We start from the raw sequence: 57,239 nt of genomic DNA, 5'->3' as shown, positions 1-57,239 counted from the left end.
GGCTCGCGTGATCCCCGGCGGCGGATAGACGATCAGCGGCACCGGACGGTCCGCGTCAAGCCGGAGCCGCTCCGCGCCGATCCACACCAGCTTGTCGTGCCAGACCAGTTCGCCCCGGGGGTCCTCGGCTCGCCGCTTCGCCAGCACCAGGTCCAGCTTCCCGGCCGCCAGTTGCTCGTGCAGCGTCCCGGACAGCTCCACGGTCAGCTCCAGGTCGACCTCGGGGTGCTCGTAGCGGAAGCCCTCCAGGATCTCCGGCAGCCGGGTGAGGACGAAGTCCTCGGACGCGCCGAAGCGCAGCCGGCCGCGCAGCCGGGTGCCGGTGAAGAACGCCGACGCCTGCTCCTGCACCTCCAGGATCCGGCGCGCGAAACCGAGCATCGCCTCGCCGTCCTCGGTCAGCTCCACGGAGTGGGTGTCCCGGGTGAACAGCTGCCGTCCCGTCGCGTCCTCCAGCCGCCGCACATGCTGGCTCACCGTCGACTGGCGCAGCCCGAGCCGCCGCGCGGCCTGCGTGAAACTCAGCGTCTGGGACACCGCGAGGAAAGTCCGCAGGTGAGAGAGGTCGTACATGGCATACACGGTATCCGGTCATCGCGAAACGTGATGACAGTCAGAGCGGTATGACGGATTCCCGATCAAGAGGCGGAAGAGGACGATGGGGAGGGCACCGGTCCGCGCCGGACGGGCGGACGTACAGCGAGACAGTGGAGCACAGTGAAACGCCTGCGATGGCCCAGTCGGATGCCGATCGACCCCTACATCCTGCTGCTCCTCGGGACAGTCGGCGTCGCCGCACTCCTCCCCGCCCGAGGCACCGGAGCGGATGTCGCCTCGGGAGCCTCCACGGCCGCCATCGCGTTCCTGTTCTTCCTCTACGGTGCCCGCCTCTCGACCCGCGAGGCACTCGACGGCCTCAAGCACTGGCGACTGCACACCACTGTCCTGGCCTGCACCTTCGTCGTCTTCCCGCTGCTCGGCCTGGCCGCCCGCGGACTCGTCCCGGTGCTGCTGACCCACCCCCTCTACCAAGGGCTGCTCTTCCTCACCCTCGTCCCCTCGACCGTGCAGTCCTCGATCGCGTTCACCTCGATCGCGCGCGGCAACGTGCCCGCCGCGATCTGCGCCGGCTCCTTCTCCTCCCTCGCCGGCATCGTCATCACCCCGCTGCTGGCCGCCGCCCTGCTCGGTGGCAACGCGGGCGGCTTCTCCGCCGACTCCGTCGTCAAGATCGTGCTGCAACTCCTCGTGCCGTTCCTCGCCGGGCAGTTGCTGCGCCAATGGGTCGGCGGCTTCATCACCCGGCACAAGAAGGTCCTCGGCTACGTCGACCGCGCCTCGATCCTCCTCGTCGTCTACACCGCGTTCAGCGAGGGCATGGTCCAGGGCATCTGGCACCAGGTCAGCGCGCTGCGCCTGGCCGGACTGCTCGCCGTCGAAGCCGTCATCCTCGCCGTCATGCTCACCCTGACCTGGTACGGCGGCAAGGCGCTGCGCTTCGACCGGGAGGACCGGATCGCCATCCAGTTCGCCGGGTCGAAGAAGTCCCTCGCCTCCGGACTGCCCATGGCCAGCGTCCTGTTCGGCGCCCACGCCTCCCTCGCCGTACTGCCGCTGATGCTGTTCCACCAGATGCAGCTGATGGTGTGCGCGGTCATCGCCAAGCGTCGCGCCCGCGACCCGCAGCCCGAGGTCACCGGGACGGCGGCCCCAACCGCAGGGTCACGAACCGCGGTCGGTACAGCGACACGTTCCGGCTGAGGTTCCAGGCCGCCGAAGTGGCCGTCGCGTCCAGCCAGTTGACGTCGTAGCTGAGCACGATCCGCCCGTCTCCGCCGAGCGCCGGATGCACCTGCGGGTTGTACGCGGCGACCTGCCCGGCCGGCAGCGGCGGACTGAACCCCGGGGCCGGCCCGTGCCACGGCCCGACGGGCGAACAGGCCCAGTACGAGGTCACGGTGGTCAACCCCCGGCTGCCCGCCGCCATCGTGAACAGGACGTACGTCCCCCCGTCCCGCACCACCGAGAACGCGCTCCCCACACCGGTGTGTTGACCGTCCCCGAGCACCGCCCGCGGCCCGGCCCGCCCCGTCCACGCCGAACCGTCCCAGTACTCCCAGGCCCCCGGCTCCCCGAGCCGCCCCTCCGGCACCCGCGCCACATACGCGGAGGACGTCGGCCGCGCCGCCGCCTGCCCGTCGTTCCCGCCGAAGACATACGTCCACCCGCCCACCGCGACCAGCGTCGTCCCGAACTGCACACGCTGCGAAGGGTCTTGGACCAACCGCTGGTCGAAGACCGTCACGATCGACTCCACCCGCAGATCCGGCAGCGACAGCGTCGCCACCTCCGTCGCGGTCGGCATCCCGTAGATCCACGGATACGCGCCCGCCGTCCGCGTCCACAGCAGTACCCGTACGACGGACTCGGCCGAACCGGGGGAGCGGGGCTCGACACGGGCCGCGACCGGCCAACGCCATTCGTTCGGGGCCGGATCGGGGAACAGCGGTGCGGGGAGGGTGAGTTGGGGGTGTCCGTCGCGCATCACCACCGCCGAGTTGCGCACCAGCGGCGCGGTGGTGTCCCGCCAGACGTAGGACTCGCCGACCGGGTTGGGCGGGCCGTGCACCTGGCCGAGGTAGGTGTCGGAGAACAGCCACAGCACCCGTCCGTCCGGCAGCCGCACCGAGTGGGTGCCGTCGCCGCCGGTCCAGTCGTCGGTACGGGTCGTGTCGTCGCCGTACGCGGCAAAGGAGTCGGTGAGTTTCGTGTCGGCCGACCAGGAGCGCACCGTACGGGCCGGGCACGCGCCGCCGCCCTCCCGGTCGTGGTCCTTCGGGAGGGCGGTGAGCAGCACGGCCGCGAGAGCCAGGGTCAGCAGCAGGCCGACCCCGGCTCCCGTCCGCTGTCGTGCTCGTCGGTCCTCGGGCACGCCCGGGACGTTAGTGGCTGCCGCTCACCCGGTCCATGGGCAGCCACAGCACGGTCCCGGCGGTGGGCGGATCCTGTGCGGCCAGTTCGTCGTCCGTCAACAGCCGGTCCCAGACGTGGACTTCGTCGAGGGACCCGGTGAAGTACTGCAGGCTGTCCACGCGTTGGCCGAGGTGCACGCCGAACGGCGAGTTGCGGCTCACGGACCCCACGACGTCCGCCGTGCTCACCGTCGTTCCGTCCACGGAGAGCGTCAACTGCCAACCGCCGCGCCGCACCACGGCGTGATGCCACTGCCCGTCGTTGTAGGCGCCTGCGGTGACCACGGAGGTGGTGTGGACGGCCGTCGCACCGTCCCGGGTGGTGATCAGCGCCCGCACGTGGTTGCCGGCGGGCTCACCGCGCAGCCACACCTGCGGCTGACTTGTACCGACCCCGCCCATCCACAGGAACGGCTGATCGCCGGTCGTCGCGGTGTAGCGGAACCAGAGGGAGGCCGTGAAGTCCTTTGTCCCCAGGGGCAGTCGGTCGCTGTAGGGCAGTCGTACGGCGTCGTCGACACCGTCGAAGGACAGCGCACCGCCCGACACCCCGTCCGTCTCCTGGGCGCCGCCGAGCACGGCCGCGCGCTGGGCGTGCGGGGCGAGGTCGGCGGTCGTCGGGTCCGGGCCCCGACGCGGTTGCAGCCAGGCCTCGTTGAAGCGGGCGAAACGGATCTCGTCGGTCGCCGACACCGCGCCGCCCTCGTAGAGCAGGCCCACCGTGTCCCCGCTGATCCGCGCCATGTCGGAGTAGCCGGACCAGTCCTTCGTCACCACCGTGCCGCGGTCCACGCTGTCCCAGGTGCGCCCGCCGTCGTAGGAGGAGCGGATCATCATCGTCCGGCGGCGGTCGGGGTCCGCGTCGCAGGACAGCAGGATGCGGGAGCCGAGGCCGAGGGTGGCGCACTGGACCTGCGGGGCGTACAGGTCGGGCAGGTCGCGGAAGGGCGCGGTGAAGCTGTCGCCGCCGTCGCGGCTGACCGCCTGGGTGCGGTGGCCGAGGTCGGTGCCGTCCTGCTCCCGGCCGCTCACCAGGATGGAGCCGTCAGTGCGCTCGGTCATCGTCACCTCGGACGGTTTCTGCCGCCAGGTCCCGTCGGCCGCGATCGGGTACGAGTCGGTGGCGCCGATCTTCCAGTGGTCGCCGCCGTCGTCGCTCACGATCAGGGCCGCGTTGTTCGCGGTGACCCGACTCCCGTCCCAGGTCTCGGTGTTGACGCCGAACACGAGCCGGCCCCTGTGCTTGCCGCGGGTGAGCTGGATGCCGTGCACGGGACCGGTGGCGTACCAGGAGTTCCAGTTCGGGGGCAGGATCTCGTCGCTCAGGTCACGCGGCTGCGACCAGCTGAGACCGTCGTCGTCGCTGTACTGCAGATGCGGGGTGCGGTCGCAGGGGACCGAGCAACTGGCGCTGTCCGTACGGCCGGTGTTGTACGTCTCGGCGAGCAGGATCCGGCCCGTCCCGCGGTCCACGACGGGTGCCGGGTTGCCGTGCGTGTCGCCGCCGCCGTGGTTGACGACCTGCAGCGGGCTCCAGGTGGCGCCGTCGTCGGTGGAGCGTTTGACGACGATGTCGATGTCGGTGGCGTCACCGCAGTTGAGGATCCGGCCCTCGGCGAACGCGAGCAGCGTCCCGTCGTTCGTCCTGACGACGGCCGGGATCCGGAAGCAGGCGTAGCCCGGGTCCTGGGACGCCTTGAAGAGGACCTGTTGCGTGAACTCCGGTGCGGGGCCGGTGGTTTGGACGGCGGCGTGGGCCGGGCTCGGGAGCACGAGCAGCGCGGCCAGGGTGAGTGCGGCGGTGAGGGTGGATCTCAGACGTGCGCGAAGACTTGACGGCATGGTGGTGCGACCTGCCCTTCATTCGTCTTGACATCCGGACATCCCACGTCCAACGGGCGCGTCACAGACGTTAGTTGGGGCATCCGGAGCCTCACAAGAAGCGTGCAGCGGTCGGTGTCACGGAAGTTGACGGGACGACAGGGGTGGGCCGGTGCCTCAGGGGCGCAGCACGACCTTGCCCAGGTTGCCCCGCGACTCGATCACCTCGTGTGCCTTCGCCGCCTCCGCCAGCCCGAACTCCCCGTGCACGAACGGCTTCAGGGCACCCTCGGCGAACAGCCGCCACAGCTCCCGCCGCCACCGCTCGTACAACTCCGGCCTCCCGCGCGCGATCCGCGCCATCTGGAACCCGATCACGGACTTCGCGCCCACGAGAAGGTCGTACGCCTGGATCGTCCCGCCGCCCGAGCTGTACGCCACGAGCCGCCCGCCGGGGACGAGCGCCGCCACCGCCGGGGTGAGCAACTCGCCGCCCACCGCGTCGAGTACGTAGTCGACGGGCTCGACCGGGCCCAACGCGTCGTAGCCGATCACCTCGTCGGCACCCAGGGCGCGCACGAAGTCGCCCTTCGCCGGATCGGAGACCGCGCCCACCACTCGCCCCGCCCCCCGCGCCTTCGCCAACTGCACGGCGAGATGGCCGACTCCGCTCGCCGCGGCCGTGATCAGCGCGGCCTCGCCCGGCTCGGGGCGGGCCGCGTCCAGTGCGCCCAGGGCCACCAGCCCGCTGCGGACGAGCGCGACCGCGTCGACGGCGGAGGCGGTGTCGGGCACCCGGGAGGCCATCGCCTCGCGCAGGACGGCGAAGTCGGCGTAACCGTGCCCGAAGCACAGCCCCGTCACCCGCTCGCCCACCCGGAATCCGGTCACCTCCTGTCCTACGGCGACCACCTCGCCCGCGATCTCACCGCCGAGCGGGATCGGCTCGACGGCCTCGGTGACCTTGCGGACGACGGGCAGGGTGACCCCGATCGCCTCGGTGCGGACGAGGAGTTCACCGGGCCCGGGGTCGGGTACGGGGGCCTCCTCCAGGAACAGCGGGCCGCCGGTGGTCTCGTACCGGACGCGTCGCATCGCACCTCCAGGAATCGTTGGGAGGTCCAATGGTATTCACGGTTTCATTGGGAAGTCCAACGAATTCTGGGTAGGCTGCGCACATGGCCGAAGCACCCCTCCCCGCGATCCGCTCCCTCCCCAGCTGGCTCCTCGGCCGAGCCGCCGCCCGCGGCCGGGCCCTCGTCGCCGACGCCCTGGCCGCCGAAGGCCTGAAGATGTGGCACCACGTGGTCCTCTCCGCCGTCCGCGACCTCGCCCCCGTCGCCCAGGCCGACCTCGGCCGCGGTGTCGGGCTCGACCCCAAGGACCTCGTCGGCGTCCTCAACGACCTCCAGTCCGCACACCTGGTCGTCCGCGAGCCCGACCCCAAGGACCGCCGCAAGAACGCGGTGTCGCTCACGGCGGAGGGCGCGCGCCTGTTGAAGCGGTGCGAGAAGGCGGCCCGTGAGGCCAACGACCGGCTCCTCGCACCCCTGACGGCGGCCGAACGCGACCGGTTCATGGACCTGTTGATCCGGATCTCCGGTACGGACGGCTGACGGGAGCTAACGTTCCGTCATGACCCCACCGCAGACTCCCGAACCCCGGCTCGCCCTCGACCCCGCGCGCACCGCCCTGGTCCTCGTCGACCTGATGGACCGCATCGTCGCGCTGCCGCTCGAACCGTACAAGGGCACCGAAGTCCTCTCCGTGGCCGGGGAGTTGGCCGCCGCCTTCCGCTCCGCCGGAGCGCTCGTCGTACTGATCCGGGTCGAACGCCCCGGCATCACCGAACAGCCCTCCGGCAGCGGACTCGCCGCCGGACTGGCCGAGGAGGGCGACCTGGAGATCGTGAAACGGACGATCGGCGGCTTCCAGGGCACGGGACTTGACCAGCGGTTGCGTGAACGGGGCGTCGACACCCTGGTGTTCGGCGGGATCGCCACCAACCTCGGCGTCGAGTCCACCGCCCGCGCCGCCGGTGACCTCGGGTATCAGCTCGTCTTCGTCGAGGACGCCATGAGCGCGCTCACCGACGCCGAACACCAGGCGTCGGTCAGACTCGACTTCCCACGGCTGGGGTCGGTCGTGACGGCGGCGGAGGTGGGGTTCACGCCGGGAGGCTGACACGCCCTGAGCGCAAGGCGGCCGACGAGAGGCTGACACGCCCTGGACTCAAGGCAGTTGAGAAGTGGGGCCCGGCCGTCAGACGAGGAGGGTGCCGCCGTCCACGACCACCGTCGAACCGGTGCTGTAGCCACCGCGCATCAGATACAGATACGCCTCGGCGACATCGGCCGGCTCACCGATCCGGCCGACCGGGAGCGACCCGGCGACGGACGCGAACAGTCCGTCCCGGTCGTCGTCGGGCAACTCCCGCCACAACTCCGTGCGGACGAGACCGGGCGCGACCACGTTGACCCGCAGCGGCGCCAACTCCAGGGCCAGCGCCCGGGTCAGCGACTCCATCGCCCCGCACAGCGCGGCGGCGACGGACGTACCGGGCAGCGGCCTGCGCCCGGCGGTCCCCGTGGTCAGCACCACCGAACCGCCCTCCCGGATCGACCCGGCACCGTACTTCACCGCCGTGTACGCACCCCACAACCGGGTGTCCAGGAACGCCCGGGACCGCCCGAGGTCGGACTCCGCCACGCTCTCCATCAGCAGCGCCTCACCCGCCGTGTACACCAGGTGGTCGTAGCCGCCGAGCCCGGCGAAGAAGTCCCTTACGGCGCTCTCGTCGCTCGCGTCGAGCACCCGGCCCTCCGCGTCCTCGGGGAGCCGCTTCAGCGCCGCGTCCACGCTCTCCTGCCGACGCGAGGCGACCACCACCCGGGCGCCCTCCCGCCCGGCCGCCTCCGCGACCGCGAGCCCGATGCCCGCCGTACCGCCGATGACGACGATCCGCTGTCCTCGCACTCCCATGACCTGCCCCTTTCGTGTTGCTGTGACGTCGTCCAGCCTGCGGTGGCGGCCGCCTCGCCGTCCAAGACCTCTTTCGGCGTCGGCGATACCCTGAAGGCATCGCCGACGGCGACAGCACCGGCAACAGCACTGGCAACGGGAACGGCAGGGAGGCGGTGGCACCCATGGATCTCGACCTGCGGAAGGTCCGCTACTTCGTGGCGGTGGCCGAACTGCTCCACTTCGGGCGCGCGGCCGAACAACTTCACATCGCGCAGCCGGTGTTGAGCCGTCAGATCCGGGCCCTGGAAAAGGACCTGGACGCCACTCTCTTCGAACGTGACAGCCACGGCGTGACCTTGACGGCGGCGGGACGCCAACTCCTCGACGACGGACGGACGTTGCTCGCCTCCGCGAACGCCGCTCGCCGCCGGGTGCAGCGCGCCGCTCACGGGCCGCACCGCCTCGTCGTCGGCTTCCGTGCCGGTGTCGTGATCACCCCTACGCTGCGCGCCTTCGGCGCCGCCCGTCCCGAGGCCGAGGTCAAGGCCCGGCGGGTCGAATGGGACGACCAGGAACAGCTGATCCTCGACGGCACCGTCGACCTCGCCTACCTGCGCCGCCCCATCCGCGAACAGGGCCTCACCCTGCTCCCGCTGTTCACCGAGACCCGGGTGGCGATGCTCCCCGCCGACCACCGGCTCGCCGGCAAACCGGACCTCGTCCTGGCCGACCTCGACGGCGAGACCTGGCTGCGCTACCTCAACCCGAACCCCGACCCCGACGACGTACCGATCCGCAGCATCGAGGAGAAGTTCGAGAACGTCGCCTCCGGAGCGGGCATCACCCTCGTCCCGGTCTCCGTCGCCGAGCAGTACTCCCGCCCCGACATCACCTACGTCCCCGTCACCGACGCCGAACCCGACGAGGTGATCCTCGCCTGGGAGACGGCCCGCCGCTCACCCCTCGTCACGGCGTTCGTACGGGCCGCCCAGGGATTGGAAGGGCAGGGATCGGAGGGGCCGGGCGCGGAAGGGCTGGACTGAGGCGGGGCCCCTGCGGCGCAGGGGGCGCTCCCCGCCGGCCGGGGCCCCGCCGCCGTGCCGCGGGACGAGGGCGTCAGCCCTGGGTGGCCGCGGCCGTCAGGGCGATACGGTCCTCGCCCGCGTACACGTTCATGTTGCTGCCCCGCAGGAAGCCCACCAGTGTCAGACCCGTCTCCGCCGCCAGGTCCACGGCCAGCGACGAGGGCGCCGACACCGCCGCCAGCACCGGGATCCCGGCCATCACGGCCTTCTGCGCCAGCTCGAAGGAGGCCCGGCCGGAGACGAGCAGGATCACCCGGGACAGCGGCAGGTCGCCGTTCTGCAGGGCACGGCCGACCAGCTTGTCGACCGCGTTGTGCCGGCCCACGTCCTCCCGTACGTCCAGCAGCTCGCCCTCCTCGCTGAACAGGGCCGCCGCGTGCAGACCCCCGGTCCGGTCGAAGACCCGCTGGGCCGCGCGCAGCCGGTCGGGGAGGCTCGCGAGCAGCGCGGGCTCGACACGGACCGGGGGAGTGTCGGCGATCGGCCAGCGGGTCGTCGTACGGACCGCGTCCAGGCTCGCCTTGCCGCACAGACCGCACGACGACGTCGTATACACGTTCCGCTCCAGCGTGATGTCCGGAATCACCACGTCCGGGGCGGTGCGTACATCGACGACGTTGTACGTGTTCGTGCCGTCGACCGTCGCCCCCGCGCAGTAGACGATGTTCCGCAGATCGTATGCAGTCGCCAGTACACCTTCGCTGACCAGGAACCCGGCCGCGAGCGCGAAGTCGTCGCCCGGCGTCCGCATGGTGATCGCGAGGGGTTTGCCGTTGAGCCTGATCTCCAGGGGCTCCTCGGCGACGAGCGTGTCCGGACGGCTGGAGACCGCGCCGTCGCGGATCCGGATCACCTTGCGTCGTTCCGTGACTCGTCCCATGTCCTGATCAGCCCCGGTTCTGTACGTGTCTGTACGTGCTGGTGGCCGAAACGGCCCTTGCCGCGAAAGTCGCCGCAGGCCACCCGGTTGTCGTGCGGCGAGGTGACCCTCACGCTCTCATTGTCCTGCACGTGCGGAGTGGGCTCGCGGCCCACCCGCGTCTCCTCGTATGCCACCTCTCACGCGGCGCTCCTCAGCGCGAGCAGGTCCGAGATGGCGTGCACGGTGCGCAGGGTGGGCACCTCCACGCCGGTGATCTCCGCCAACTCGACGACGGCCGCTAGCAGTACGTCGAGTTCGAGCGGCTTGCCGCGCTCCAGGTCCTGGAGCGTCGAGGTGCGGTGGTCACCGACGCGTTCCGCGCCCGCGAGCCGCCGCTCGATGGAGACACCGACCTCGCAGCCCAGGGCCTCGGCGACCGAGAGCGTCTCGGTCATCATGATCTCGATGACCCTGCGGGTGCCGCCGTGCAGACACATCTGCCGCATGGTGGCGCGGGCCAGCGCGCTGATCGGGTTGAAGGAGATGTTGCCGAGCAGCTTGAGCCAGATGTCGTTGCGCAGGTCCGGCTCGACCGGGCACTTCAACCCGCCGGCCCGCATGGCCTCGCTCAGCGCGAGACAGCGCACCGAGACGCTCCGGTCGGGCTCCCCGATCGAGAACCGGGTGCCTTCGAGATGGCGCACAACTCCCGGGCCCGCGAGCTCCGTTGCCGCGTAGACGACACAGCCGACGGCCCGCTTCGGCGCGAGCACCGCACTGACCGCGCCGTCCGGGTCCACACTCTCGATGCGCTGCCCGTCGTAGGGGCCGCCGTGCGCGTGGAAGTACCACCAGGGGATGCCGTTCTGGGCCGCCACCACCGCCGTGGTGTCGTGCAACAGCGGCTCGATCAGCGGCCCGCACGCCGCGTACGAGTTGGCCTTCAGACCGAGCAGGACGAAGTCGACCGGGCCGATCTCCGCCGGGTCGTCGGTGGCATGGACGCGGGCGGTGAAGTCGCCGCGCGGGCTGAGGACTTGGACGCCGTGCTGCCTCATGGCCGCGAGATGCGGTCCACGGGCGACGAGATGCACATCGGCGCCCGCACGGTGGAGCGCGGCGCCGACATAGGCGCCGATCGCACCGGCGCCGAGGACTGCGACTTTCACTGGGACTCTCCGTTCGGTCGAGGGAGTACCGCGGAGGTGACTGCCGTAGCTGCTGCGGCTGTCGTCCGGCCAGTGCGGACGGTAGCCGAACAGTGTCGACGAAATATTGTCTACAGTATGGAGTCGAGGGTCGGCAAGGGTTCGGACAGCGACCGTCGCGTCAACGACCGTTCCGGCGGCGACCGTTCGGCGCACTCTGCATACCGTTCATCGCATACGGTCGACGCGCCGCCTTCTCAACTCCCTTGCCACTCCCTACCGTCCGGGATCATGAGTCCCCCAGTAGCACCCCCGGCGTGGAGCCGCTGGCTGGTTCCCCCCGCCGCCCTCTCGGTGCACCTCTCCATCGGCCAGGCCTACGCCTGGAGTGTCTTCAAGCCGCCGCTCGAATCCTCACTGAACCTCAGCGGCACGCAGAGCGCGCTGCCCTTCCAGCTCGCGATCGTCATGCTCGGCCTGTCGGCCGCGTTCGGCGGCACCCTCGTCGAACGCAACGGCCCGCGCTGGGCGATGACCGTCGCCCTGATCTGCTTCTCCTCCGGCTTTCTGATCTCCGCACTGGGCGCGGAGACGAAGCAGTTCTGGCTGATCGTCCTCGGCTACGGCTTCGTCGGCGGCATCGGCCTCGGCATCGGCTACATCTCACCGGTCTCGACCCTGATCAAGTGGTTCCCGGACCGGCCCGGCATGGCCACCGGCATTGCCATCATGGGCTTCGGCGGCGGTGCGCTCATCGCCTCCCCCTGGTCGGCCCAGATGCTGAAGTCGTTCGGCTCCGACAACACCGGCATCGCGCAGACGTTCCTCGTACTCGGTCTTTCGTATGCGGTCTTCATGACACTCGGCGTGCTGCTCGTACGGGTGCCGCGCACCGAGAACTCCCAGGACCCGGCGAACTCGTCCGGCGCTCCCGCCCTCACCGGCGTCCAGGTCTCGGCCAACAGCGCCGTGCGCACCCCGCAGTTCTGGTGCCTGTGGGTCGTCCTGTGCATGAACGTGACCGCGGGCATCGGCATCCTGGAGAAGGCCGCCCCGATGATCACGGACTTCTTCGCGGACACCTCCACACCGGTCTCGGTGTCGGCCGCCGCCGGCTTCGTCGCACTGCTCTCCGCCGCCAACATGGCGGGCCGCATCGGCTGGTCCTCGACCTCCGACCTGATCGGCCGCAAGAACATCTACCGCGTCTACCTGGGCGTCGGCGCGGTCATGTACGCGCTCATCGCATTGTTCGGCGACTCCTCGAAGCCGCTGTTCATCCTGTGCGCGCTGGTCATCCTCTCCTTCTACGGCGGCGGCTTCGCGACCGTACCCGCGTACCTGAAGGACCTCTTCGGGACCTATCAGGTCGGCGCGATCCACGGCCGGCTCCTCACTGCCTGGTCCCTGGCCGGTGTCCTCGGACCGCTGATCGTGAACTGGATCGCCGACCACCAGAAGGACGCCGGCAAACACGGCGCCTCCCTCTACGACACCTCCTTCCTGATCATGATCGGACTCCTCGTCATCGGCTTCGTCGCCAACGAACTCGTCCGGCCCGTCAACGCCCGCCACCACATCCCCGCCCAGAGGGAGGCCGTCGATGTCGAACGACACCAGTCAGAGTCCGCCTGACCGGCGACCGCTGATCGCCTTCGCCTGGCTCTGGGTCGGCGCACCCCTCGTCTACGGCCTCTACGAACTGATCCTCAAGGCGAAGCAGCTGTTCACCGGCTGAATGTTCGGCGCATACCGTCAACCGCAGGACGGCTGACGGAAGCCGACAACCCGGACGGCAGTTTCCTGTGGCATCACCTGCCGTCGTACCCGCGAGTCACTGGCAAGACTGGTGGATCCCGCTACCCAAGGCAACGAGGGGAACCACCCATGAACGGCACGCGGATCGCCTCCGTCGGCCACTACCAGCCCGCCAAGGTACTCACCAACAAGGACCTGGCGGGCATGGTCGACACCAGTGACGAGTGGATCACTTCCCGGGTGGGCATCCGGACCCGTCACATCGCCGGACCCGACGAACCCGTCGACGAGCTGGCCGCGCACGCCGCCGCCAAGGCGCTGGCCGCGGCCGGCCTGACGCCCGGGGATATCGACCTGGTCCTCGTCGCCACCTCCACGGCCATCGACCGCTCCCCGAACATGGCCGCCCGCGTCGCCGCCCGCCTCGGCATCCCCTCACCGGCCGCGATGGACGTCAACGTCGTGTGCGCCGGCTTCACCCACGCCCTCGCCACCGCCGACCACGCCGTCCGCGCGGGAGCGGCCGTACGGGCCCTGGTCATCGGCGCCGACAAGATGTCCGAGGTCACCGACTGGAGCGACCGTACGACCTGTGTCCTCGTCGGCGACGGAGCGGGCGCCGCCGTCGTGGAGGCCGCCGACGAGCCCGGCATCGGACCGGTCCTGTGGGGATCCGTCCCCGAGATGGGCCACGCGGTACGGATCGAGGGCACGCCCCCGCGGTTCGCGCAGGAGGGCCAGAGCGTCTACCGCTGGGCCACCACCCAACTCCCGCCCATCGCCCGCAAGGCCTGCGAGAAGGCCGGCCTGACCCCCGCCGACCTCGCCGGTGTCGTCCTCCACCAGGCGAACCTGCGCATCATCGAGCCCCTCGCCGAGAAGATCGGCGCCGTCAACGCGGTCGTCGCCCGCGATGTCATCCAATCGGGCAACACCTCCGCCGCGAGCATCCCCCTCGCGTTCTCGAAGCTCGTCGAACAGGGCGCCGTCCGCACCGGTGATCCGGTCCTGCTGTTCGGCTTCGGCGGGAATCTGTCGTACGCCGGTCAGGTCGTACGGTGCCCGTGACCTGGGCACACGCTCAGGTGTGACCTTGGATGTGACGAGGTCGACTCCCGCACCCTCTGGCTACTGTGCGCCGTAGACTGTAGACGATAGACAATCGATACTTGGTCGTACGGCCGCGTACAGGCACTGTCTGCTGGCTACTGTCTGCAAAATGCCGATGTTGCTCAGGAGGGGGACCGCGATGTTGTCGCAAGGACTGCCGCAGGGGGCGGTGCCCAAGCTCGAACGCCCGGGCCCGCTGCGCGACCGTGTCTACGAGGCGCTGCTCGAACTCATCACCACGCGCGCCCTGCGGCCCGGCCAGCACCTCGTCGAGAGCGAACTCGCCGGGCACCTCGGAGTGTCCCGGCAACCCGTGCGGGAGGCGCTGCAGCGGCTCAACACCGAGGGCTGGGTCGATCTGCGGCCCGCGCAGGGTGCGTTCGTGCACGAGCCGACGGAGGAGGAGGCCGACCAACTCCTCACCGTACGCACCCTGTTGGAGGCCGAGGCCGCCCGGCTCGCCGCCGCCAACGCGGGCAAGGCGGGCATCGCCGTCCTGGAAGAGCTGTGCGCGGAGGGCGAGCGCGCCGTCGACGCCGACGAGGTGGACGCCGCCGTCGCCATGAACGCCCGCTTCCACACGAAGATCATGGAACTGGCCGGCAACGCCGTCCTCGCCGAACTCGCCGCGCAGGTCGACCGCCGCGTCCGCTGGTACTACACGCCGGTGGCACGGCAGCGCGGCCTGACGTCCTGGATCGAGCACCGTCACCTGATCGACGCGATCGCGGCCCGCGACGAGCTGCGCGCCAGCCTGCTGATGCGGGAACACACCGAGCACACCCGGCGGTCGTACCACGAGCGGGAGAAGTCCTGAGCGGACGCGAGACAGCTGGCGCACCAGCGGGTTCGAGCCGTCGGTATTGCTGCCAACACGCCCATCAGGGCGGTGAGTTCTGCGACAGCGAACAGCCGCACGGCGAGAGCAGCGCCATTACCGGTCGTCCGGTGTCGTGTCCACCCGGAACGCTGTGATCAGATTTCCGACGGTCCTCTTCACGCCTGCGCAGAGACAGACGATGTCTCGCGGCATCGCGAGGAGGGGCATTAGCCGGAGCCGATCTTCGGCCGGAAGTCACGCGGCCCCCGGGAGCGCGGTGCTGACCTGTCCGATGGCCTGGACCGACAGCGCGGTGAGCGGCACGGTGAGTTCGGCGATGGTGCAGTGGCTGACGAAGGCGAGGCGTGCCGACTCCGCGGCCGGGCTCTTCTTCAGGCGCGGTGCTCATACAGGGAGCGTAGTTGGGCTGCTTGTCTGAACTGCCTTGTAGTCAGGGTGCGTTCGGCTGGCTACTCTCTGAGCTCTGCCAGCGAGTTCAGGGAAAGGTGCCAAGCGGTTCGTCATCGTCCGGTGCTGACTCCAGGGGGCTGATCTTGTCCGAGATGATCTTCAGGTTCGAGGGAGACGACGCGGAGGACTGCGCGAGAAGCCTGGAGGAGTGGCTGACCGAGGCAGGAGATCTGACCCGGGCATCCGTAACCCTGGGGGCGCCGACGCTACCGGACGGGCGCATGGGTAACGTCCCGGACGCGGTACATGTGCTCGCGCTGTCGGCGCCGCTGATCAATGCTGTCATCACCAGACTCGGCGGCTGGCTGCAGGACAGAAGCAGACTGCGAGCAGTCACGGTGAACGTCACGTGCGGTGACGGTTGCAGCTACACGGCCACGGCGCCGACACCGGCGCATGTCCCTTCGATCGTGGCCCAACTTCAAAGGGCCTGCGTGACGTGAGAGGAACATGATGACCGTGCCTTGGCCCACGCGGCTTATCGACAGCGAGCGTTCCTGGGCGGTGCTGATGGGTACGTCTCAGCATGCGCCGGGCAGTGGTCTGCACCGGATTCCGCAGGCTGATGCCTGTGTCGATGATCTAGCCACGGCTCTGACCGGTTCCCAAGGGCTCTTTGAGAAGGAGCGCGTCCTCAAGGTCATCGATCCGAGCAGCACGGAGGAGGTCCTCACGACGTTGGACCGGATCGCCGGTGGGACACCTGATGTGGTGCTCTTCTACTACGTCGGCCACGGCATGGCACCTGCCGGTGACGACAGCGGACGCAGGGAGCTGTTCCTGGCCCTCACCGGTTCCGTCGACAAGGGAACCGAAGCTCTCCGTACCGGCTTGCAGGTCAGCTCCGTCCTCAGTCGACTGCGCTACCTCCGCGCCAAACAGACCTTTGTCGTACTCGACTGCTGCTTCGCCGGCCGAGTCCTCGACAACCCCGGTGCCGGCGATATGCATCTGCTCTGTGCCACGGACCGGGTCGCCTCAGCGCTCTACGAAATGACGGAACGGCACACCGGATTCACGGGAAGTCTGCTGCGGCTGTTCGAGAGGGGGATCCCGGACGGGCCCGAGTACCTGGACCTGAATACGGTCTTCCACCATCTCTCGGTGGTGCTGCCCACCACACTCAGCGCGGTATCCCAGGAGCCGAACGGACGGCTACCGCGCCCGCGTCAACGCACCCTCGACCACCACGGCCGCCTCGCCCTCGTCCGTAACCCGGCCTACGGCACCGCAAACACCCCCGAAGGCCTCGCCGCCCGCACGGAATTCGCGCTGCGGGTCAACGAATTGGGCAAGGACCCGCTCATCGATCCCGGTGATCAGCGCATGCTCCTGGCCCACGCGGCCGAGCTTTTCGCCGGGATCGCCGTGGACACCGCGTCGCTCCGCCAAGGCGACAGCTGACGTCGTGGTGATGTGGGGCCTCGCATCCGTGCGGGGCCCCACCGGTCCGGGGGCCTACGTGGTCGCCTCCGCCGTGCCAGCCCGCCTCTGCCGGGCAACACCCCCTGCCGTACGCCCCGGCTGCCGCAGCAGCAACGCGATCGCCGCCGCCACCATCGAGACGCCGCCGGCCAGCGCGTACGCCCCGTTGTAGCCCCAGGCCGCGACCACCATGGAGCCGAGGCCGCCGCCGAACAGGCCGCTGACGAGCTTGCCGCTGTACACCAGGCCGTAGTTGGTGGCGTTGAAGTTCTCGCCGAAGTAGTCCGGGGTCAGGGCCGCGAACATCGGGTAGAACGCGCCGCCGCCGAAACCGGACAGGAACGCGAAGAACAGGAACAGCCACTCGCTGCGCAGATGACCGGCCCAGATCACGCCGAACTGGGCGAGGCCCAGGACGACGATGACGAAGACCAGGGTGAGTTTGCGGCCCCACAGGTCGGACAACCAGCCGACCACCGCGCGGCCGATGCCGTTGATGACGGCCATGACGCCCATCGACGAGGCCGCCACCAGCGGGCCGAAGCCCACGTCCTTCGCGAAGTCGACCTGGAAGGAGATCCCGAAGATCGACACCCCGGCGGTCAGCACGATCGACAGCCACATCAGCGGCAGCATGCCGGTGCGGATGGCCTCCTTGGGCGTGAACTGCCGTACGGCAGGCGGGTTCTTGGCGAGGCTCGTCGCGCTCTTGTCGTTGCCGCCGTAGGTCAGCGGATCGATGTCGGCGGGCCACCAGTTCTTCGGCGGGTCCTTGAAGAAGAACGCGCACCCGAACACCACGATCAGGATGTAACAGCCGATCAGATCCAGCACCCGGTGGTAATTCCCGGTGTCGAAGGCGTAGTTGAAGATGAAGATGAACGGCAGCGAGCCGTACGCGAAGCCGCCGTTGACGAACCCGGTGCGGGCGCCCCGCCGTTCGGGGAACCACTTGCCGACCATGTTGATGCAGGTCGCGTAGACCAGACCGGCGCCGATGCCGCCGATCACGCCGAAGCCGATGATCGCCAGCCACACGTTGTCCAGGTGCGACAGCGCCAGGAAACCGATCACGCACAGCACCGAGCCGGCGTACATCGCCTTGCGGGCCGTCAGGATGCCCTTCTCCCGCATCCAGCCCGCGGGGAAGGCGATGCCTGCCTGGAAGAACACCCAAACGCTCAGGATCCAGAAGGTGTTGCTCTGCGTCCAGCCGTGCGCGCTGGACAGCGTGTCCTCCGCCGAGCCGTACGCGTACTCGAAGACGCTGATCGCCATCATGGCGATCCATGGCAGATAGATCATGATCTTGCGCGAGTGACCGAGGATGTCGCGGTCGGTCTCGCCGACGCGGTAGACGCGGCCGTTGGCGTCGGTCACTTCACGGTAGGGACGGTTCGCGGCGCCGGATTCGTTCGTGGTGATGGGATCTGCGGTCATGTCACGCCATCTCCTCGCCGAGCGGTTGCGGGTTGGGGGCGATACGCCGGGCGCTGGGCCGGCCCGGAGCCTTGAGGAAGAGCGCCAGCACCGCGGAGGCCAGACCCACCGAACCGGCCAGCACGAACGCGCCGTGGTAGTCCCACTCACCGACGACGACCGCGCCCAGACCGGACCCGACGAGCCCCGAGATCAGCTTCGAGCTGTAGACCATCCCGTAGTTGCTGGCGTTGTTGTTCTCACCGAAGTAGTCCGCCGTCATGGCCGCGAACAGCGGGAAGATCGCCCCGCCGCCGAAACCCGAGACCATGGAGCAGAACAGGAAGAACGGCATGCTGCCCATCTGGCCCGAGACCAGCACCCCGAACTGCGCGGTGCCGAGCACGAGACACACGATGATCAGCGTGTGACGGCGGCCGAAACGGTCGGAGATCCAGCCGATGACCCCGCGCCCGGTGCCGTTGACGATCGCCTTCAGGGACATCGCCGTGGCCACGATCCCACCCGCGAAGCCCATGTCCTTGCCGAACGGCACCTGGAAGGCGATGCCGAAGATGTTGATGCCGGCCGTGCAGAGCAGACAGAACCACATCATCCAGAGCACGGGGGTACGGGCGGCCTCCTTGGGGGTGTACTGCTTGACCGCCGGCGGGTTCTTCTCCAACGCCCGCCGGATCCTGGGGTCTTGGGCCGCCTTCAGCGGATCGACGTGCGCGGGCCACCAGTTCTTCGGCGGATCGCGGAAGAACCAGCCCGCCGACGCCACCACCAGACACAGCCCGACGCCGACCAGACTGAGCAGCACCTTGTAGTTGCCGAGATCCAGCACCGAGGTGAAGAGGAACACGAACGGCACGGACCCGTAGGCGAACCCGCCGTTCACGAAGCCGGTCTTGCCGCCCTTGCGCTCCGGATACCACTTGCCGACCATATTCACGCAGGTCGCATACACAAGACCGGCGCCGATACCGCTGCACATGCCGAAGCCGAAGTAGGCGACGAGCACGTTCGGTGCGAACGCCAGTGCCAGATAGCCCAGCAGTGTGCCGAGCGCGCCGATCAACATGGCCGTACGCGCCGGGAGTCTGCCGCTCTCCCGCAACTGCCCGGCCGGGAAGGCCACGGCCGCCTGGAAGAACACCCAGACGCCCATCAGCCAGAAGATGTGCCCACTGCTCCACAGATGCGCGTCGTGGAGCGTGTCCTCCGCCGACGTGAACGCGTACTCGGCGGAACTGATGCCCATCATGCCCACCCAGGGCAGGACGACCATCCACTTGCGCGCCCGGCCCATGATGTCGACATCGGATTCGCCGATGCGGTACACGCGGCCGTGACGGTCCGTCACCTCCCTGAAAGGGACGGACGTGGAGTAGTCCGTTGTTGCCATCGCTCAGTGCCCCTTGCGTCGAAAGTTCTGGCCAGCGCCCCCTGTCCATTGCCTTTCGTGTGCGCACGGGTCCCCGGGGCCGGCCGACCGCACTGTCGGCCGGCCCCGCGTCGGCTCACGTCATGAACCACCGCCCAACAGCCCTGCCGCACGCGCCCATTGGTACTTCGCGCCGAGCACGGCCACCGGCTTCTCCGTCGTGTACGGGTACGCCACCACCCCGCGCTCGTACAGGTACTGGCAGGCCTCCTCGACCTCCACGTCACCCGCGAGCGACGCCACCACCGGCTTCTCGATGCCGCGTTCCTTGAACTCGGCGACCACGCGCGCGGTCAACTCCGCGAAGACCATCGGGGGAGTGACGATGGTGTGCCAGTAGCCGAGGACCAGCGCGTGGATGCGCGGATCCTCCAGCCCGAGCCGGATCGTCGCCTCGTACGTCGACGGCGGCTCGCCCCCGGTGATGTCGACCGGGTTGCCCGCGGCCCCGAACGGCGGGATGAACTCCCGGAAGGACGCGTCCAGATCGGGCGGAATCTCCATCAGGGAGAGGCCGTTGTCGGTCACCGCGTCGGAGAGCAGTACGCCACTGCCACCGGCGCCCGTGATGATAACTACGTTGTCACCCTTGGGAGTTGGCAGCACCGGCAGTCCGCGCGCGTACTCCAGCATGTCGTTGAGCCCGGGGGCACGGATGACCCCGGCCTGCTTGAGGATGTCCGTGTACACGGCGTCGTCGCCGGCCAGCGCGCCCGTGTGCGAGCCCGCGGCCTTCGCACCCGCCGCCGTACGACCGGCCTTCAGGACCACAACAGGCTTACGGGGTACGGTCTTTCGGGCCGCCTCCACGAACGCGCGCCCGTCCTTGAGATCCTCCAGGTGCATCGCGATGCACTCGGTGTGCGGGTCCTCGCCGAACCAGGTCAGCAGGTCGTCCTCATCGAGGTCCGACTTGTTGCCGAGCCCGACGATCGCCGACACCCCCGTCTTCGTGGTCCGCGCGAACCCCAGGATGGCCATGCCGATGCCACCGGACTGCGAGGTCAGCGCCACCCCGCCCTTCACGTCGTACGGCGTGCAGAACGTGGCGCACAGATCCTGCCAGGTGGAGTAGTAGCCGTAGATGTTCGGCCCGAGCAGCCGCACGCCGTAGCGCTCGGCTATCTCCACTATTTCTTCCTGGAGTCGGACCTCACCGGTCTCGGCGAACCCGGAAGGGATGAGGACGGCGTTGGGGATGTTCTTGCGACCCACCTCCTCCAGTGCCGCTGCCACGAACTTGGCGGGAATGGCGAAGACGGCCACATCCACCTCACCGGGAACGTCCGTGACACTCTTGTACGCCTTGCGGCCGAGGATGTCATCGGCCCGGGGGTTCACCGGGTGGATCTCGCCGGCGAAGCCGCCGTCGACGAGGTTGCGCATCACCGAATTGCCGATCTTGCCCTGCTCGTTGGAGGCGCCGATCACGGCGACGGAGGTCGGCTCCATCAGCCGGCGCATGGTCGTCAGGATCTCGTCGCGTGTATACCGTCGACGGGGTACCGGCTGCGACTCGGCGAGGATCACGCGGATGTCGGCCGCGACCGCGCCGTCCGGAGTCGCGATCACCGGGTTGAGGTCCACCTCGGCGATCTCCGGGAAATCCGCTACCAGTTGGGACACCCGGCGGATCTGCTCCGCGATCGCCCACCGGTCGACGGCCGGTGCGCCGCGCACCCCGCGCAGGATCTCCGCCGCCCGGATCGAGTCCAGCATGGACAACGCCTCGTCCGCGCTCACCGGCGCCAGCCGGAACGTCACGTCCTTCAGCACTTCGACGAGCACCCCGCCGAGCCCGAACGCGACCACCTTCCCGAACGTCGGATCGGTCACCGCGCCGACGATGACCTCCTGCCCCTGCGGCAGCAACTCCTGCACCTGGACGCCCTCGATGCGGGCGTCGGCGCTGTACGCACGCGCGTTGTCGACGATCCTGTGGAACGCGGCCCGTACGTCCGCCGCGCCCTCGACCCCGACGATCACACCACCCGCGTCGGTCTTGTGCAGGATGTCCGGCGAGACGATCTTCATCACCACCGGCCCGCCGAACCGCGCCGCGTACGCCACCGCCTCGTCGACGTCCGTCGCCAACTCCTCACCCGGTACGGCGATCCCGTACGCGTCGGCGATCACCTTGCCCTCCGGCGCGGTCAGCGCGAACCGTCCCTCCGCCCGCACGGAGTCGAGCAGGGCGCGCACCTTCAGCACCCGGTCCTCTGCCATCACGTCAGATCACCCCGTTCGACTTGAGGAGGCGCAACTCTTCGTCGCCGAGACCGAGTTCGCCGATGTAGACCTCTTCGTTGTGCTCGCCGAGCAGCGGTGAACTGGTCACGTCCACGGGGGAGTCGGAGAGCTTCAGCGGGCTGCCGACGGTGACGAACTCGCCGCGCTCGGGGTGCGGCACCGTCACGACCATCTCGTTGGCGACCAGCGAGGCGTCCTCGATGATCTCCCTGGTCGACAGGATCGGCCCGCACGGGATGTTGTGGGCGTTGAGCCGCTCCAGCACCTCCCACTTGGGCAGCGTGGACGACCACTCCTCGATCAGCTGGAACATCTTGGCCAGCTGCGGCAACCGGGCCTCCGGCGTCGCCCACTCGGGGTCCTCGGCCAGCTCGGGCCGGCCGATCAGCTCGGTGAGCGGTCGCCAGCCGACGGGCTGCACGATGACGTACACGTAGTCGTTCGGGCCGCCCGGCGCGCACTTGACCGCCCAGCCGGGCTGACCGCCGCCGGACGCGTTGCCCGAGCGGGGCACCTCGTCGCCGAAGTCCTCGTTCGGGTACTCGGCGAGCGGGCCGTGGGCGAGACGCTGCTGGTCGCGCAGTTTCACCCGGCACAGGTTCAGCACGGCGTGCTGCATGGCCACGTTGACCCGCTGACCGCGGCCGGTGCTCTCGCGCTGGAACAGTGCCGCCAGTATCCCGGCTACTGTATGCACTCCTGTTCCGGAGTCGCCGATCTGAGCGCCCGTCGCCAGCGGCGGCCCGCCCTCGAAGCCGGTGGTCGACATCGACCCGCCCATCGCCTGCGCGACCACCTCGTACGCCTTGAAGTTGGTGTACGGGCCGTCCCCGAACCCCTTGATGGACGCATACACGATCCGGGGATTGATCTCCTGTATGCGATCCCAGGTGAACCCCATACGGTCGACCGCGCCCGGCCCGAAGTTCTCGACCATGACGTCGGAGCGCCGGATCAGCTCGGTCAGGATCTCCTTGCCGCGCTCGGTCTTGGTATTGAGGGTGATGCTCCGCTTGTTGCAGTTGAGCATCGTGAAGTAGAGGGAGTCGACGTCCGGGAGGTCGCGCAGCTGCTTGCGCGTGATGTCGCCGGTGGGCGCCTCCAGCTTGACGACGTCGGCGCCGAGCCAGGCGAGGAGTTGGGTGGCGGAGGGGCCGGACTGGACGTGCGTCATGTCGAGGACGCGGATGCCCTCAAGTGCCCTGGCGGTCATGGCCGTTCACCTCACTTGTACATCGTCTGGTTCATGGTTCCGGGGGCGTACGCGTCCGGGTCGACCCAGACGTTGATCAGCGACGGTTTGCCCGACTCGCGGGCGCGCTGGAGCGCGGGGCCGATGTCGGCGGGGTCGCGGACCTCCTCGCCGTAACCGCCCAGCATCTGGGCGAACTTGTCGTAGTGGACGTCGCCGAGGGTGTTGCCGACCCGCTCGCGCTCCAGGCCGTACTTGGCGGCCTGGCCGTAACGGATCTGGTTCATCGAGGAGTTGTTGCCGACGATGCCGACGAACGGGAGGTCGTAGCGGACGAGGGTCTCGAAGTCCCAGCCGGTGAGGGAGAACGCGCCGTCGCCGAACAGCGCGACGACCTCCTTGTCCGGCCGCGCCTGCTTTGCCGCGAGCACGAAGGGGACGCCGACGCCGAGGGTGCCCAGTGGGCCCGGATCCATCCAGTGGCCGGGCGACTTGGGCTGCACGACCTGCCCGGAGAAGGTGACGATGTCGCCGCCGTCGCCGATGTAGATGGAGTCCTCGGTGAGGAAGTCGTTGATCTCGCTGACCAGACGGTACGGATGGATCGGCGAGGCGTCCGACTTGAGGCTCGGCAACCGCTTCTCGATCGCGGCCTGTTCCACGGCGCGCAACTCGTCGAGCCACTCCTTGCGCCTGGACGCACCGCCGTTGAGACGTCCCGAAGCGGCCTCGGTGACCGACTTCAGCACGAGCCCCGCGTCGCCGACGATCCCGAGATCGATGTCGCGGTTCTTGCCGACGGTGCGGTAGTCGAGGTCGATCTGCACGACGGTCGCGTCGGGGGAGAGGCGCTTGCCGTAGCCCATGCGGAAGTCGAAGGGCGTGCCGACGATGACGATGACGTCGGCGTGGGAGAAGGCGTAGCGGCGCGAGAGCTGGAAGTGGTGCGGGTCGCCGGGCGGGAGGGTGCCGCGGCCCGCGCCGTTCATGTACGCGGGGATGTTGAGCGTGCGGACGAGGTCGATGGCCGCCTCGGTGCCGCGAGTTGTCCACACCTGGCTGCCCAACAGGATCGCCGGCTTCTCGGCGTGGACCAGCAGGTCGGCGAGCTTCTCGATCGCCTCGGGGTCGCCGGCGGAGCGGGTCGAGGCGCGGTAGGCGGCGGCCTTGGGCACCCGCGCCTTGCTCACCGGCACCTTGGCGTCGAGGACGTCGCGCGGGATCTCCAGGAAGGAGGGGCCGGGCGCGCCGTGGTAGCACTCGCGGAACGCCATCGACACCATGTCGGCGGCGCGTGCCGTGTCCGGCACGGTCGCCGCGAACTTGGTGATCGGCGTCATCATGTCGACGTGCGGCAGGTCCTGCAGGGACCCCATCTTGTGCTGGGTGAGCGCCCCTTGGCCGCCGATCAGCAGCATCGGGGACTCCGCGCGGAAGGCGTTGGCGACACCGGTGACGGCGTCGGTCGTACCGGGACCCGCGGTGACGACCGCGCACCCGGGCCTGCCGGTGATGCGTGCGTAGCCGTCCGCCGCGTGGGCTGCCACCTGTTCGTGGCGTACGTCGACGACTTCTATGCCCTCGTCGACGCAGCCGTCGTAGATGTCGATGATGTGGCCGCCGCACAGCGTGTAGATGCGGTCGACCCCCTCGGCCTTCAGGGCTTTGGCGACGAGATGACCACCGGAAATCACGTCCTGGGTGTCGTCGGGCATGGCGAAGTCCTGTCCCTTCGTAGGGGGTTGGGAAGCTCTCGCGGTACATTGCATACAGTCGACGAATACTGTATGAAGCTTGTTATCCCGCATCCAGTGGGTGGTGTCCAGGGGGCGTGCGGCACTTTTAAGTGGGAGCCGAGATGGACCTGTACGAGCACCAGGCAAGGGAACTCTTCGAGGAACACGGCATCTTGGTGCCCCGGGCCGAGGTCACCACCTCGTCCAAGGAGGCACGCGGGATCGCCCGCCGGCTGGGCGGCCGGGTGGTGGTGAAAGCCCAGGTGAAGACCGGTGGACGGGGTAAAGCGGGCGGGGTGAAGTTCGCCGCCGACCCGGCCGCCGCCGAGCTGACCGCACGGCAGATCCTCGGCATGGACATCAAGGGCCACACGGTCGGCACGGTGATGCTGGCCCAACCCGTCGTCATCGAGAGCGAGTTCTACGTCTCCTACGTCCTCGACCGCGCGGCCGGCCGCTTCCTCGCGATCGCCTCCGCGGAGGGCGGTATGGAGATCGAGGAGATCGCCGCCCGTCGACCGGATGCGGTCGCCCGTATGCACATCGACCCGGCCGAGGGCGTCACCTCGGCGAAGGCGGCCGAGATCGCGGGGGCGGCCGGGCTGCCGCCGCAGACGGTCGACGTCCTCGTGCGACTGTGGGAGGTGCTGGTCCGCGAGGACGCCGTCCTCGTCGAGGTCAACCCGCTCGTGCGCACCCGGCAGGGGCAGATCCTCGCCCTCGACGGCAAGGTCACCCTCGACGACAACGCCCGCTTCCGGCAGGTCCGTTGGGGAGCCGAGGGCGCTACGCACGACGATCCGCTGGAGGCCGCGGCAGCCGCGAAGGGGCTCAACTACGTCAAGCTCGACGGCGAGGTCGGCATCATCGGCAATGGCGCGGGCCTGGTCATGTCGACGCTCGACGTGGTCGCCGGATGCGGTGCCCGCCCCGCCAACTTCCTCGACATCGGGGGCGGGGCCTCGGCCCAGATCATGGCCGACGGACTCTCCGTCATCCTCTCCGACCCGGCCGTGAAGTCGGTCTTCGTCAACGTCTTCGGCGGGATCACCGCATGCGACGCGGTGGCCGACGGCATCGTGCGGGCCCTGGAAACCGTCCGGTTGACCAAGCCGCTGGTCGTCCGGCTGGACGGAAACAACGCGGCCCGCGGCCGGGCGATTCTCGACGGGCACGCGCATCCACTGGTCCAGCAGGCCACCACCATGGACGGCGCCGCCCGCCGCGCCGCCGACCTCGCCAACGCACGCTGAGGAGCAGGGACATGGCGATCTACCTCACCAAGGAGAGCAAGGTTCTCGTCCAGGGCATGACCGGCGGGGAGGGCATGAAGCACACCCGCCGGATGCTCGCCGCCGGCACGAACGTCGTCGGCGGCGTCAACCCGCGCAAGGCGGGCCGCTCCGTCGATTTCGACGACCGCGCCGTCCCTGTCTTCGGGTCGGTCGCCGACGGTATGCGGTCGACGGGAGCCGATGTCACCGTCGTGTTCGTGCCGCCCGCCTTCGCCAAGGCCGCCGTGACCGAGGCCGCCGACGCGGGCATCGGCCTCGCCGTCGTCATCACCGAGGGCATCCCCGTCCACGACTCGGTCGCCTTCACGGCCTACGCCAGGTCGAAGGGCACCCGGATCATCGGCCCCAACTGCCCCGGCCTGATCACCCCCGGCCAGGCCAACGCGGGCATCATCCCCGCCGACATCACCAAGCCGGGCCGCATCGGCCTGGTCTCCAAGTCCGGCACGCTCACCTACCAACTCATGTACGAGCTGCGGGACATCGGCTTCTCGACCTGCGTCGGCATCGGCGGCGACCCCGTCGTGGGCACGAGCCACATCGACTGCCTCGCCGCGTTCCAGGACGACCCCGACACCGAACTCGTCGTGCTCATCGGGGAGATCGGCGGCGACGCGGAGGAACGAGCGGCCGCGTACATCCGCGACCACGTCACCAAGCCGGTGGTCGGCTACATCGCCGGTTTCACCGCGCCCGAGGGCCGGACGATGGGCCACGCCGGCGCCATCGTGTCCGGCTCCTCCGGCACGGCGGCGGCGAAGAAGGAGGCGCTGGAGGCCGTGGGAGTCAGGGTCGGGCATACGCCGACGGAGACCGCCCGGCTGGTCCTGGGCCGCCTGGAGGGGGTGCGGGAGGCGGCGCGTGATGTCACTCATAGTTGAGGTGACGTCACTGTCGCGCTCCTTGGAGCGCAACTAGCTTCATCTGTACGACGGTTCGTGCGGAGGACCGTTCCTGCCTCACCCCGCCCCGACTGTGCACCGAGAGCGGAGCAGAAGCATGGCATCAACCCTCACCCCCGGTTCCACTCCCGTCCATCGCCCCCCGACCCTCAAGGCGGGCACGTCCTGGAATGACGCCTGGCGGCGTTGTCTCGCCGTCGCGCCCGAGGCGTTCCAGGACGACCGTGTCCTCAACCTCTGGAACGCCGCCTGGCAGCGGGACGGCCGGGCCCTGCCCGCCACCACCCCCGTCGACGGCGGTCCCATCGCCGGACCGCCCCGGCTGGACCGGTCCACCGCCCACCAGGCCGTTCGCGCCTCCCTCGACCAGCACCGGGCCTGGCGGCACGTCCCGCTCGACGAACGGCGGGCCCGCGTCGCCGCCACGCTCGACGCTCTCACCGAGCACCGCGAACTCCTCGCGCTGCTGCTGGTCTGGGAGATCGGCAAACCCTGGCGACTCGCGCAGGCGGACGTGGACCGGTCCATCGACGGTGTGCGCTGGTACGTCGACGGCATCGAACCGATGCTCGCCGGCCGCACTCCGCTCGACGGCCCGGTGTCGAACATCGCGAGCTGGAACTACCCGATGAGCGTGCTCGTCCACGCCATGCTCGTCCAGGCGCTGGCGGGCAACGCGGTCATCGCCAAGACCCCGACCGACGGCGGCGTCGCCTGCCTCACCCTGGCCTGCGCGGTCGCCGCCCGCGAGGGCATCCCCGTCACCCTCGTCAGCGGCAGCGGAGGCGAACTGTCCGAGGCGCTGGTCCGGGCGCCCGAGATCGGCTGTGTCTCCTTCGTCGGCGGGCGCGACACCGGGGCGGCGGTGGCCACGGCCGTCGCCGACCTCGGCAAACGGCACGTACTGGAGCAGGAAGGACTCAACACCTGGGGCATCTGGAACCACACGGACTGGGACACCCTCACCGCCGTCATCCCCAAGCTCTTCGACTACGGCAAACAGCGCTGCACCGCGTATCCGCGCTTCGTCGTCCAGCGCGAGCTGTTCGACGAGTTCCTCACCGCCTACCTTCCCGCGGTCCGAACTCTGCGCGTAGGCCACCCTCTTGCCGTCCAGCACGCCGAAGACCCCTACCCCGAGCTCGACTTCGGCCCGGTGATCAACGCGGCCAAGGCCAAGGAACTCCACGACCAGGTGGCCGAGGCGATCGACCGCGGCGCCGTACCGCTGCACCGCGGCAAGCTGTCCGAGGCCAACTTCCTTCCAGGGCAGGACACTTCGGCGTACGTCCGCCCTGTCACCCTCCTCAACCCGCCACCGTCGTCCCCGCTGCACCACGCGGAGCCGTTCGGACCGGTCGACACCATCGTCCTGGTCGACACCGAGGCGGAGCTGTTGGCCGCGATGAACGCGTCCAACGGAGCGCTGGTCGCCACCCTGTCCACCGACGACCGTGCGACCTACGACCGACTGGCCCCGCAGATAAGGGCGTTCAAGGTCGGACACGGCAAGCCGCGTTCGCGCGGTGACCGCGACGAGTTGTTCGGCGGGTTCGGTGCCTCCTGGCGCGGTGCCTTCGTCGGCGGTGAACTCCTCATCCGGGCGGTGACGCACGGACCGGTGGGGGAGCGGCTGCCGGGCAACTTCCCGGAGTACCAGCTGATGCCGTGACCGGCAGGTGTCGGTTCATGCCGTGACCGGCGCTCGCCGGCTCACGCGGTGATCCCCGGCCGGGCGGCACTCGCGTCCCTCGAGTGCCGTCCGGCGATGATCTCGTCGGCCAGCCAGCGGGCCACGCCCCGCGGATAGGGGCGCGGCAGGCTCAGCACGATGTGGTTCATCCCGGCGTCGACGAGCCGACCGACCGTCTCGCGGGTCGTGTCCGGCTCGTCGTACGACACCAGGACCTGCACCGAACGTTCGATGTCGGCCGGGTCGCGGCCCAACTCGGCGCAGTGCGCGTCGAGGACGCGGGAGCGCTCGGCGACGTACTCGACGGTGTTGTGCGGCGGCCCTGGAACGTTCCAGATGTCGGCGTGCTCGGCGACCAGCCGCAGCAGGCGGGTGCCCCAGCCGCCGATCAGCAGCGGGGGACCGGGCCGTTGCACGGGCTTGGGTTCGCACCGCGTACCCCGGAGCCGGTAGTGGCGGCCCTCGAAGTCGAAGACGTCCCGGGTCCACATCCCCTTCAGGATCGCGACCGTCTCAGCGAGCCGCTCGATGCCCTCGCCCGGCGGAACGAGCGAGAGGCCGTAGGCCGCGTACTCCGCGATCGCCGGATTGGCACCCGGGATTCCCCCGGCGCCGGCCGGCTGCCGCGTGCCGCCGACTCCCAGACCGAGCACGAGGCGTCCGCCCGAGATCACGTCAACGGTCGACGCCATCTTGCCGAGCAGGGCCGGCGGGCGGAGGCGATTGCTGGTGACGAGGAGGCCGAGCCGCAGCCGCTCCGTCTGGGCGGCGAGCGCGCTGAGCAGCGTCCACCCTTCGTGTATCTGTCCGTCCGCAGGCCCGGCGACCGGCAGCAGGTGGTCCCACAGCCAGGCGTCCGCGATCTCCGGAACGGCGTCCGCCTCCAGCCACACCCGGCGGATGTTCTCGTACGACACATGCATGGGTGTGGTCTTGATCCCGAAGCGCACAGTGGTCTCGTCCGTCATGACCGTCAGTCTACTCAATCATCAGCCCTGCTGACGATCAGAGCGGGGATTCATATCGGGATACAGTCGGGGAATGTCCAACGACCAGTCACCCAGCCCCCTGGAGTCCCGGCTCGGCTACCTCCTCAAGCACGCCCAGGCGAAACTGGCCAGGGCGTCGGCCGAGGCGCTCGCCCCGCACGGTGTCGACGGTCATGAGCTGGCCGTGCTGGTGGTGCTTGCCGCGGGGGAGCCGTTGTCGCAGGTCGAGGCCGCCGGGCGGCTCGGTGTCGACCGCACCACGATGGTGTCGCTGATCGACGGGCTCGAGGACCACGGTCTGGTGGTGCGGCGGCGCAGCCCGCAGGACCGCCGCAAGAACATCGTCGAACTGACGCCCGAGGGGCAGGACTGTCTGCGCCGGGCGGAGAGGGCCCGTCGCGCGGCGGAACGGCGATTTCTGGCTCCGCTGGACGAGGCGGGGGCGGCCTCGCTCGTACGGGCGCTGCAGACCCTGGTGCTCGACGGGCGGGTGCCGGAATCCGGCGCGTGTCCGTAGCGGTTCGTTCACCCGTCGTGGTGGAGTCCCCGCAGGTGGCAGGCCTCCTGAGGCTGGTCCCGCGGGGGCGGATATGCAGGTGAAAGGCACTGCGAAAGCTTGGTATTGTTGTCCATGTCGCCGCGGGGAACACCCCCGGTCGGGCGGCAGACACCTAGTCCGGGTGGCGGAATGGCAGACGCGCTAGCTTGAGGTGCTAGTGCCCTTTATCGGGCGTGGGGGTTCAAGTCCCCCCTCGGACACCAGCGGAGACCCCACTTCACGTGGGGTTTTCTGCTTGCCAGGGCCGTCGTGCGGTTGGCCCGCAGATGACATCTCACCTACCGGGCAGCCCCGGCGAGGTTTGAAGCGATGTCGACGTATCCTTCTTGAGGTCTACGGCGTCAAATAGTGGGCGCCGAAAATGGAGGCAACACCCCGTGCTCATTGCTCAGCGTCCGTCCCTGACCGAAGAGGTCGTCGACGAGTTCCGTTCCCGGTTCGTGATCGAGCCGCTGGAGCCCGGCTTCGGCTACACCCTCGGCAACTCCCTCCGCCGTACGCTCCTCTCCTCGATCCCGGGTGCGGCGGTCACGTCCATCCGTATCGACGGTGTCCTGCACGAGTTCACCACCGTGCCGGGCGTCAAGGAGGACGTCACCGACCTGATCCTCAACATCAAGCAGCTCGTCGTCAGCAGTGAGCAGGACGAGCCCGTGGTGATGTACCTGCGCAAGCAGGGTCCGGGTCTGGTCACCGCCGCCGACATCGCGCCCCCGGCCGGTGTCGAGGTCCACAACCCCGACCTCGTTCTCGCCACGCTCAACGGCAAGGGCAAGCTGGAGATGGAGCTGACCGTCGAGCGCGGTCGCGGCTACGTCTCGGCCGTCCAGAACAAGCAGGTGGGCCAGGAGATCGGCCGGATTCCGGTCGACTCCATCTACAGCCCGGTGCTGAAGGTCACCTACAAGGTCGAGGCGACCCGTGTCGAGCAGCGCACCGACTTCGACAAGCTGATCGTCGACGTCGAGACCAAGCAGGCCATGCGTCCCCGCGACGCCATGGCGTCGGCCGGCAAGACCCTCGTCGAGCTGTTCGGTCTCGCGCGCGAGCTGAACATCGACGCCGAGGGCATCGACATGGGTCCGTCCCCCACGGACGCCGCCCTGGCCGCCGACCTCGCCCTGCCGATCGAGGAGCTGGAACTCACCGTCCGCTCCTACAACTGCCTCAAGCGCGAGGGCGTCCACTCCGTGGGCGAGCTGCTGGCGCGTTCCGAGGCCGACCTGATGGACATCCGCAACTTCGGTGCGAAGTCCATCGACGAGGTCAAGGCGAAGCTGGCCGGTCTGGGCCTGGGCCTGAAGGACAGCCCGCCCGGATTCGACCCGACCGCCGCGGTCGACACCTTCGCCACCAACGACGCGGACACGCGGTTCGTGGAGACCGAGCAGTACTAAGCAGTATTGGAACGGTGCAAGCGGTAAGTCCCGGCGCCCTGGTCGAGCAGCAGCCCGACCGGGGCGCCGTGCTGTGCCGGGCCTCAGGGCCTACATCCCGAGGCTGAGGGACCGGCCCGGAAATCCGCCAAGGGCGGGATGCCGCCGCTCCGTTTGCACAGCAGGGTGGCGGGCATGCGTGAAACCGGAGAACTGACGAAGCGTCACAGACGTTTGTTATCAGGCAGGTCGGCAGCCCTGGGGGCCGTCCTCTGTCTCACCTCGGCCACCATGGCCCTGCTGCCCGCCCCCGCGTCCGCCACCACGACGGTCGCCGAGGGCGGGCACACGGTCCGCATCAGCCGGACCGAGTACGGCGTACCGCACATCCTGGCCCAGGACTTCGACGGGCTCGGCTACGGCTACGGGTACGCGTTCGCACAGGACAACGTGTGCGAACTCGCCGACCAGATAGTGACGTTGCGGGGTGAACGGTCCCGGTTCTTCGGGCCCGACGGAGACTCCGGTACGGGCTCCGACCTCGCGAGCGACACCTACTACGGCGGACAGCTGCGCGCCGGGACCGTGCACCGACTGCTCGGCCAGAAGGCGCCGTTGGGTCCGACGACGGAACTGCGGCGGATGGTCGAGGGATACGCCGCCGGGTACAACCGCTATCTCCGGGACACCGGAGTGGACCGGCTGCCGGACGCACGCTGCAAGGGCAAGCCCTGGGTGCGGCCGATCACCGCGCTCGACCTGTGGAACGTCGTCTACGACCTCAACAGGGTGACCGAGACAGTGCGGTTGGTCCCGGACATCGGCGACGCACAGCCCCCGACCGCCTCCGCCTCCTCGACGGCCACGACAACCGCCTCCCGCGACGGCCTCGCCGGTCTCGGCTTCGCCTCCGCCGACGTCGGCAGCAACGGCTGGGCGCTCGGCCGGGACGCCACCCGCACAGGCAACGCGATGGTGCTCGCCAACCCGCACCTGCCCTGGGCCGAGGGCAACTTCCGCTTCTACCAAGTGCAGTTGACGATCCCCGGCACCCTGGACGTGTCCGGCGCCGGCCTCTACGGCACCCCGCTGGTGGAGATCGGCCACAACCGCACCCTCGCCTGGACGCACACCGCGAGCGACGCCCAGCACGGCTCCTTCTACGCCCTCAAACTCGCGCCCGGCGACCCGACCAGCTATCTGCTCGACGGCAAGGCCGTGCCGATGCAACGCCGTACGGTCCCGGTCACCGTACGCGGCGTCGACGGTGCACTGTCGACCGTCGAACGGACGCTGTACACCTCACGCTTCGGCCCCGTCCTGTCGTCCGGCTGGACCACGACCACCGCCTACGCGATCCGTGACGCCAACGCCGACAACCTGCGCTCCATGAACACCTGGCTGGCCATGGGGAAGGCGCGCACCCTCGGTCAACTCCGCGCCGCCCAGGACACGTTCCAGGGCGTCCCGTGGACCTACACCCTCGCGGCCGATACCAGTGGCGACACGTACTTCACCGACTCCTCGGCCGTACCGCACCTCACCGACGGGCAACTGAAGCGCTGCACCGTCGCGGCGGACCAGGGGCCCACCGCCCTGGACGGTTCGACGTCGGCCTGTGCCTGGGGCAGTGACCCCGACGCACTCGTGCCCGGCGTCTACGGTCCTTCCCACCAGCCGAAGTCGGTGCGCAGCGACTACGTCGCCAACTCCAACAACGGTCCCCAGTACGTCAATCCGGAGGCGCCGATCACCGGCCTCCCGGGCGTGTACGACATCGATCCCCACCTCGACGGGCGGGCCCAGCTGGGACTGAGCATGATCGCCCAACGCCGGGACGGAACAGACGGGTTGGGTGCTCCGGGCTTCACCGAGGACACTCTCGGCGCGTCGATGTTCGGCAACCGGGTCCTGTCGGCCGAGAGGGGCCGCGACGACATCGTCGCCATGTGCCGCGCCCATCCGAGCCTGACGGCCACGGACGGCACCCAGGTCGACGTGACGCAGGCGTGCGCGACCCTCGCCCGCTGGGACACCCGCGCCGACACCACCAGCCGGGGCATCGTGCTCTGGAGCACGTTCTACAACCGCCTCCTCGACGGCGGTCCGCCCGACACCTGGCGCCGCGTCCCCTACGACCCAGCCCAACCCCTCACCACACCAAGGGGATTCAACGGCGACGACCCGCGCGTCCAGCACGCCCTGGCCGACGCCGTCCAGGAGTTCGCCACCCGTGACCTCCCGGTCGACGTCGAACTCGGCGCCGTACAGAAGTGGGACGGCATCCCGCTGCCCGGCTGTGACGTGGGCTGTTTCGACGTCGTGGAGGCGGGGCCCGACTCGGGCACCGGCACCCCGACCGCCGGCGCCTTCGGCAGCAGCTTCCTGATGACCGTCGAACTGACCCCCGCCGGGCCACGCGCCCACACCCTCCTGACCTACGGGGAGTCCGCGAACCCGACGTCACCCCACTTCTCGGACCAGACCCGCCTGTTCTCGCGCAAGGAGTGGGTCACCGAACGATTCACCCAGGCGGAGATCGCCGGTGCTCCGGGCCTGGAGGTGACGACTCTGCGCAGGTGACGCGGGTCGGCGCGGCACGGGCCGGTCGCAACCCGGCTGCCGGGGCGCGGGGTTGACTGGTCTATACCCTTGACTGGTACAGACCAATACGGTTCAGTGAGTGACGTCATCCCCCCACCACGGCCGCCCCCCACGTCGTGACCGGTCCGACCGGCCCGTGCGCACAAGGCTCCGCTTCGCCCTGCCCTTGGCGGGGTACGGCCGTGCTCCACAGAGGAGTTGAACCCTGTGTCGAGACGCCGCATCGCCGCAGTACTGACCGCACTCGTCCTCGGTAGCCTTACGCCCGTGGTCCTCCCCGCCGCCGGCGCGTCCGCCGCGTCCTGTTCCAGCTACCCCAACTGGGTGGCCGGCCAGTCGTACGTGACCGGCAACATCGTCCGCTACACCGACGGCAAGGCGTACATCGCCGAGCACGACAACCCGGGCTACGACCCGGTCATCAGCACCTGGTTCTGGGAGCCGTACGCGTGCGACGGCGGTTCGGGCACGCCCGTCGGCACCTTCGTCGTCAGCGAGGCGCAGTTCAACCAGATGTTCCCGAGCCGGAATTCGTTCTACTCGTACAGCGGTCTCACCGCCGCCCTCAGTGCCTACCCGGGCTTCGCCAACACCGGCAGCGACACCACGAAGAAGCAGGAGGCCGCCGCCTTCCTCGCCAACGTCAGCCACGAGACGGGCGGGTTGGTGTACATAGTCGAGCAGAACACCGCCAACTACCCGACGTACTGCAACTGGAACGAGCCGTACGGCTGCCCGGCCGGTCAGTCCGCCTACTACGGGCGCGGTCCGCTGCAGCTCAGCTGGAACTTCAACTACAAGGCGGCCGGGGACGCGTTGGGCATCGACCTGCTCAACAACCCCTGGCTGGTGCAGAACGACTCGGCCGTGGCCTGGAAGACCGCGCTCTGGTACTGGAACACCCAGAGCGGCCCCGGCTCCATGACCCCGCACAACGCGATCGTCAACGGCGCCGGTTTCGGCCAGACCATCCGCAGCATCAACGGCTCGGTGGAGTGTGACGGCAAGAGCCCCGCCCAGGTGCAGAGCCGCGTGGACGCCTACAACCGCTTCACCTCGATCCTGGGGACCACCCCGGGCGGCAACCTGTACTGCTGAACGTGCGGCACGGGCACCGGTCGGACCGCTCCAACGGCCGGTGCCCGTCCCGTCCACGCGTTCCAGGGACCCGGTGTCCCCGCAGGTCAGACCCTGTGCGAGCGTTCCAGCTTCCCGTATCCCCCGGCTGTCGTAGCCCCTGGGACGGATCGCCGCGCAGGCTGCGGTTGTTCGACAGCGCGACCCACCACGAACCGGGTGGCTCGCCTTCAGCACCGCACCCAGGGGGAACCTGACCATGTCCGACACGATCTTCCGCCGCCGCACGGCCCTCCTCGCCGCCGGCCTCGCCGCGACCGCCTCGCTCGCACTGACCGCCTGCGGAACCGAGCAGGCCGCTCAGGACCGGTCCAACCCGGCCGCCGCCGACAGCGGCGCCTCCGCCACCGTGACGCCCGGAACGTCCGGGGCGTCCGGGACATCCGGTGCGTCCGGTACGGACACCGGGGCCGCGGCCTCCGGTACGGACAAGGCCGTCACGGTCTCGAAGTCGGGCCGGAGCAGCACCGCCGCCAAGGGATCCACCGGGTCCAAGGACTCTTCGGGCACCGTCACCTGCACCGGCGCCAACACCGAGGTCACCGCGCAGACCGTGACCCGTCCGCTCAACCACCTGCTGCTGGCCGTCAAGAACACCGGCTCAAAGACCTGCTACCTGTACGGCTATCCGGCCCTGAACTTCCAGGACGCCCAGGCCGTGCCCCCGGTCGACGAGGACTCGCAGCCGCAGGCGGTCACCACGCTCCGCCCCGGACAGTCGGGTTACGCGGGCGTGCGCCTTTCCGCCGCCGACGGAAGCGGCTCCGGCGGCTACACCGCGAAGACGCTCAAGGTGATCTTCCAGAACCGCGCGCTCGACTTCGTGGGCTCGGGCGTCAAGGTCGCGCTGCCCGCCAAGGGCGTCTGGATCGACAGCTCCCTGAGCACCACCTACTGGCTGGCCGACCCCCAGGACGCCCTCAACTAGGCAGTCCTCGCAGCGAAGTTCCCTGCCGCACAGAGAGACAGAAAGGACGAGGTGTGTCCAGTACAGCGAACGACGTGACTCGGCGGCTCGATCTACTGGCGCCCGCGCACGAGTACTTCGAGGTGGTGTGGCGCACCTCGTCCGACGGCGCGTTCAAGAGAGCGGGCGTGCTCGCCTGGGAGATCATCGGCATCGCGGTCGGCCTGCACTCCGCCGACGAGGTCCAGCCGATCGGCATCGACATCCGCGTGCACCAGGGCCCGCCGGTCGCGAGCTTCGCCTACGGCGAGGACCGCGAACTGGCACGCCGGCACACCGCGTTGGTGGAACGCAGGCTCTGGCAGAGCACCGTGGGTGAGTTCCTGGCGTTTCTCCGCGAGACAGCTGCCGCTCCGGTCACCCGAACCATCTGAAGCACATGAACGACCTGAAGCACATGAACCACCTGAACCACCTGAACCAGTCGAGGAGACATCCCCCCATGTTCGACAACTCCCTTTCCGGGAACGGGCGCTCGATCCGCCGAGCCACGGCCCTTGCAGCCGCCGGTGCGGCCCTCGCGCTCGCCGTGCCGGTCTCGGCCACGGCGGTCTCCGGCGCCGACCGCGTCGCCGCCGCCCCCGACCCGGTGTCCTCCTTCGGGTTCACCGCCCAGGAACGCAAGGACGCCCTCGCCTACTGGACGCCGACCCGGATCAAGGCCGTGGGGAAGTCCGTGGACCTCGGGCCGACCGGGCCGAAGACTAAGACGTGGACCGGTCCAGAGTTGAAGACCGTGGGGCGGCTCTTCATGGTCAACGCCGGAGGGGCCGACACCTGGTGCACGGCCACCGCCGTCACGAGCGCCAACCGGTCCGTCGTGATGACGGCGGGCCACTGCGTCCGGCGTTCCGCCTCGCCCGTCAACACCAACATGTCCATGGTGTTCGTCCCGGCCTACGGCAAGGGCAGGCAGCCGTACGGCGCCTTCGCGGTCCGTACGGTTCTGACGCCGCGCACCTTCGCCGAGGAGGGCACGAACGACGTGGCCGCGATGGTCGTCGACGCGGACAGGAGCGGTCGTAGGCTCACCGATGTCGTGGGCGGGACGCCCGTCGCCTTCGGCCGGGCGGTCGGCGGGAAGGTCTCGTCCTTCGGCTACCCCGCCACCCACCCCCAGCTCGGCGAGGAACTCCTGCGCTGCGTCGGCATGGAGAAGGAGGAAAACGGTCAGCAGATGATCCCCTGCGACATGACCGGCGGCTCCAGCGGCGGCCCGTGGCTGGCCGGGTTCGACGAGGCCACCGGGAAGGGCACCCTCGTCTCGGTCAACAGCTCGCTGGACGCGCTCCAACCGACGAAGATGTACGGCGAGATCCTGGGCGCCACCGCCAAGACCATGTACGAGCGGGCCGGGCGCGGCTGACCGGCCCTGTCCGAGGGCTGCCCCCGCCGACAGGGGCAGCCCCATGTGAGTACCGCCAGGGGAGGTGCGGTGGCGGGCGCCTTGCCATGACAGCCGTGGGGTTGACCAACACTGCCGGCGCCCGCGACGTTCCGTTCCCCTGGCGGTGGGACCAGCCTGCGGTGCCGGGAGGCTGCGGGGGGCGCGAACCGCGGGAGATCCGTGCACCCAGTCGTCGGCGCGGGCTCGGCAGGGGGTACCTAGGTATGCGGAGACCCTCGGACACACCGGGATACCTACGCCGTCGAGGTGCCCTCCGCCTGTGCCGGGGCCAGGATCTCGGTACGGGAGGTGATCCCCAGCTTGGCGAGGATGTGCTCCACGTGGGCGTCCACGGTGCGTTTGGAGATGACGAGGCGTTCGGCGATCTCCCGGTTGGACAGGCCCCGGGTCACCAGCGCGGCGACCTCGCGCTCGCGGCGGGTGAGGGGATCGGCGGGGCGGCCGTCCGCGGTGCCGGGGCGGGGCGCGGGAACGCCGGGCGGCTCGTCCGCGTCCGCCCTTACGGCGTCCAGGAGTTCGCGACCCGACATCCGGGCACCCGCCTCCCGCCAGCGTTCGTACGGTTCGTCGCCCAGTGCCGCGCGCACCGCCCGCTGCTGGGCCTCCTGCTCCTCCAGCAGCCGGGGCAGCATGCCGACCGGGTCACCGCCGAGACGGCGCGCGTGCTCCGCGTAGCCCAGCAGCCAGCAGGCCCTGACGTACCGCTTCTGTCCGGCCGCGTGCCAGGCGAGCCCCAGGGACGCGAGCGCCGCGACGAGAACCTCGCCGATCTCGCTCGCCGCCTCCAGGCCCCGGCGCAGCGCCGCCGCGCTCTCCTCGGGCCGCCCGACCAGCCACAGGATGACGCCCTGGACGGTGAGCGTGGACCCGTACAACTGGCGTTCGCCCCGGCCCTCCAGATATGCCAGCCCCGCCTCGCACCACTCCAGGGCGCGGTCAGTGAAGCCCAACGCCCCGTACAGCAGGGCTCCTTCGTAGTGGACGACGCCGATGCCCAGCGCGTCGTCCGCGGCGACCATCCGCGCGCGGACCGCATCGAGCGCCGCCATTCCCTCCTCGACGGCGCCGCCGAGGACGGTCATGGCGGCCAAGTAGCCCTCGCTGAACAGCTCGACCCGGCTCTCGCCGACGCGCCGCGCCAGGTCGAGGGCCTGGGGAAACCGGTCCAACGCCGTCTCCAGATCCGCCGTCCAGATCCCGAACACCCCGGTCATGAACAGCGCCCAGGCCCGCACGGGGGAGTCCTGCTGGACCGCTCCAAGCCCCTTGTCGATCCAGTACCGGCCCTCGGACAGCGTCCCCGCCGCCCGCCAGTACGCCCCGAGCCGGGTCGCCAGCCACAGCGCGTCCGCCGCCCGGCCCTCGGTGGCGCAGCCGTACTCCAGGGCCGCCCGCACGTCGGCGATCTCCGCGCGCACCGCGTGGTGCAGCGTGACCTGTGCCGGGCCCACCAGGCCGTCCCAGAAACGGCCGACGAGTTCGTCGTAGTGGGCGAAGTGCCGCCGCCGTACGGCCTCGGCGTCCTCGGTCTCCGCGAGCCGCCCGGCGCCGTACTCGCGGATGGTGTCCAGGAGCCGGTAGCGGCCCCCGTCCTCGCCGAGGCGTTGGACGACCGACTTGTCGACGAGTCCGATGAGCGCCTCGACGACATCCTCGCCACCGAGGTCGCCCGCACCGCCCGCACCGCCTGCACCGCCTGCGCAGATCCGCTCGGCGGCGGTCAGTCCGAAGGAATCGGCGAACACCGACAGCCGTGCCCAGAGCAGTTGCTCCTGGGGTGTGCACAGGTCGTGGGACCAGTCGATGGCCGCGCGCAGGGTCTGGTGCCGGGTGAGGGCCGTGCGACGGCCGCCGGTCAGGACCTCGCAGTGGCGGTCCAGGCGGGCGACGAGTTCGGAGAGGGGTACGGCCCGCAGTCGTACGGCCGCGAGTTCGAGGGCGAGGGGGATGCCGTCGAGGCGGTCGACGAGCGCGAGGGCGTGCTCCCGGTCGGCGCCGTCGAGGGCGGGGCCGCCGGTGACGGCGGCGGCGCGCTGGGTGAACAGGTCGACTGCGTCGGCGCGGGTCAGCGGCGCGATCGGCAGACAGCGCTCGCCGGGCACGTCGAGCGGCTGCCTGCTGGTGGCGAGCACGCTCAGCCCAGGAGCCTCGCGCAGCAGGACGTCGCAGAGCATCGCGCACGCGTCGACCAGGTGCTCGCAGGTGTCGAGGACGATCAACATCCGCCGCCCGCGCAGGTGTTCCACGATGGCGTCGAGCGGCGTCATGCCGGACTGCTCGGGAAGTTCCAGTACGCCCGCGAGGGTCGGCGGCACCAACTCCGGGTCGCGCAGGGCGGAGAGCTCCACCAGCCGCACCCCGTCGGCGAACCGGTCCGTGACCGCGCGGGCCGCCCGCAACGCCGTACGGCTCTTGCCGACACCGCCCGGACCGACCAGCGTGACCAGCCGCGAACGCGCCAACTCGGCGTGCAGCGCGGCGAGTTCGCCGGTGCGTCCGACGAAGCTGGTCAACTCGACGGGGAGTTGACCGCCGCGCCGCTGTCCGAAGCCGTATCCCATGCCGCCCCCATACCCGTCCGCCAACCGGTCACCACAGCGTAGGCGAGTGACTCCCGAGCGTGAACGGTAGTCGAGTCCGGCGGGTGGACGCGAGATCGCGCCGGTGGCTCAGTGCGGGGGCGTGCGGGGCGGCGCAGTGCGCGCCCCTCGCGCCGGGCTCAGCCAGGCGCCTCTCTATGCCGGGCTCACCGGGGTGCCTCTCCAGGCCGGGCTCACCCGGGTGCCGTTCATGCCGGGCTCGCCCAGCCGCCGCTCTCGACGGAGCGCACCATGGCGTCCAGTACCGCCGCGCTGTGCACGGCGTCCGGGAGCGTGGCGCCGTACGGCTTGCCCTCGGCGACGGAGCGCAGGAAGCGGTAGGCCTCGATCACCTTGAGGTCGTCGTAGCCCATCGCGTTCGCCGCACCGGGTTGGAACGCTCCAAACTCGCCGTCGCCCGGGCCGACATACACCGTGGTGACGGGCTGGTCCTGGTACGTGGTGCCGCGGCTGACCGCCAGCTCGTTCATCCGGCGGAAGTCCCAGAACACCGCGCCCTTGGTGCCGTGCACCTCGAAGCCGTAGTTGTTCTGCTCGCCGACCGAGACCCGGCAGGCCTCCAGGACACCTCGAGCGCCGGAGGCGAAGCGCAGCAGGCAGTTGACGTAGTCCTCGTTCTCCACCGGGCCCAACTCGCCGCCCGTGGCCAGTGCGTGGCCCGCGGTCGCGCCGGTGGGGCGGGCCCGCTGCGGCAGGAAGATCGCGGTGTCGGCGGCGAGGGAGGTGATGTCGCCGAGGAGGTAGCGGGCGAGGTCCGCGCCGTGCGAGGCCAGGTCGCCGAGGACTCCGTGGCCGCCGCGCTCCAGCTCGTAGCGCCAGGTCAGGGCGCCGTCCGGGTGGGCCGCGTAGTCGCTGAAGAGGCGGACACGGATGTGGGTGACCAGGCCCAGCTCGCCGGAGGCGATCAGGTCGCGGGCGGCCTCCACGGCGGGCGCATTGCGGTAGTTGAAGCCGACCGCGCCCTGGACTCCGGCCTTGGCGACGGCGTCGGACACCGCGGAGGCGTCCGCGGTCGACAGGCCCACCGGCTTCTCGATCCAGATGTGCTTGCCGGCCTCGGCCATCGCGACGCCGATCTCGCGGTGCAGGAAGTTCGGCGCGGTGATGCTGACCGCCTGCACGCGCGGGTCGGTGACCACCTCGCGCCAGTCGCGAGTGGTGGAGGCGAAGCCGAACTGCTCGGCCGCCTGCTCGGCCCGCCCGGGCACGTCCTCGGCGACCGACACGAGCTGCGGCCGCACGGTCAGCTGCGGAAAGTGGTGCGGGACACGGGCGTACGCCTGGGTGTGCACCCGCCCCATCCATCCGAAGCCCACGACGGCTACACCGAGCGAGGTCACCATGACTGCCCTTCTTTGGACCGGTCCATAAACTGTCTCCGCCACAGTGGAACCCGTTCGTCCTGATGTCAATACGTGGATGTCAACACCGAGTGTCCGCGCCTTTGACAGGGGGCGCGACCGCATGGAACGGTCCAGCCATGAGCGCTCCGACCATCCGTGATGTCGCCGAGCGGGCCGGCGTGTCGAAATCCCTGGTCTCCCTGGTGCTGCGCGGATCCGAGCAGGTCCGACCGGAGAAACGGCAGGCCGTGCTGGCCGCCGTGAAGGAACTCGGCTACCGCCCGAACGCGGCCGCCCGCAGCCTCAGCGAGCGCCGTACCCGCTCGGTGGGCGTTCTGCTGAACGACCTGCGCAACCCCTGGTTCGTGGAACTCCTCGACGGCCTGGGTTCCCGCCTGCACGAGAACGGCCTGCACATGATGCTGGCCGACGGCCGCCTCAACCGCCATCTCGGCGAGGACCTCACCCGCATCTTCACGGAACTCCGCGTCGACGGCCTGATCGCGGTGGGCACCCTCCCCGGCTCCGACGAACTCCTCACCGCCGCCACCCACATCCCCACGGTGATCGCCGGCGCCGTAGAGCCGGTCCTGCGCCACGTCGACGTCGTGGCCGGCGACGACTCGTACGGCGCCACCCTGGCCACCGAGCACCTCATCGACCTGGGCCACCGTCGCATCGCCCACATCGCCGGCCAGGGCGTCGCCGGCGCACTGCGCTGCATGTCCTTCGAAGTGGTCATGGGCGCCCACGGCCTGACCGACCTCGCGACGGTCGAACAGGGCGACCACACCGAGGAGGGCGGTTACCGCGCGATGGTCCGCCTGCTCACCGCCCCGGAACGCCCCACGGCCGTCTTCGCCTTCAACGACATCGCGTGCGTCGGCGCGCTCTCGGCGGCCGAGGAACTGGGCCTTCAGGTGCCTCGGGACCTGTCCCTCGTCGGCTACGACAACACATACCTCGCGCGCCTACGACACCTCTGGCTCACCACCGTCGACAACGGCAGCCATGACATCGGCCGCCGCGCCGCGCAGCTCCTCATCCAACGGATGAAGGACCCGAGGCGGGCGGAGGAGACGGTGCTGTCGGAGCCGAGGCTCGAGGTGCGAGGGAGCACGGGACCGCCCTCGACGGAGTAGCTCCGACGCGGGCATGATCCGTACGGTGTCGAACGAATCCACGGAAGCGCGCCGCCCGCCCCTGCTCTGGGAACAACACTGCTGCCTGGCCCTGGAGAAGAACGCCGACGTCGGTGAACTCGCCCGCTACCGCAGACCCGGCGGCAGCTTCGTCTCGGTGAACGTCGGCTACGCGCCGCACGGCGCCGACGACGTCACCGGCCTGGTGGCGAACTGGCGGGAACGGATCGCGGCGGACGACCGGCTGCGACTGGTCGCGGCCGTCGACGACATCGACGACGCCGTGCGCGCGGGGCAGGTTGCGGTCGCCTTCGACCTGGAGGATTCCAGGCCGCTGGAAGGGGACTTGGACCGGGTCAAGTACTTCTACGACCTCGGTGTGCGCACCCTGTTGCCGAGCTACAACACCCGCAACGCGGCCGGCGGCGGCTGCCTCGACCCGGTCGACGAGGGACTCACCGGCTACGGGCGGGCGCTGGTACGGGAGTTGAACGCCGTCGGCATGGTGGCGGACGGCTCGCACTGCGGTGCCCGTACCGGCCTCGACCTGTGCGAGGTGTCCCAACTCCCCGTCGTCTACAGCCACTCCAGCATGCGCGCGGTGTGGGACCACCCCCGCAACATCACCGACGAACAGGCCAAGGAGTGCGCCGCCACCGGTGGCGTCGTCGGGATCACCGGCGTCGGCATCTTCCTCGGCCCCAACGACGCCTCCGTGGAGGCCCTCGTACGGCACATCGACCACGCCGTCGACCTCGTCGGGCCGGAACACGTCGGGGTGTCCACCGACTACCCCTTCGACGAAGGGGACTTCAACGCGATGCTCGCCCGGAGCCCGGAGCTGTACCCCGAGTGCTACACCCGCTGGGGACCGATCCAATTCATGCCGCCGGAAGGCCTGTTGACCGTTGAGGGCGCGCTGCGAGCCCGGGGATATCCCGAGGACGTTGTCGCCGCGATCCTCGGCGGCAACTTCCGCCGAGTGGCGGAGCGGGTGTGGCGGTAACGGGCGCCCGGCCCGCCCGAGCCCGCTCTGGACCGCTCCAAACCGGTCTGGACCCAACCCGGACCGGTCCAGTCGGACCACCCCCGCGATGTGACGTCATCCGGCACGCCCGTTACGTTCGTGGGGACGACGGGAACGCCGGAAGAGGAACAGCATGAGCAGCCGCAACACGGGCGAGATCACGCGCATCGAGGACGCGGCGCTCACCCTGGCCGCGCAGGCCGGTGACGTCGCCGCCCTCGGGCTGCTGCTGGAGCGGCACCGGGCCGGGATGCGCGCGGTCGCGGTCAGTGTGCTCGGGCCAGGGCCCGACGTCGACGACGTGGTGCAGGACGCGGCGCTGACCGCCCTGCGGCGGATCGGTGACGTGCGCGACCCGGAGGCCGTGGGGCCGTGGCTGCGGATGATCGTGCGCAACACCGCCCGCTCGCTGCTGCGCGGCACCGTCGACCTCCGGCCCCTTGACGACCTCCATGTGCCCGCCACGGAGTCCGGCCCGGAACAGTGGCTGGAGCACCACACGATGCGGGACTGGATCTGGGAGGCCATCGAGGAACTGTCGCCCGCGCTCCGACTGCCCCTGGTACTACGGCACTTCAGCGTCGGCGTCACCTCGTACGAGCGGATCGCGGAGGCCTGCGGGATCCCCGTGGGCACCGTTCGGAGCCGCCTCAGCCAGGGGCGGGCCAGGCTCGCGCTGGCCCTCGCCGCCACGGCCGACGCACCGCACGGCGACGCCGGCCGCCGTACCCGCGCCAGCCGTGTCGAGGCCCGCGAGACCCTGGAGGCGGCCGAGAGCGGACACTTCGGCAAGCTGGTCACCGAACGGTGGTCGCCCGAGGCCGCGTTGGTCCGCGGCGGTGAACCGGTGGGCGGCAGAAGCCTGTTGGTGCGCGGAATGGAGTGCGACCTGGAGGCGGGCGTACGGCAGCACCTCGCGCACGCCGTGGCCAGCCGGTCGCTCGTCGTCTGGGAGATGGACATCAGCAACCCCGACGACGACCCCGAGCACTGCCCGCCCGCCGTGGCCTGGCTGATGAGCCTGGACGCCGCCGGACGGGTGCACCGCCTCCGCCTCGTCCACCCCCGGCCGGTACCGGTCCCGCACTCCCTGCTGGTGTGACGGGCATCACGCGACCCGTTTCGAACTTCGCCCTTTCTCCCGCGTCCTGTCCGTGTCATCGCCTCATCGCCACGTGCCGGACAAGGAGATCCCATGAGCACCACCTCTTCGACCGACCCGCTCGCCACCGGAACGCACACCGTCGAGATCGACGGAGTCACACAGCGCTACCACGTCCACGGGACCGGTCCAGTGTGCGTCGCGCACTCCGGGGGACCCGGCATCTTCTGGGAGTACCTGCGCATGCCCGCGCTGGAGGAGCACCTCACGGTCGTCTACCCGGAACCCGTCGGCACCGGCGCCTCCGGCCGGCTGCCCACCCACCCGCACGGCTACACCCGGGCCCGCTACAGCCGCTTCCTCACGGCACTGATCGACCACCTCGGCGTCCCCAAGGTGCACCTCCTCGGACACTCCCACGGCGGCTTCGTCGCCCAGTACCACGCGCTGCACCAGCCCGACCGCCTCGCCGGCGTGATCCTCTACGAGAGCGCACCGGTGACCGGTCCCGAGCACGGCGCCGAGGCCATGCGCCTGGTGCAGGAGTTCGCCGCCCGGCACGCGGACAACCCAGGGCTCCCCGAGGTCGTTGAAGCGTTCCAGAACATCCCCGGCATCTCCGACGACGCGGGGACCACCGCCGTGGCCCGCGGGCTCTTCCCCGCCTACTTCGCCGACTTCTGGGGCCGGGAAGCCGAGTTCGCCCCCGTCCGGGAGGCCGTGGCGGCCACCCACATCTCCGGACTGGGCGAGGACCACACCCCGGACGTCGTCGACGACCGCGCCACCCTTGGCGCGCTCACGGTGCCGACCCTCGTCCTCGTCGGCCGCCACGACTTCATCTGTGGAGTGCGCTGGGCCGAGGAACTCCACGGACTCATCCCGGGTTCGGATCTGGTGATCCTGGAGAACAGCGGGCACTTCGGGCACCTGGAGGAACCGGAGGCCTTCGCGAAGGCGGTGACCGCGTTCGTCGAGGCCACCGGCCGGAACTAGGTCATTCGGTCGAAGCCCCCGCGAACGGTCCGGCCTAGCGTGGAGCTGTCCGGAGGGTTTCCGACAAACAAGGAGCAACGGCATGAGCGCCGTCAAGAACATCGTCCTCGTGCACGGCGGATTCGTCGACGGTTCCGGATGGCAGTCCGTGTACCGCCTGCTCACCCAGGACGGATACCGCGTCAGCGTCGTACAGAACCCGACCCTGTCCCTCGAGGGCGACGTCGCCGTCACCCACCGCGCCCTCGACGCCCTGGACGGTCCGGCGGTGCTCGTCGGCCACTCCTACGGCGGCGCCGTGATCACCGAGGCCGGCCGCCACGACAAGGTGGCCGCGCTCGCCTACATCGCGGCGTTCGCGCCGGACAAGGACGAGTCGGTCGGCACCCTGGTCGCGGACCCGGCGCCCGGCGCGCCCGTACCGCCGATCCTGCCGCCGGTCGACGGCTTCCTGTTCCTGGACCGGGACAAGTTCGCCGCGTCGTTCGCGGGCGACCTGCCGGCCGAGGACGCCGCGTTCCTGGCCGACGCCCAGGTGCCGTGGGGCCTGGACGCGCTCGGCGGTACGATCACCGAGCCCGCCTGGCGGACCAGGCCCAGCTGGTACCTCGTCACGACCGAGGACCGTATGATCCCGCCGCCGGTCCAGCACCGGATGGCCGAGCGGGCCGGCGCCACCGTCTCCGAGGCCGAGGGCAGCCACGCCATCTACGTCTCCCGCCCGGAGGCGGTCGTGGAACTGATCAAGCGGGCCGCGGCCGACCGTGCACTCCGTACCGGGTCGCCGGAGCCACCCGGTACGCCGTTCCCTCCGACACCCACTGGCCACCCGAACCCCCTGACGACTCGAACCCTCTGACGAATCGCCCCCCTGACCACCTGTCAATTCACCGCGACAGCCCGCCTGTTCCCCTCAGGCGGGCTGCCCGCGTGCCCCTCCCGGGACCACCCGAGAAAGAAGCAGCACCTTGACGACCGTCGTCCAGCCGTCCGTCGCCGAGCAGTCCGAGGCGGAGGCCCTCTACCGATTCCAGACTGAGACCCCAGAGCCCGTCCGCACCGCGCTCGGCATGAGCGCCACCCGGATCGGCGGCGGGGTCGTGCTGTCGATGCGCAACGACAGCACCCACTTCTGGAGCAAGGCCCTCGGTTTCGGAGTGACCGCCCCCGTCACCGCCCAACTGGTCGAGGAGGTCTGCGACTTCTACCGTGCCGAGCGCACCCCGCAGGCCGTTCTGCAGATCGCGCCCGCCTTCCTGCCCGAGGACTGGCCGGAGATCTGCGCGCGGGAGGGCATCGTCCGCGCCCCGTCCTGGGTGAAGCTCGTCTGCCCGACCGAAGAGGCCGTCGCCCGCGCCGACGCCCTGGACCGTTCCAACGGCATCAGGGTCACCCCGCTGGCCGCCGAAGAGGCCCTGGAATGGGGCACGGTGATGATGCGGGCCTTCGGCACACCGGTCGAGCACTACGCCGAGATGGCCGCCTCGACCGTGACCCGGCTGGGCTGGCATCCCTACGCCGCCTGGCTGGACGGGGAGTTGGTCGGTACCGGCACCCTGCTCGTCCGCGGCGAGACGGCGCAGATGTTCGCCGGCGCCGTACTGCCCCACGCACGCGGTCACGGCGGCCAGACCGCACTGCTCGCCGCCCGGGCCCGCGCGGCACGGAAGCTGGGCTGCCGGGTCCTCGTCGCCGAGACGGGCGCCGAACAGCCCGGCACCCACAACAGCTCCCTGCACAACATGCTCCGCCTCGGCTTCGAGGTCGCCTACGAACGCCCCAACTGGCGCTGGCACTTGAACCCCGACGAGGCGGGCACGCCCGGGAACTGAGCCGGGGTGTCACGGAACCGGGGCGGTCGGCGCGCCGTGTGGACCGCTCCAGGAAGGGACGGGGACGTCCAACTTCCCGGAGTGGCTGGGGAGATGAGCGGCCGCCGTGCGCGGGGACAGGAAGAGCCGCGCGCCGATCTGCTTGTTCGTCGGTGCCGTGACGGCCGTCGCCTCGAACAGGTCGTGGCCGACGAAGTCCGCGACGGCCATCGCCCCGGCGTCCGTCTGCATGGCGCGCCGCCGCCTCCTCGTGCCGGTCGGTGCGGATCGCGACCCCGGAGAGGTCCAGCAGCAGTCACAGGGCACGGGGCCTGAGCCGCGACCCCTCATCCGGCGTGCCGAGCACCGACGACGCCCCGGCCCGCGCCGCCGCCTCGTAGGCATGTCGTGAATGGCGTGCTACGTCATCTTCTGCCCCGCGCTGGTACGTTGCTCGGGCGTCGGAGCCGTTCGGCGCCCCACGCACCCGGGAAGAAGGAGAGGCGTCCAGTGGCCCCGCACGGGACGCGCCGCAGTCTGCCGGCCCTGTTCACCGCCGTGCTCGCGTTCGTGCTGTTGGCCGGACCGGCCTGTGTGCCCGGTGGCGAGCCCTCGCCCCGACCCGTGCGGGCGGCCCCGGCCCACCCGTCCGGCCCCCCGACGGCCTACGGCGCCTACGTCGGCTACGGCCCCGACGCCGTCCGCCGGGTCGCGGAGTTCGGCGCCTGGCTCGGCCGGCCCGAACCCCGGGTCGGCCACGCGTATCTGCCCGGCGACACCTGGACCGGCATCGAGGGCGCCACCGGCGACCTGGACCAGTGGGCCCAGTGGCGGCGCGCCCGGCAGGAGCGCCTGCTGGTCCTCAACGTCCCGATGCTGGACCGCAACGAGGCCCACCTGCCCGACGACGTGGTCCGCGCCGAGTTGGGGGACGGGGCGGGCGGACGCTACGACGACCACTTCCGCGCACTCGCCCGCCGTCTGGTCCAACTCGGCGCCCCGGACACCGAGATCGTCCTCGGGTGGGAGATGAACGGCACCACCTACACCCACCGCTGCGCGCCCGATCCCGCGGCGTGGAAGAAGTACTGGACCCGTATCGTCGCCGCGATGCGATCCGTCCCCGGGCAGCGCCTCCGCTTCGACTTCACCCCGAACCGCGGTCACGACGCGATCCCCTGGACCGACTGCTACCCCGGCGACGCCTACGTCGACGTCATCGGCATGGACGCCTACGACGCCCCCCGGGGCCTGTCCTTCACCGGCCAACTCACCGAACCGTACGGCCTGTTGGCGCAGGTCGACTTCGCCCGCGCCCATCACAAGCCGATCGCCTACCCCGAGTGGGGCCTGTTCGACAACGGCGACAACCCCACCTACATGCGCGGCATGCTGACCTGGATGGCAGGACAGCACCCTCTCTACCAGACCATCAGCGACTACTGCCCGCACGGAGTGTGGCGCTGCCGCGCCAACCCCAAGTCGGCGGCCGTATACCGTGCGCTGACGGATCATCAGCCCTGATTGCCCCGTACCTTGACTGCCCCGTACCTTGAACGCGCAGAACGGCACCGCCCGTGGAAGCAGGCGATGCCGTTCGGGACGACGACCTCGAACTACCCCGCTACGCCGTCCACTTCACGTTCGGATTCACCTGCCCGGTCCAGTTGAAGATCGCCATGTTGTCCCAACCGTCCCCGCTGGTCGCGATGTTGGCCGGGTCCCAGCCGTTGCCCGTGACCGCGTACCAGGTCGGCTCCCAGTAGAAGACGCCGATCGCACCCGCGCTGCGCGCCGTGTTCTGCACGGCGGTGAACTCCGCGCCCTGGCCCGCCCAGGTCAGCGGATAGCCCGAGCACCCCGACGTCACCGAGTTCGCCGTACTGTCCGCGTCGGACGAGGTGAACGGGTAGGCCGTCTCCGCGATGATGACGTCCTTGCCGTAGCGGGACTTCATGTCCGAGACGACGCTGCCCATGTTGGCCAGCGTGCCGTGCCACATGCAGTAGTAACTCAGCCCGGTGATGTCCCAGTTGACGCCCTGCGCCTTGATGCCGTCGTAGAACCAGCGGGCGTTGGAGTCGCTGTCCGCGTCGGCGGTGTGGATGATCACCTGGGTGGAACTGTTGCAGGCCTTGGTCGCGTTGTAGCCGGACTTCAGCAGCAGTCCGAGGTTGGTGAAGCTGTTGTTGACGACCTTGCCGTCGTCCCACAGCATGCCGACGTTGATCTCGTTGCCGATCTGCACGCTGTCGGGGGTGGTGCCCTGGGACTTGAGGCTGTTGCAGACGTCGTAGGTGTAGTTGTAGACGTCGGTCTGCAGCGCGCTGATGCCGTGGCTCGCCCAGGCCGCCGGCTTGTACTGCTTGCCCGGGTCGGCCCAGGTGTCGGAGTAGTGGAAGTCGATCAGCAGCTTGAGGCCCTTGGCCTTGACCTGCTTCGCGTAGGCCAGCACCTTCGCCTTGTTGTTGTAGCCGCTGGCGGGGTTGTTCCAGATCCGCAGGCGGACGTAGTTGACGCCGGCGCCCTTGAGGATGTCGAGCGGGTCCTTGGCGGTCCCGCTGGAGTCGTAGTACTTGGCGCCGAGGTCGATCGCGCGCTGAGCGGACGAGACGTCGGCGCCGAGCATGGTGAGCGAGTTCGCGGCGGCGGCGTCCGTGGGGGTGAGCATCGCCGCCGGCAGGGCGACGGCGGCCAGCAGCAAGGCGGCCTTCACTATGCGGCCCGGGATTTTCACGGGGTACCCGACCTCCTTGGGTCGACTGACATGCGCATGCGGTTGGATTCTGAGAACGTTCACAGTAAGAGAGGTAACAGGCACTGTAAATATGTGTGACGGTTGTATTTCCCGCAGTTGGTGGACGTGACGTTCGCGCGAATGGAGTGGGAACGTACACAACACGCATCACATAGTCGTACCGAGGTACTACGCCCGTCCCCGCAACGGCCCCTCGGTACGACGGGTTCGGGGCCCCCTTCCTCCTAGCGTTGCCGGTGTCCGGTAGGGGCAGTGGCACGTGAGCGTGAGGGAATTCGATGATCGAGGCGCAACAGCTGACGAAGCGGTACGGGGAGAAGACGGCGGTCGACCGGCTGGACTTCGTCGTCAAGCCGGGCACGGTCACCGGCTTCCTGGGCCCGAACGGTGCCGGGAAGTCCACGACGATGCGCATGATCGTCGGCCTGGACGCACCCACCGCCGGCACCGTCACGGTCAACGGCAGGCCCTACGCCGAGCACATTGCACCGCTCCAGGAGGTCGGCGCGCTCCTGGAGGCCAAGTCGATCCACCCGGGCCGCTCCGCGTTCGACCACCTGATGGCACAGGCCTACACGCATGGCATCCCGCGCCGCCGCGTCGACGAGGTCATCGAACTGACCGGCCTCCAGTCCGTGGCCAAGAAGCGGGCCGGGGCCTTCTCCCTCGGCATGGGGCAGCGGCTCGGCATCGCCGCCGCGCTGCTCGGCGACCCGGCGACCGTGATGCTCGACGAACCCGTCAACGGCCTTGATCCAGAAGGCGTGTTGTGGATCCGCAACCTGCTGACCGGGCTCGCCGCGGACGGCCGTACCGTCTTCGTCTCCTCGCACCTCATGAGCGAGATGGCACTGGTCGCCGACCACCTGATCGTCGTCGGACGGGGGAGGCTGCTGGCCGACACCACCGTGCAGGACCTGGTCCGGCACGCGGGCGGCGACACCGTCACCGTGGCCTCCGAGCAGCCCGCCCGACTCCGCGAGATCCTCGCCGGTCCCGGTGTGGAGATCACCGGCGAGGTCGGCTCCGAGGAACTGCACGTCACCGGGCTGACCGCGCGCGCCATCGGCATCAGGGCCGCCGAGCACCGCATCCCGCTCTTCGAACTCAGCGCACGGACCGTCTCCCTGGAACAGGCGTTCATGGACCTGACCCGGGACGCCGTCGAGTACCACGGCACCACCACCGTCGAGACCCCCGGGAGGGCCGCGTGAGCACCGCCACCGCGACCGACAGCGCCGCACCCGCAGCCGTACGGCCGGCCCGTCCGCCGTACAAGGTCACCGGGCGCCGCGTGCTGCGCTCCGAGTGGGCCAAGCTGTGGTCCCTGCGCTCCACCTGGATCACCCTCGGCCTCGGCCTGCTGTTCCTCATCGCGTTCGGTCTGATCGCCGCCGCGCACTACAAGTCCTCCTACGACGGCGGGCACTTGAGGCCCGACGACGCCAACTCCACCGCGCTCGACATCTCCCTCTTCGGCACGAACTTCGCGCAGCTCGCCCTCGGCGTGCTGGGCGTCCTGGTCACCGCGGGCGAGTACTCGACCGGCATGATCCGCTCCACGCTGGCCGCCGTACCGCGCCGCCTGCCGGTGCTGTGGTCCAAGGCCCTCGTGTTCGGCCTGGTCGCGCTCGGCATCTCCGTCGTCGGAGTGTTCGTCGCGTTCCCGATCGTCAGCGGCATCGTCTCCGGCACCCCCGCCGCCCTCTCCTTCTCGCACGCAGGAGTCGTCCGGAGCCTGCTCGGCGCCGGGCTCTACCTCGGCCTGGTCGGTGTGATCGGCACCGCGCTGGGCGCGTGGCTCCGCTCGGTCGCCGGCGGTATCTCGGTGCTGGTCGCCTCGCTGATGCTGGTGCCCGGACTGATCGAGCTGCTGCCCAGCTCCTGGCAGGACAACATCAGCCCGTATCTGCCGAGCAACGCGGGCCAGGCCATGTTCGCGCTGACCCACGACTCGACGACCCTCTCGCCCGGCGCCGGACTCCTGGTCTTCCTCGGTTGGACCGCGCTCGCGCTGGGCGGGGCCGCCTACCGGCTGGTGAAGTCCGACGCCTGAGCCACGCGACGCGGCATCCGGCCTGCTCGACGGTCGGATGCCGCATCGGCGTGGGGCCCCACAATGGACAGGTGACCTCCATGAACCCGGACCGGTGACACCGATGAGCGCCGACGACCCCGCCCACGTGCTGTTCGCGGAGACGGACCTCCCGTGGAGCCACCCCGTGGCCGGCCGGCTGTCCCGGTTCGGCCGCCGGGTCAAACAGGGCGACCGGCGGCACCCCTGGGTGCTGGACACGGCTCTGATCGTCCTGGTCGTCCTGATGTTCTGCCTGCCGGACATGTTGGACGGCGACGACGGCCGACGGCGCGGCTTCGACAACAGCTTCATCCACCTGCCCTGGCCGGCGACCATCGCCCTGCAGCTGGGTCTGGTGCTGCCGCTGCTGTGGCGCCGCCGTCGGCCGACGCTGGCCTTCGCGCTGATCGCCGCGGTGTTCTTCGTCCAGGCCGGTCTCGGGGTCTGGCTGCGCGCCGACGTCGCCCTGCTGATCTCCCTCTACAGCCTGGTCCTGCACGGGCAGTTGCGGCGACTGCCCGCCGCCTGCGCGGTCACCCTCGCGGCCCTGGGTCTCTTCGCGCTGCGGCTGCCGTCCGAAGTCCCGGTCCTGGACGCCCTGTTCGTGCTGTTCAGCACCATCACCGCGGCCGTCGCCCTCGGCTTCGTGGTCCGCATCCGGCGCGCCCAGCTCGCCGTGCTGCGCGACCGCGCCGCCCGCCTGGAGGTGGAGCGCGACCAGCGCTCCAAGCTCGCCGCCGCCGCCGAACGCACCCGTGTGGCACGGGAGATGCACGACATCATCGGCCACAACCTCTCCGTCATCATCACCCTCGCCGACGGCGGCGCCTACGCCACAGACCTCGCCCCCGAACGCGGAAAACAGGCCCTGCTCCTCATCGGCGACACCGGCCGCCAGGCCCTCGGCGAACTCCGGCGCATGCTGGGCGTGTTGCGCGTCCAGAGCCCCACCCCCGACGCCCCCGAACTCAGTCCGCAGCCGGGCGTCGCCGACCTCGACGCCCTGTGTGCCCGGATCCGCGCGGCCGGTCCGCAGGTCGTGTACCGCACCGGCGGCGACCCTGCCGCCCTGGACCGCGGGGTCCAGCTCACCGTGTACCGCATCGTGCAGGAGGCCCTCACCAACGCCCTCAAGCACGCGGGCCACGACACCCGCGTCGAACTGACCGTGCACGTCGAGGACGCCCGGGTGCGCATCGACTGCCACGACACCGGCCCGGCCGGGACCGTTCCAGGACCCGCACCGAGCCACGACGAAGGACACGGACTCGCCGGCATGAGAGAACGCGCCGCCCTCTACCACGGCACCGTCACCGCGGGCCCCGCCCCCGGCGGCGGCTGGACGGTACGGGCCACCCTCGACCTCACCCCGCTCGACGCGATCGGGGGAGCGGCATGACGACCGTGCTCATCGTGGACGACCAGCCCCTCCAACGCCTCGGATTCCGCATGCTGTTGGAGGCCAACCCCGACACCGAGGTGGTCGGCGAGGCCGGGCACGGCGGCGAGGCGGTGCGGATGGCCGCCGAACTGCGGCCCGACGTGATCCTGATGGACGTACGGATGCCCGGCATGGACGGCATCGAGGCCACCCGCCGGGTCGTCGCGGCCGGCGACCGCTCCCGCATCCTGATCCTCACCACCTTCGACCTCGACGAGTACGCCCACGAGGCGCTGCGCGCGGGAGCCAGCGGCTTCCTCCTCAAGGACGCCCACCCCGAGGAACTCCTCGCCGGCATCCGCGCGGTGGCATCCGGCGACGCCGTCATCGCCCCCGCTCTCACCCGCCGCCTGCTCGACGCCTACGCCCAACACCTGCCGAAACGCGCACCCGAAGGCCCTCCGGCGGCTCCGGCCACGGACGACCCCCGCATCCGCTCCCTCACCGAACGCGAGCGCGAGATCCTCCTCGCCATCGGCCAGGGCTGGACCAACGGCGAGATCGCCGAGCGCCTCTTCGTCTCCGAGTCGACGGTGAAGACCCACGTCGGCCGCGTCCTGGCGAAGGTCGGCGCCCGCGACCGCATCCAGGCCGTGATCCTCGCCTACGACCTCGGCCTCGCCCGCCCCAACGCCCCCGACCAGTAGGCGAGTTGGGCGTGCTGATCGCGCAAGCTCAACTCGCGCGACTCGCACGGACAGCTTCGTACACGCTGTGGACGCTGCCGCGCATCGCGACAACTGTTGCCTCCCATGGTCGAGATCAAAGCGGCTGTGTCCCGCAGAACGTCATTGGGCGCCATGACGGCGACGGCGACCGCGGCGACCGTGCCGCTGACCTTCGGAGCGCCGAGCGCCGAAGCCGCTCCACAGGCGAGACCCGATCTGCTCCACGTCGGCAGCTGGAACGGCGGACAGGTCTACGGCGTCGCGTTCGACCCCGTCCAAGGAGTCCTGACGCCCAACGGGCCGGTGGCGCAGGTCAGTTCGGGCTGGGTGACGGCCCATCCGGACCGCCCGCTGCTCTACGTCGGCAGCCAGCGGAACGGAGGAATCGTCACCGCCTTCGCCGTCGACCGCACGACCGGCGCGCCGGCCCAGCTCGGTGAGGTGAGCACGGACGACGAAGCCACGGCCGGCGGCGGCCTCTCGTACCTCGGCGTGGACCGGTCCACGGACACCCTCCTCGTCGCCAACTTCGAGGCGGCCTGGCCACTTCGCTCCCGATCCGCCGGGACGGCACACTCGGCGCGCCCGTGTCGGTCGTGGTGGACACCGGATCGGGGCCCAGCCACGTCAGTCGGGCCCGCACCCGCACCAGGTGGTCGTCGCACCCGGCCGCCGCCACGCCCTGGTCCCGACTTCGGCGCCGACCGCGTCTTCGTCCACGGCTTCGACGGAACGACGGGTGCGCTGTCCCCGGGCTGGACCGGTCCCGGCGCCCACGCCACCGACGCCGGAGCAGGGCCGCGACGGCTCGTCTTCCACCCGGACGGGCGCAAGGCCCACCTGCTGACCGAACTCACCGCGGAACATCCCCACCCCGGCCGCCCCCTTCTTCGCCGCCCTCAGGACCGGCGGCCCGCTCGCGATCCTCGGCGTCATCGGCGGCGAGTTCATCGCCTCCTCCGAAGGTGTCGGCCACGAACTCTTCACCTCCGCCATGAACCTTGACGCCGCGACCGAGTTCGCCGGCCTCATCGTCCTGGTGGTGATGACCCTGATCCTGCACGGGTTGCTGACCTGGCTGGACACCTACGCGCCGAAGCGGCTCGGACTGGGCCCGCGGAGGGCGGCCGAACGCCGCGCCGGTTGACCTCCGCCCCACGACATCCCAGCTCACACCGGGTTTCCCGGTCGTCCCCCGGACGGGCAACAGGAAACCCGTCGACCCCGGGAGTCCCTCGGGTCAGGCTGATCCCCGACAGCACCGAGCACGGCCTGCGACACCGCAGGAGACCCGCTAGGGGGAAACATGCGCAAGATGTTCCGCGCCGCCGCCGTATTCGCCACCGCGGCCACCGCACTGGTCGCGATGAGCGGGGCAGCCCAGGCAAAGCCCGCCGGCACGGTCCCCTGGGACGGATGCCCGTCCGGGGCGGTCTGCATCTACGGCGAGGGAGTCGTCCCGAAGGACAACCCGCACCCGACGGACGTGTACTACAGCTACGGCGCCCACAACCTCAGCAACCAGTTCGGCCAGCACTGGATCCTCAACAACCAGTACGGCGGCGCGTCCGTGAGCCTGTGCAACGGGTCCAACGGCACGAACTGCACCGACACGATCGCCGAGAACAACGGCCTCCTCCGCAACTTCACACCCATCAACTCCATCGTCCTCAACCGCCCGTAGCGGAAACCTTCACCGCGGGGGAGCACTGCCGGGACCGGTCCACGACGGTCCCGGCAGTCCCGTTTTTCGCCACTCCGGGTGAATCGCTTCGCTCCCTGTCCGACCCCCGCAGTAACCTGGGCATCCGCTGTCTCACGATCCGGGCAGGCAGGGCCAGGGGGGACGCCTTGGGGGACCAGCAGTACCAGCACGCGGCAGCCGACCGGTCCGACCAGCCGGAGAGCACCGCGCACATCACGCCGTCCTTTCCCGCGCAACTCAGACGGCTGCGCCGGGAGCGCGGACTGTCGCTGGCCGATCTGGCACGCCGGACCCACTACAGCAAGGGCTATCTCAGCAAGATCGAGACCGGCGTCAAGCGGGCGACCGTCGACGTGGCCCGCCAGTGCGACCACATCCTGGGCGCCGAGGGCGAGTTGCTCAAGCTGGTGCGCGAGGCCGCCCCGGCGGAGCGCGCCGGTGGACCCGCCGCCGACGGCACCGCGCCCGCCTGTCCGTATCGCGGACTGGCGGCGTTCACCCCGCGGGACGCGGCCTGGTTCTTCGGCCGGGAGCGGGCCACGGCCGCACTCGTCGAGCGGGTCTTCCAACGCGTCGGCGGCGGACCGCTGTTACTGGTCGCGCCGTCCGGCGCCGGCAAGTCCTCGCTGCTGAACGCCGGTCTCGTCCCCGCCCTGCGGCGCCCCGGCGGCTTCCCGATGCCCGGCGCCGAGCGCTGGCCGGTGGTCGCCGTCACCCCCACCGCCCATCCGCTGGACGAACTCCTCGAACGTACGGCGAAGGTCCTCGGCAGCGACCTCGACCTCACCGCGCGGCAGGTGGCCGAGCGGCCCGAGGCCCTGCTGGAAGCGGTCCGTGCCCGCTCGGAAGGCGCTCCGCCCGGCCCCGACGGCCGCCGCCCGCCACCGGTCCTCCCGGTGCTGCTGGTCGACCAGTTCGAGGAGTTGTTCACGCTCTGCTCCGACGAGGGCGAGCGACGGGCCTTCGTCCGGGTCCTGCGGTCGCTGTCCACGGGCCCGGACCCCGCCGTCGTCGTGCTCGGCGTCCGCGCCGACTTCACCGGCCGCTGCCTCGAACTCCCGGAACTCGCCCCGGTGTTCACCGACGGACTGTTCGTCCTGCTTCCCATGTCCGTGGCCGAACTGCGGGAATCCATCACCCGCCCCGCCGAACTCGC

General features: G+C 70.1%; 52 protein-coding genes, 1 tRNA gene and 1 pseudogene (1 of these 54 running past the window's edge). 36 read left to right on the top strand and 18 right to left on the bottom strand.

What is annotated here, in order from left to right; translation table 11 throughout:
- Window positions 1–573, bottom strand: the 5' portion of a protein-coding gene (locus JHN45_RS07360; protein ID WP_200717475.1) for a LysR substrate-binding domain-containing protein. It extends 297 nt beyond the left edge of the window; only the first 573 of its 870 coding nucleotides appear in the window; its start codon is at window positions 571–573; the stop codon falls past the left edge of the window.
- Window positions 574–744: 171 nt separating this feature from the next.
- Between JHN45_RS07360 and JHN45_RS07355 the strand changes: the two genes are divergently transcribed.
- Window positions 745–1,761 carry a bile acid:sodium symporter family protein gene (locus JHN45_RS07355; RefSeq protein ID WP_201048440.1) on the top strand — a complete coding sequence of 339 codons (1,017 nt, stop codon included), beginning with the start codon at window positions 745–747 and terminating at the stop codon, window positions 1,759–1,761.
- Here the strand turns inward: JHN45_RS07355 and JHN45_RS07350 are convergent.
- The 3 genes from JHN45_RS07350 to JHN45_RS07340 form a co-directional block, all read right to left on the bottom strand.
- Window positions 1,694–2,932, bottom strand: a complete 1,239-nt coding sequence (locus JHN45_RS07350; protein WP_201048439.1) for a DUF4185 domain-containing protein — start codon at window positions 2,930–2,932, stop codon at window positions 1,694–1,696. The genes JHN45_RS07355 and JHN45_RS07350 overlap by 68 nt on opposite strands.
- 10 nt (window positions 2,933–2,942) lie before the next feature.
- Window positions 2,943–4,814, bottom strand: coding sequence for a sialidase family protein (locus tag JHN45_RS07345; RefSeq protein WP_201048438.1), 1,872 nt, complete (start codon window positions 4,812–4,814; stop codon window positions 2,943–2,945).
- Window positions 4,815–4,970: 156 nt separating this feature from the next.
- A complete protein-coding gene (locus tag JHN45_RS07340; RefSeq protein ID WP_201048437.1) occupies window positions 4,971–5,888 on the bottom strand; it encodes an NADP-dependent oxidoreductase in 918 nt (305 codons plus the stop codon).
- An 83-nt stretch (window positions 5,889–5,971) separates the two neighbouring features.
- On the opposite strand from JHN45_RS07340, the gene JHN45_RS07335 reads away from it, so the two are divergent.
- Both JHN45_RS07335 and JHN45_RS07330 read left to right on the top strand, forming a co-directional pair.
- Entirely contained in the window at window positions 5,972–6,409 is a 438-nt protein-coding gene (locus tag JHN45_RS07335; protein WP_200712824.1) for a MarR family winged helix-turn-helix transcriptional regulator, read from the top strand.
- Between the two features lie 19 nt (window positions 6,410–6,428).
- Window positions 6,429–6,977, top strand: coding sequence for an isochorismatase family protein (locus JHN45_RS07330; RefSeq protein ID WP_201048436.1), 549 nt, complete (start codon window positions 6,429–6,431; stop codon window positions 6,975–6,977).
- Window positions 6,978–7,055: 78 nt separating this feature from the next.
- Here the strand turns inward: JHN45_RS07330 and JHN45_RS07325 are convergent, their stop codons facing one another.
- The gene (locus tag JHN45_RS07325; RefSeq protein WP_201048435.1) at window positions 7,056–7,775 is read right to left on the bottom strand and encodes an SDR family oxidoreductase; all 720 of its coding nucleotides are present in this window, start codon (window positions 7,773–7,775) and stop codon (window positions 7,056–7,058) included.
- Window positions 7,776–7,939: 164 nt separating this feature from the next.
- Here JHN45_RS07325 and JHN45_RS07320 point away from each other — a divergent pair, with 164 nt between their 5' ends.
- Complete coding sequence (locus JHN45_RS07320) at window positions 7,940–8,800, top strand: LysR family transcriptional regulator (protein ID WP_201048434.1); 861 nt, start codon at window positions 7,940–7,942, stop codon at window positions 8,798–8,800.
- A 73-nt stretch (window positions 8,801–8,873) separates the two neighbouring features.
- Here the strand turns inward: JHN45_RS07320 and fdhD are convergent, their stop codons facing one another.
- From fdhD to JHN45_RS07310, 3 genes and pseudogenes are all read right to left on the bottom strand, one after another.
- A complete protein-coding gene (gene fdhD / locus JHN45_RS07315) occupies window positions 8,874–9,722 on the bottom strand; it encodes a formate dehydrogenase accessory sulfurtransferase FdhD (protein ID WP_201048433.1) in 849 nt (282 codons plus the stop codon).
- A pseudogene (locus JHN45_RS54650) lies at window positions 9,692–9,877 on the bottom strand (hypothetical protein); the annotation flags it as partial. The gene fdhD and the pseudogene JHN45_RS54650, both read right to left, overlap by 31 nt.
- 24 nt (window positions 9,878–9,901) lie before the next feature.
- Window positions 9,902–10,873, bottom strand: coding sequence for a 2-dehydropantoate 2-reductase (locus tag JHN45_RS07310; protein WP_201048432.1), 972 nt, complete (start codon window positions 10,871–10,873; stop codon window positions 9,902–9,904).
- 270 nt (window positions 10,874–11,143) lie between these two features.
- On the opposite strand from JHN45_RS07310, the gene JHN45_RS07305 reads away from it, so the two are divergent.
- The 6 genes from JHN45_RS07305 to JHN45_RS07285 all read left to right on the top strand — a co-directional run bounded on the left by JHN45_RS07305 (window position 11,144) and on the right by JHN45_RS07285 (window position 16,415).
- On the top strand, window positions 11,144–12,487 hold the full coding sequence (locus JHN45_RS07305; RefSeq protein ID WP_201048431.1) for an OFA family MFS transporter: 1,344 nt from the start codon (window positions 11,144–11,146) through the stop codon (window positions 12,485–12,487).
- Window positions 12,456–12,590: a hypothetical protein gene (locus JHN45_RS53940; protein WP_267930280.1), complete on the top strand. Its 135-nt coding sequence runs from the start codon at window positions 12,456–12,458 to the stop codon at window positions 12,588–12,590. Before JHN45_RS07305 ends, JHN45_RS53940 begins: the two co-directional genes overlap by 32 nt.
- 149 nt (window positions 12,591–12,739) lie before the next feature.
- Complete coding sequence (locus JHN45_RS07300; protein ID WP_200712831.1) at window positions 12,740–13,678, top strand: beta-ketoacyl-ACP synthase III; 939 nt, start codon at window positions 12,740–12,742, stop codon at window positions 13,676–13,678.
- Window positions 13,679–13,859: 181 nt separating this feature from the next.
- Window positions 13,860–14,537 carry a GntR family transcriptional regulator gene (locus tag JHN45_RS07295; protein WP_201048430.1) on the top strand — a complete coding sequence of 226 codons (678 nt, stop codon included), beginning with the start codon at window positions 13,860–13,862 and terminating at the stop codon, window positions 14,535–14,537.
- Window positions 14,538–15,103: 566 nt separating this feature from the next.
- A complete protein-coding gene (locus JHN45_RS07290; RefSeq protein ID WP_236583456.1) occupies window positions 15,104–15,454 on the top strand; it encodes a hypothetical protein in 351 nt (116 codons plus the stop codon).
- A gap of 16 nt (window positions 15,455–15,470) precedes the next feature.
- The gene (locus tag JHN45_RS07285; protein ID WP_201048428.1) at window positions 15,471–16,415 is read left to right on the top strand and encodes a caspase family protein; all 945 of its coding nucleotides are present in this window, start codon (window positions 15,471–15,473) and stop codon (window positions 16,413–16,415) included.
- Between the two features lie 54 nt (window positions 16,416–16,469).
- On the opposite strand, the gene JHN45_RS07280 is transcribed toward JHN45_RS07285, so the two are convergent.
- The 5 genes from JHN45_RS07280 to JHN45_RS07260 form a co-directional block, all read right to left on the bottom strand.
- The gene (locus JHN45_RS07280; protein ID WP_201048427.1) at window positions 16,470–17,876 is read right to left on the bottom strand and encodes an OFA family MFS transporter; all 1,407 of its coding nucleotides are present in this window, start codon (window positions 17,874–17,876) and stop codon (window positions 16,470–16,472) included.
- 1 nt (window position 17,877) lies between these two features.
- A complete protein-coding gene (locus tag JHN45_RS07275) occupies window positions 17,878–19,266 on the bottom strand; it encodes an OFA family MFS transporter (RefSeq protein WP_201048426.1) in 1,389 nt (462 codons plus the stop codon).
- A gap of 120 nt (window positions 19,267–19,386) precedes the next feature.
- Complete coding sequence (locus JHN45_RS07270) at window positions 19,387–21,531, bottom strand: acetate--CoA ligase family protein (RefSeq protein WP_201048425.1); 2,145 nt, start codon at window positions 21,529–21,531, stop codon at window positions 19,387–19,389.
- 4 nt (window positions 21,532–21,535) lie between these two features.
- Window positions 21,536–22,768, bottom strand: coding sequence for a formyl-CoA transferase (frc, locus tag JHN45_RS07265; RefSeq protein WP_200712836.1), 1,233 nt, complete (start codon window positions 22,766–22,768; stop codon window positions 21,536–21,538).
- Window positions 22,769–22,779: 11 nt separating this feature from the next.
- Complete coding sequence (locus JHN45_RS07260; RefSeq protein WP_201048424.1) at window positions 22,780–24,462, bottom strand: thiamine pyrophosphate-binding protein; 1,683 nt, start codon at window positions 24,460–24,462, stop codon at window positions 22,780–22,782.
- Window positions 24,463–24,605: 143 nt separating this feature from the next.
- On the opposite strand from JHN45_RS07260, the gene sucC reads away from it, so the two are divergent.
- From sucC to JHN45_RS07245, 3 genes are all read left to right on the top strand, one after another.
- Entirely contained in the window at window positions 24,606–25,736 is a 1,131-nt protein-coding gene (sucC, locus tag JHN45_RS07255) for an ADP-forming succinate--CoA ligase subunit beta (protein ID WP_201048423.1), read from the top strand.
- Between the two features lie 11 nt (window positions 25,737–25,747).
- The gene (gene sucD / locus JHN45_RS07250) at window positions 25,748–26,659 is read left to right on the top strand and encodes a succinate--CoA ligase subunit alpha (RefSeq protein ID WP_201048422.1); all 912 of its coding nucleotides are present in this window, start codon (window positions 25,748–25,750) and stop codon (window positions 26,657–26,659) included.
- A 118-nt stretch (window positions 26,660–26,777) separates the two neighbouring features.
- Window positions 26,778–28,352 carry an aldehyde dehydrogenase family protein gene (locus JHN45_RS07245; protein WP_201048421.1) on the top strand — a complete coding sequence of 525 codons (1,575 nt, stop codon included), beginning with the start codon at window positions 26,778–26,780 and terminating at the stop codon, window positions 28,350–28,352.
- A gap of 41 nt (window positions 28,353–28,393) precedes the next feature.
- Here JHN45_RS07245 and JHN45_RS07240 read toward each other — a convergent pair whose 3' ends face one another.
- A complete protein-coding gene (locus tag JHN45_RS07240) occupies window positions 28,394–29,341 on the bottom strand; it encodes an LLM class flavin-dependent oxidoreductase (protein WP_201048420.1) in 948 nt (315 codons plus the stop codon).
- Between the two features lie 73 nt (window positions 29,342–29,414).
- Here JHN45_RS07240 and JHN45_RS07235 point away from each other — a divergent pair, with 73 nt between their 5' ends.
- From JHN45_RS07235 to JHN45_RS07200, 8 genes are all read left to right on the top strand, one after another.
- Window positions 29,415–29,879: a MarR family winged helix-turn-helix transcriptional regulator gene (locus tag JHN45_RS07235; protein WP_201048419.1), complete on the top strand. Its 465-nt coding sequence runs from the start codon at window positions 29,415–29,417 to the stop codon at window positions 29,877–29,879.
- Between the two features lie 157 nt (window positions 29,880–30,036).
- A tRNA-Leu gene (locus JHN45_RS07230) sits at window positions 30,037–30,124 on the top strand.
- Window positions 30,125–30,298: 174 nt separating this feature from the next.
- A complete protein-coding gene (locus JHN45_RS07225) occupies window positions 30,299–31,318 on the top strand; it encodes a DNA-directed RNA polymerase subunit alpha (RefSeq protein ID WP_019073061.1) in 1,020 nt (339 codons plus the stop codon).
- A gap of 270 nt (window positions 31,319–31,588) precedes the next feature.
- On the top strand, window positions 31,589–33,880 hold the full coding sequence (locus JHN45_RS07220; protein WP_201048418.1) for a penicillin acylase family protein: 2,292 nt from the start codon (window positions 31,589–31,591) through the stop codon (window positions 33,878–33,880).
- Window positions 33,881–34,108: 228 nt separating this feature from the next.
- Window positions 34,109–34,999, top strand: coding sequence for a glycoside hydrolase family 19 protein (locus JHN45_RS07215; protein ID WP_200712844.1), 891 nt, complete (start codon window positions 34,109–34,111; stop codon window positions 34,997–34,999).
- Window positions 35,000–35,237: 238 nt separating this feature from the next.
- Window positions 35,238–35,966, top strand: a complete 729-nt coding sequence (locus JHN45_RS07210) for a DUF4232 domain-containing protein (RefSeq protein WP_201048417.1) — start codon at window positions 35,238–35,240, stop codon at window positions 35,964–35,966.
- 53 nt (window positions 35,967–36,019) lie between these two features.
- Window positions 36,020–36,379, top strand: a complete 360-nt coding sequence (locus JHN45_RS07205; protein WP_307783051.1) for a hypothetical protein — start codon at window positions 36,020–36,022, stop codon at window positions 36,377–36,379.
- 68 nt (window positions 36,380–36,447) lie between these two features.
- Entirely contained in the window at window positions 36,448–37,371 is a 924-nt protein-coding gene (locus JHN45_RS07200; protein WP_201048416.1) for a serine protease, read from the top strand.
- Window positions 37,372–37,646: 275 nt separating this feature from the next.
- Here the strand turns inward: JHN45_RS07200 and JHN45_RS07195 are convergent, their stop codons facing one another.
- Window positions 37,647–39,974, bottom strand: coding sequence for a LuxR C-terminal-related transcriptional regulator (locus JHN45_RS07195; RefSeq protein WP_201048415.1), 2,328 nt, complete (start codon window positions 39,972–39,974; stop codon window positions 37,647–37,649).
- Window positions 39,975–40,201: 227 nt separating this feature from the next.
- On the bottom strand, window positions 40,202–41,356 hold the full coding sequence (locus JHN45_RS07190; protein WP_201048414.1) for a Gfo/Idh/MocA family protein: 1,155 nt from the start codon (window positions 41,354–41,356) through the stop codon (window positions 40,202–40,204).
- 137 nt (window positions 41,357–41,493) lie between these two features.
- Here JHN45_RS07190 and JHN45_RS07185 point away from each other — a divergent pair, with 137 nt between their 5' ends.
- The 6 genes from JHN45_RS07185 to JHN45_RS07160 all read left to right on the top strand — a co-directional run bounded on the left by JHN45_RS07185 (window position 41,494) and on the right by JHN45_RS07160 (window position 47,455).
- Window positions 41,494–42,498 (top strand): LacI family DNA-binding transcriptional regulator, encoded by a 1,005-nt coding sequence (locus JHN45_RS07185; RefSeq protein ID WP_201048413.1) that lies wholly within the window; start codon window positions 41,494–41,496, stop codon window positions 42,496–42,498.
- A 25-nt stretch (window positions 42,499–42,523) separates the two neighbouring features.
- Window positions 42,524–43,504, top strand: a complete 981-nt coding sequence (locus JHN45_RS07180; protein WP_307783050.1) for a membrane dipeptidase — start codon at window positions 42,524–42,526, stop codon at window positions 43,502–43,504.
- Between the two features lie 154 nt (window positions 43,505–43,658).
- On the top strand, window positions 43,659–44,627 hold the full coding sequence (locus JHN45_RS07175; RefSeq protein WP_201048411.1) for an RNA polymerase sigma factor: 969 nt from the start codon (window positions 43,659–43,661) through the stop codon (window positions 44,625–44,627).
- 93 nt (window positions 44,628–44,720) lie between these two features.
- Window positions 44,721–45,623: an alpha/beta fold hydrolase gene (locus JHN45_RS07170; RefSeq protein ID WP_201048410.1), complete on the top strand. Its 903-nt coding sequence runs from the start codon at window positions 44,721–44,723 to the stop codon at window positions 45,621–45,623.
- An 82-nt stretch (window positions 45,624–45,705) separates the two neighbouring features.
- On the top strand, window positions 45,706–46,482 hold the full coding sequence (locus JHN45_RS07165; RefSeq protein WP_236583449.1) for an alpha/beta fold hydrolase: 777 nt from the start codon (window positions 45,706–45,708) through the stop codon (window positions 46,480–46,482).
- A gap of 109 nt (window positions 46,483–46,591) precedes the next feature.
- Window positions 46,592–47,455 (top strand): GNAT family N-acetyltransferase, encoded by an 864-nt coding sequence (locus JHN45_RS07160; RefSeq protein WP_201048409.1) that lies wholly within the window; start codon window positions 46,592–46,594, stop codon window positions 47,453–47,455.
- 9 nt (window positions 47,456–47,464) lie between these two features.
- Here the strand turns inward: JHN45_RS07160 and JHN45_RS07155 are convergent, their stop codons facing one another.
- Window positions 47,465–47,686, bottom strand: a complete 222-nt coding sequence (locus tag JHN45_RS07155; RefSeq protein ID WP_201048408.1) for a hypothetical protein — start codon at window positions 47,684–47,686, stop codon at window positions 47,465–47,467.
- 258 nt (window positions 47,687–47,944) lie between these two features.
- On the opposite strand from JHN45_RS07155, the gene JHN45_RS07150 reads away from it, so the two are divergent.
- The gene (locus JHN45_RS07150; protein WP_201048407.1) at window positions 47,945–48,958 is read left to right on the top strand and encodes a glycoside hydrolase family 26 protein; all 1,014 of its coding nucleotides are present in this window, start codon (window positions 47,945–47,947) and stop codon (window positions 48,956–48,958) included.
- 100 nt (window positions 48,959–49,058) lie between these two features.
- Here JHN45_RS07150 and JHN45_RS07145 read toward each other — a convergent pair whose 3' ends face one another.
- Window positions 49,059–50,171, bottom strand: coding sequence for an arabinogalactan endo-beta-1,4-galactanase (locus JHN45_RS07145; RefSeq protein ID WP_374195596.1), 1,113 nt, complete (start codon window positions 50,169–50,171; stop codon window positions 49,059–49,061).
- 299 nt (window positions 50,172–50,470) lie between these two features.
- On the opposite strand from JHN45_RS07145, the gene JHN45_RS07140 reads away from it, so the two are divergent.
- The 8 genes from JHN45_RS07140 to JHN45_RS07105 form a co-directional block, all read left to right on the top strand.
- Window positions 50,471–51,406 (top strand): ABC transporter ATP-binding protein, encoded by a 936-nt coding sequence (locus JHN45_RS07140; protein ID WP_201048406.1) that lies wholly within the window; start codon window positions 50,471–50,473, stop codon window positions 51,404–51,406.
- The gene (locus JHN45_RS07135) at window positions 51,403–52,248 is read left to right on the top strand and encodes an ABC transporter permease (RefSeq protein ID WP_201048405.1); all 846 of its coding nucleotides are present in this window, start codon (window positions 51,403–51,405) and stop codon (window positions 52,246–52,248) included. Before JHN45_RS07140 ends, JHN45_RS07135 begins: the two co-directional genes overlap by 4 nt.
- A gap of 103 nt (window positions 52,249–52,351) precedes the next feature.
- A complete protein-coding gene (locus JHN45_RS07130; protein WP_201048404.1) occupies window positions 52,352–53,668 on the top strand; it encodes a sensor histidine kinase in 1,317 nt (438 codons plus the stop codon).
- On the top strand, window positions 53,665–54,357 hold the full coding sequence (locus tag JHN45_RS07125; protein ID WP_201048403.1) for a response regulator transcription factor: 693 nt from the start codon (window positions 53,665–53,667) through the stop codon (window positions 54,355–54,357). The genes JHN45_RS07130 and JHN45_RS07125 overlap by 4 nt, the downstream gene beginning before the upstream one ends.
- A 153-nt stretch (window positions 54,358–54,510) precedes the next feature.
- Entirely contained in the window at window positions 54,511–55,383 is an 873-nt protein-coding gene (locus JHN45_RS07120; protein WP_236583448.1) for a beta-propeller fold lactonase family protein, read from the top strand.
- Window positions 55,373–55,525: a hypothetical protein gene (locus JHN45_RS07115; RefSeq protein WP_201048401.1), complete on the top strand. Its 153-nt coding sequence runs from the start codon at window positions 55,373–55,375 to the stop codon at window positions 55,523–55,525. The genes JHN45_RS07120 and JHN45_RS07115 overlap by 11 nt, the downstream gene beginning before the upstream one ends.
- 159 nt (window positions 55,526–55,684) lie before the next feature.
- Entirely contained in the window at window positions 55,685–56,062 is a 378-nt protein-coding gene (locus JHN45_RS07110) for a hypothetical protein (RefSeq protein WP_200717642.1), read from the top strand.
- Between the two features lie 167 nt (window positions 56,063–56,229).
- The coding region (locus JHN45_RS07105; protein WP_374195595.1) for a helix-turn-helix domain-containing protein at window positions 56,230–57,239 on the top strand (1,010 nt) is incomplete at its 3' end.

This window comes from Streptomyces sp. MBT53, from assembly GCF_016654115.1.
Lineage (GTDB): Bacteria > Actinomycetota > Actinomycetes > Streptomycetales > Streptomycetaceae > Streptomyces.
Note: the sequence above shows the minus strand (reverse complement) of the source record. Positions and strands in the feature narration are given on the sequence as shown.

Bases quoted from the DNA above. Each gene is read 5' to 3' on its own strand.
- frc (WP_200712836.1), bottom strand. From the start codon at position 22,768: ATGACCGCCAGGGCACTTGAGGGCATCCGCGTCCTCGACATGACGCAC.
- JHN45_RS07290 (WP_236583456.1), top strand. From the start codon at position 15,104: ATGATCTTCAGGTTCGAGGGAGACGACGCGGAGGACTGCGCGAGAAGC.
- JHN45_RS07300 (WP_200712831.1), top strand. From the start codon at position 12,740: ATGAACGGCACGCGGATCGCCTCCGTCGGCCACTACCAGCCCGCCAAG.
- JHN45_RS07220 (WP_201048418.1), top strand. From the start codon at position 31,589: ATGGCCCTGCTGCCCGCCCCCGCGTCCGCCACCACGACGGTCGCCGAG.
- JHN45_RS07170 (WP_201048410.1), top strand. From the start codon at position 44,721: ATGAGCACCACCTCTTCGACCGACCCGCTCGCCACCGGAACGCACACC.
- JHN45_RS07245 (WP_201048421.1), top strand. From the start codon at position 26,778: ATGGCATCAACCCTCACCCCCGGTTCCACTCCCGTCCATCGCCCCCCG.
- JHN45_RS07320 (WP_201048434.1), top strand. From the start codon at position 7,940: ATGGATCTCGACCTGCGGAAGGTCCGCTACTTCGTGGCGGTGGCCGAA.
- JHN45_RS07125 (WP_201048403.1), top strand. From the start codon at position 53,665: ATGACGACCGTGCTCATCGTGGACGACCAGCCCCTCCAACGCCTCGGA.
- JHN45_RS07260 (WP_201048424.1), bottom strand. From the start codon at position 24,462: ATGCCCGACGACACCCAGGACGTGATTTCCGGTGGTCATCTCGTCGCC.
- JHN45_RS07345 (WP_201048438.1), bottom strand. From the start codon at position 4,814: ATGCCGTCAAGTCTTCGCGCACGTCTGAGATCCACCCTCACCGCCGCA.
- JHN45_RS07275 (WP_201048426.1), bottom strand. From the start codon at position 19,266: ATGGCAACAACGGACTACTCCACGTCCGTCCCTTTCAGGGAGGTGACG.
- JHN45_RS07240 (WP_201048420.1), bottom strand. From the start codon at position 29,341: ATGACGGACGAGACCACTGTGCGCTTCGGGATCAAGACCACACCCATG.
- JHN45_RS07340 (WP_201048437.1), bottom strand. From the start codon at position 5,888: ATGCGACGCGTCCGGTACGAGACCACCGGCGGCCCGCTGTTCCTGGAG.
- JHN45_RS07210 (WP_201048417.1), top strand. From the start codon at position 35,238: ATGTCCGACACGATCTTCCGCCGCCGCACGGCCCTCCTCGCCGCCGGC.
- JHN45_RS07270 (WP_201048425.1), bottom strand. From the start codon at position 21,531: ATGGCAGAGGACCGGGTGCTGAAGGTGCGCGCCCTGCTCGACTCCGTG.
- JHN45_RS07120 (WP_236583448.1), top strand. From the start codon at position 54,511: ATGACGGCGACGGCGACCGCGGCGACCGTGCCGCTGACCTTCGGAGCG.
- JHN45_RS07235 (WP_201048419.1), top strand. From the start codon at position 29,415: ATGTCCAACGACCAGTCACCCAGCCCCCTGGAGTCCCGGCTCGGCTAC.
- JHN45_RS07110 (WP_200717642.1), top strand. From the start codon at position 55,685: ATGCGCAAGATGTTCCGCGCCGCCGCCGTATTCGCCACCGCGGCCACC.
- JHN45_RS07325 (WP_201048435.1), bottom strand. From the start codon at position 7,775: ATGGGAGTGCGAGGACAGCGGATCGTCGTCATCGGCGGTACGGCGGGC.
- JHN45_RS07280 (WP_201048427.1), bottom strand. From the start codon at position 17,876: ATGACCGCAGATCCCATCACCACGAACGAATCCGGCGCCGCGAACCGT.
- JHN45_RS07175 (WP_201048411.1), top strand. From the start codon at position 43,659: ATGAGCAGCCGCAACACGGGCGAGATCACGCGCATCGAGGACGCGGCG.
- JHN45_RS07155 (WP_201048408.1), bottom strand. From the start codon at position 47,686: ATGCAGACGGACGCCGGGGCGATGGCCGTCGCGGACTTCGTCGGCCAC.
- JHN45_RS07330 (WP_201048436.1), top strand. From the start codon at position 6,429: ATGACCCCACCGCAGACTCCCGAACCCCGGCTCGCCCTCGACCCCGCG.
- JHN45_RS07190 (WP_201048414.1), bottom strand. From the start codon at position 41,356: ATGGTGACCTCGCTCGGTGTAGCCGTCGTGGGCTTCGGATGGATGGGG.
- JHN45_RS07355 (WP_201048440.1), top strand. From the start codon at position 745: ATGCCGATCGACCCCTACATCCTGCTGCTCCTCGGGACAGTCGGCGTC.
- JHN45_RS07165 (WP_236583449.1), top strand. From the start codon at position 45,706: ATGAGCGCCGTCAAGAACATCGTCCTCGTGCACGGCGGATTCGTCGAC.
- JHN45_RS07185 (WP_201048413.1), top strand. From the start codon at position 41,494: ATGAGCGCTCCGACCATCCGTGATGTCGCCGAGCGGGCCGGCGTGTCG.
- JHN45_RS07200 (WP_201048416.1), top strand. From the start codon at position 36,448: ATGTTCGACAACTCCCTTTCCGGGAACGGGCGCTCGATCCGCCGAGCC.
- JHN45_RS07335 (WP_200712824.1), top strand. From the start codon at position 5,972: ATGGCCGAAGCACCCCTCCCCGCGATCCGCTCCCTCCCCAGCTGGCTC.
- JHN45_RS07305 (WP_201048431.1), top strand. From the start codon at position 11,144: ATGAGTCCCCCAGTAGCACCCCCGGCGTGGAGCCGCTGGCTGGTTCCC.
- fdhD (WP_201048433.1), bottom strand. From the start codon at position 9,722: ATGGGACGAGTCACGGAACGACGCAAGGTGATCCGGATCCGCGACGGC.
- JHN45_RS07195 (WP_201048415.1), bottom strand. From the start codon at position 39,974: ATGGGATACGGCTTCGGACAGCGGCGCGGCGGTCAACTCCCCGTCGAG.
- JHN45_RS07140 (WP_201048406.1), top strand. From the start codon at position 50,471: ATGATCGAGGCGCAACAGCTGACGAAGCGGTACGGGGAGAAGACGGCG.
- JHN45_RS07115 (WP_201048401.1), top strand. From the start codon at position 55,373: ATGAACCTTGACGCCGCGACCGAGTTCGCCGGCCTCATCGTCCTGGTG.
- JHN45_RS07295 (WP_201048430.1), top strand. From the start codon at position 13,860: ATGTTGTCGCAAGGACTGCCGCAGGGGGCGGTGCCCAAGCTCGAACGC.
- sucD (WP_201048422.1), top strand. From the start codon at position 25,748: ATGGCGATCTACCTCACCAAGGAGAGCAAGGTTCTCGTCCAGGGCATG.
- sucC (WP_201048423.1), top strand. From the start codon at position 24,606: ATGGACCTGTACGAGCACCAGGCAAGGGAACTCTTCGAGGAACACGGC.
- JHN45_RS53940 (WP_267930280.1), top strand. From the start codon at position 12,456: ATGTCGAACGACACCAGTCAGAGTCCGCCTGACCGGCGACCGCTGATC.
- JHN45_RS07130 (WP_201048404.1), top strand. From the start codon at position 52,352: ATGAGCGCCGACGACCCCGCCCACGTGCTGTTCGCGGAGACGGACCTC.